Raw genomic sequence first — 57671 nt, forward strand, 5'->3', positions numbered from 1 at the left:
GCGCGGCGTACCCAACTGCCGCGTCGTTTTCCAGCGTTGTAGCAACAGCGCCTGCTGCTGCTGGTGATAGTCGTTCATCTGGTGATCGCCGTGCATCGCCTTCCTCAGCTTTTCAGTTTGGGATCGAGCGTATCACGCAGCGCATCCCCGAGCAGGTTAAACGCCAGCACGGTGAAGAAAATCGCCAGACCGGGGAACACGCTGACGTGCCAGGCACCTGCCATCATCAAGCTGCGGCTCATGGCCAGAATGTTGCCCCATTCCGGTACGTCCGGCTCCGGACCAAGGCCGATGAAGCTCAGGCCTGCCGCGGTCAGGATGCTGGTGCCGATACGCATGGTGAAATAAACGATCACGTTAGGCAGCGTGCCGGGCAGGATGTGGCGCATCAGCACAATGCGGTCCGGTGCGCCGGCGCAGCGTACCGCTTCCACATAGGCCGCCTGTTTCAGCGACAGCGTAGAAGCACGCACGATGCGGGCGAAGACCGGTACGCTGAAGACCGCGACGGCGATAATCACGTTATTCAGGCCGGGGCCGAGGATCGCGACGACCGCAATCGCCAGCAGCATGCCGGGGAAGGCGAACAGCACGTCGGAACCGCGCATGATCAGCGTATCCACCCAGCGGCCGTAGTATCCCGCCAGCAGGCCGAGCACGATGCCGACCAGCATGCCCAGCGTGACGGAAAAGATGCCGATATATAACGAGATGCGTGCACCGTAGATGATACGGCTCATCACATCGCGCCCGAGATCGTCGGTACCCATCCAGTGCGCCGCTGAAGGCGGTGAAGCCAGCGATGCCCAGTCAGGCTCCATCGGGTTCCACGGTGCCAGCCAGGGGGCGAAAATGGCGACCAGTAACAGCAGCAGGACGAAGCCGCTGGAAACCAGCGCCATCGGGTTACGGATAAAGACCTGAACGAAGTCGCGCCACGGCGAACGTATCGTCTCTTCATCAAGCGTGGCAACAGCCACGACGGGTTCTGGAGGAAGGTTCATCGTGTCTCCTAACGTAGGCGAATCGCCGGATTGACCACCGCGTACAGCAGGTCCACCAACAGATTAATGACAATAAATTCAAACACGAACAGCATCACCAGTGCCTGAATGACTGGCTGATCCTGCGTCTTGATCGATTCAATCAGCAGCCAGCCCAGACCCGGCCAGCTAAACACGCTTTCAACCACGATGGAGCCACCGAGCAGGAAGCCGAATTGCAGCCCAAGCATGGTGATGACTGGAATCAGCGCGTTACGCATCACGTGCTTCCAGGTGACCAGACGATTGCGCAGCCCCTTGGAGCGCGCGGTACGGACGTAGTCTTCCTGTGCGACTTCCAGAAACGCGGAGCGGGTAAAGCGTGCCATAACGGCAGCTACCGATGCCCCGAGCGTCAGCGCGGGCAGAATGATGTCGCTGGGCTGATTAAAGCCGCTGACGGAAAAGACGCCGAACGGCATGGCGACAAACTGAATCAGCAACAGGCCGAGCCAGAACGGCGGCATCGAAATTCCGCCGACCGCGAAGCTCATCAGCGTCCAGTCCTGCCATTTCCCCCGCTTGAGTGCGGAAACCACGCCAATCAGCAGGCCAAGCAGCACCGACCAGACAAAGCCTGCCAGCGCCAGCCACATAGTGGGCATAAAGCTCTTGCTGATGACGTCGATGACGGGTTGCTGGGTGCGGTACGTCACACCCAGATCGCCGCTGAACATGCCGCCGAGCCAGTGGACATACTGCTGCGGCAGCGGGTCGTTCAATCCTAACTGCTGACGGGCGGCTTCCACCGCCTCAATGGTCGCGTCAGCACCTGCGTAAATACGTGCCGGGTCACCCGGCAACAGTTTTATAAAACCGAACACTAACAGGGAGACCACCAGTAGAACCGGGATCATTTCCAGCAAACGTCGGACGATATAAGCAAACATGGCGTTCTCCCTGACCGATTACTTAAATTCAGCCTGATCGAAGATCAGTGAGCCATCCGCCAGCATGTACACGCCGTCGAGGTTCTTGGTTTTGCCGACAACGTTGTCCGGCGAGCCCAGGAAGACCACAGGCGCATCCTGCCAAATCTGACGTTGTGCATCAGCGTAAGCCGCGGCACGTTTGTCTGCATCGGCAGTTGCCAGCCCAGCGGTAATCGCTTTATCCGTTACCGGATTGCTGTAGTAGGAAACGTTATACGCAACCGGAACCCAGGATTCTGTCGCGAACAGCGGACGCAGCGCCCAGTCAGCATCACCGGTAGACGGAGACCAGCCGTTGTAGAACAGGTCAAATTCGGCGTCTTTCGGATCTTTTACGCCAAACAGCTTGGCGTTACGCATCCCGGAATCCATCGGGGTGACGGTGACCTTGATGCCGACCTGCTCTAACTGCTGCTTGAAGAACTGCGCGCTACGGATGTAGTCGGTGCGGTTCGTCGTCCACAGCTTCAGGCTCAGGCCATTGGCGTAGCCCGCTTCTTTCAGCAGCGCCTTGGCTTTTTCCGGGTTATAGGTGTAGTTCGGTGAGCTTTGGCGTGCGAAGAACTGCACGTCTGGTGCCATCGCAGAAGAGGCAGGAACGCCCATGCCTGCAAAGCCAACTTTCAGCCAGATGTCACGGTTGATGGCGTAGTTGAGCGCCTGACGCACGCGGATATCGTTCAGCGGTGGACGCAGGTTGTTCATCGCCAGCCAGAATTGATAAATACTCGGGTCGCGCTGAATCGCCAGCTTGCTGTCATTTTGTACGGTGCCGATCAGATCGGAAGGCAGCGGATACACCGCATCAACCTGACCGGATTTCAGTGACGCCACGCGGGTGGAATCTTCCGGCGTCGGGTAGAAGGTCACGCTGTCGACTTTCGGCCAGCCTTTCTGCCAGTAGTTGTCGAATTTCACCAGCTTCACGTCTTTACCCTGCTGCCATTCGGTGAATTTGAATGGGCCAGTACCGACTGGGTTCACGCGCAACTGTGCTTCGTCTGGGTATTTCTTCAGCGCTTCCGGGCTGTGCATAACGGCAGACGGGTGCGCCAGTGTGTTCACAAAGGCACCGAAAGATTTGTTCAGCTCGATTTTGACCTGGGTAGGCGACAGAACCGTGACGGTTTGTACCATGTTAAACAGGCTGTTGCGTTTTAAGCCTTTGCTCTGATCGGCCAGACGGTCGAGGTTAGCTTTAACGGCGTCGGCGTTGAAGGGGGCGCCGTCCTGGAAGGTGATGCCTTCGCGCAGCGTAACGACGAACTCGGTGGCGGTGTCATTACTGGTGTAGCCCGTCGCCAGACGCGGCACCAGCTTCATTTTGTTATCGAACTGGAACAGACGCTCGAAGATGCCGCTCTGAATGGAGTAGCTCAGCGTATCCGAGGTGTCGTGCGGGTCGAGCCCGGTGATATCGGCATAGATGGAAATACGAAGGTCTTGCGCCTGGGCAACAGCCGCCAGACACAGTGAGAGCCCGAGGGCAACGGCAGAGCGACGAACGAATGGCTTCATGGTTTCTCTCCTGGTCAGCAATGAACGTGTGTTGTGTTTTATAAAAACGTTGTGTTTTATGGCTATTTTCTTGTCATGACGTTGTGTTTCAGGCTGCCGATTCGTTGTCGGCGACCCAGTGCTGCGGCGCGACCTCTCGGTAGCGCGTTTTGGCGACGGCCTCGCCTGCTTTACGCAAGGGTGAGGGGATTTCGCTGTCGTCAAACTGGCGTGCGCCGCGACGGGTTGGATCGGCAATCGGAACCGAGGCCAACAGGCGGCGGGTATACGGGTGCTGCGGGTCGTTAAACACCGACTGGCGCGGGCCGATCTCCACAATCTGGCCGAGGTACATCACCGCGACGCGGTTGGCGATGCGCTCGACGACGGCCATATCGTGCGAGATGAAAATCCACGACACGCCGGTTTTCTTCTGGAGATCCATCATCAGGTTGACGACCTGCGCCTGAATCGACACATCGAGCGCCGAAACGGCTTCGTCAGCAATGATGACCTGCGGCTGTAGGGCCATCGCACGGGCAATCGCGATACGCTGACGCTGCCCGCCGGAAAACTCGTGCGGATAACGACGCGCGTGCTCAGGCAGTAGGCCGACGCTTTTTAACAGTGCCTGCACCTGTGGTGTGGCTTCTTCCAGCGATTTCACCAACCCGTGCAGCAGCAGCGGTTCCGCAATGGTGAAGCCGACCGTCAGGCGCGGATTGAGCGAGGCGTACGGGTCTTGAAACACCATCTGCATTTCCCGACGCAGCGGCTGGAAATCCCGCTCTTTCATCTGGGAAATTTCGTTACCCTGAAAATGAATGCTTTCGGCTTGGCTCTGTACCAGACGCAGCAGGGCGCGTCCGGTGGTGGACTTGCCGCAGCCGCTTTCCCCGACGATAGCCAGCGTTTCGCCCGGCCAGACGTTGAAATCGATCTGTTCTACCGCGTGAACGTGGTGAGTGATAGTGGATAAAATCCCACTGCGCATGGGGTAATACACGCTCAGTCCGCGAATATCCAACAGCGGTTCGGCATCATAGCGGGCGGTAACCTGTTCACTATTTTCTGGATCGGCAGCCTGTCCCAGTAAAGGAAAGCGCTTTGGCCAGAGGCTATCGCGCATGTCGCCCAGCTTCGGTACGGCGGCCAGCAGCGACTGGGTATAAGGGTGTTGCGGTGCGGCAAAAATCTGTTCGACGGTGCCTTGCTCCACGATCTCGCCGCGGTACATCACCACCACGCGATCGGCGATTTCCGCCACCACGCCCATGTCGTGCGTGATAAACAGCACCGACATGTCACTCTGCTGTTGCAGGTCGCGCAGGATTTGCAGAATGCGAGCCTGCACGGTGACGTCCAGCGCGGTGGTCGGTTCATCGGCAATCAACAGCTGCGGATCGCAGGCCAGCGCCTGTGCAATCATCACACGCTGCCGCATCCCGCCGGATAGCGAGTGCGGGTAGCTTTTCATCACGCGATCGACGTCTGCGATACGCACCTTGTGCAGCAGCTCACGGGCTTTTTTGTCCGCGCTGGCGGCATCGCAGATTTTGTGGTCAAGCAGGGCTTCGGTGAGCTGATCGCCGACTTTCAGCACCGGATTAAGCGAGGTCATCGGTTCCTGAAAAATCATCGCGAGATCGCGACCACGCAGCTTACGACGCGCTTCTGCTTTCATGCTCAGCAGGTCATGCTGTTTGCCGTCGCGTGCGGTGAAACGGAGCGCGCCGCGTTCGATGTTGGCAGAATCCGCCAGCAGCCCCATCACGGCGAGTGACGTCACGGACTTGCCTGAACCACTTTCGCCGACCACGGCGACCACTTCCCCTTTATTCACGGTAAAGGAAATGCCTTTTAGCGCCTGATGCGTACCGGAACGGCCGCTAAAGCTGACGCTCAGATCGTCGATTTCCAGTACAGGTCTGGGGGCGTTACCGGGTGCTGTGGCGGCACCCGCGTGCATGATATCCGTCATGGTCACTCCGGTGGATGGTTTCATGGTTGCTTCGGTTGATAGCGTCATAGCCAGATTCGGCCGAGGTTATAGGTCAGATAAGGCGAACTGTCGGCGGCTAGCCAAATAGGGCCATCGAGATCGACGTGCTCGGCATCTGCGGCGACGGGCAGGGCGGCTTCCATTGCCATTGACGAGCCCAGCGTGCAGCCGACCATAATGCGCAGGCCGTGAAAGTGGGCTTCGCGTACCATCGCCAGCGCTTCGGTCAGCCCGCCACACTTGTCCAGCTTGATGTTGATCATATCGTAACGACGGCGCAGCCCGACGATGTCTCCGCTGTGGCGGCAGCTTTCGTCCGCGCAGATCGGAATCGGGTGAGAAAACCGCTGTAAATCCTCGTCCTTACCGACAGGAAGCGGTTGCTCAATCATGGCGACCTGATAAGGCAGCAGGGCCGTGGACAGGCTATGTAAATCCAGCCCGCTCCAGCTTGCTCTCGCGTCGATAATCAATCTGGCATTGGGCGCGGCGGCACGAATGGCGGCGATCTTCTCCAGAATCAGCTCGCGATCCAGTTTGATTTTCAGCAGCAGGGCACCGTGGGAAACAGCATTGGATGCGGCGGCGGCCATTTTCTCCACGCTGTCGAGCGCCAACGTTTGCGCACAGACCACGGACGTGGGGGGATGAATGCCGATGCGCTGCCACAGCGTCTGTTTTTCCAATGCGGTGTTGAGCCGCCACAGGGCGCAGTCCAGCGCATTTCTGGCCGCACCCGGCGATAAATCTTTCTGGAGCTGTTCGATGGTCAGGCCGTGTTCTATTGCCTCACGGACCGCAGAGAGCTGGCGACATACACTGTCGGCGGACTCGCCATAATGGGCGACTGGCGTACATTCGCCTTGTCCAATAAATCCTTTTTCTTCCAACGCGACGCGGATAACGGTAACCGCGCGACGCGTCCCGTTATCAACCGCCATAGGACGGGCTAGGGGCAGATTGACCGTTTCAATTTGCATATGCCGCATCATGATTTTTTCTCATCAACGCTCAGGGGATGAACGGACTATTTCATGATGCATCATCACTGACGAATACTTGTTCATCAGTAGGGTATAACCTCAGGTTATACCATAAGTTCAAGGTATGGCTTTCTGATGCCGCTTTCCTGCAACGCGAGTGATTTCGTGTATAATACGCGGCAGTTTTCATTGACCCACCGGAGATGAGCCATGCGCCCAACAGGCCGAAGTGCACAGCAAGTACGCCCCCTTACATTCACCCGTCATTACACGAAACACGCTGAAGGTTCCGTTTTAGTCGAATTTGGCGATACCAAAGTGTTATGCAATGCCACGGTAGAAGAGGGTGTTCCGCGCTTTCTGAAAGGCCAGGGACAAGGATGGGTCACCGCCGAATACGGCATGCTGCCGCGTGCGACGCACAGCCGTAACTCGCGTGAAGCCGCCAAAGGTAAGCAGGGCGGGCGGACGCTGGAGATTCAGCGCCTGATTGCACGTTCCCTGCGTGCAGCAATCGACCTGAAAGTGCTCGGTGAATACACCATTACGCTCGACTGCGATGTCTTGCAGGCGGATGGCGGCACGCGTACGGCGTCCATCACCGGTGCCTGCGTGGCGCTGGCCGATGCGCTGAACCAAATGGTTGCCAAGGGTAAGCTGAAAAAGAACCCGATGAAAGGCATGATCGCCGCCGTTTCCGTCGGTATCGTGAACGGCGAAGCGCTGTGCGATCTGGAATACGTGGAAGATTCCGCTGCGGAAACCGACATGAATGTGGTCATGACCGAAGACGGCCGCATGATTGAAGTGCAAGGGACGGCCGAAGGCGAACCGTTCAGCCACGAAGAATTGCTCACCCTGCTGGCGCTAGCCCGAGGGGGAATTGATACCATCGTTCAGGCGCAGAAAGCCGCCTTAATCGATTGATTTTTAAAGCGACCAATTGGTCGCTTTTTTATACCCGTCATACTTCAAGCTGCATGTGCGTTGGCAATACTCGGCTCATCGCTGAGCCTCGCCCTGACGGGCCGCCGCAAGCGGCGTTCAAATTGGCTAAGCCAATTTGTCCTCGCTCACCCCAGTCACTTACTTGTGTAAGCTCCTGGGGACTCACTGCGTCGCCGCCTTCCTGCAACTCGAATTATTTAGGGTATAGATGAATTGCTTAACAACGTGATTAACCCGTAAGACGAGGAGATGCAGTAATGAAAGCCTACCAGCGCCAGTTTATTGAGTTTGCACTCAGCAAGCAGGTATTGAAGTTCGGCGAGTTCACCCTGAAATCCGGGCGTATCAGTCCCTATTTCTTCAACGCCGGGCTGTTTAATACCGGGCGCGATCTGGCCTTACTGGGGCGTTTTTATGCGGAAGCCTTGGTTGATTCCGGCGTAGCGTTTGATTTGCTGTTCGGACCGGCTTACAAAGGCATTCCGATAGCCACCACCGCTGCGGTGGCGCTGGCAGAACACCACGATCGCGACCTGCCGTACTGTTTCAACCGCAAAGAAGCTAAAGACCATGGTGAGGGCGGCAGTCTGGTCGGTAGTCCGCTACAGGGCCGAGTGATGCTGGTGGATGACGTGATTACGGCGGGTACGGCGATTCGCGAATCAATGGAGATCATCGGTGCGCACGGGGCGACGCTGGCGGGTGTGATGATTGCGCTGGATCGTCAGGAACGCGGCCGCGCCGAGCTGTCCGCGATTCAGGAAGTGGAACGCGACTATCAGTGCACGGTGATTTCGATTATTACGCTGACGGATTTAATTGCTTATCTGGCGGAAAAACCAGAGATGGCAGCGCATCTGGATGCGGTGAAAGCCTATCGTGAGCAGTACGGGATTTAACGTAGTGAGTCAGGAGCCCGCCAGAAGAGAATATCTGGCGGGTTTTAATCTCTAAGGGCGGCGTTTAGTTCAACTGTGCCGCCAACAGCGGCCAGCGGGTGTCGAATTCCTGCGTCGGACGATAGCGGAATTCAGAGCGAATGAAGCGCGACAGCATTCCTTCGCAAAACGCTAACAGCTGGCTAGCCAACAGCGTTTCATCATGCTGGAAACCTTTGCCATCGCGTAGCTTGTGCTCGCGCAACACCTGACGCAGCTGCGATTCAATACGCTCAAACAGCTGGTTAATACGCCCCTGCAAGCGATCCTGTTCAAACATCAGCGCGTGGCCGGTCATGATGCGAGTCAGGCCCGGGTTCCGTTCCGCAAACCCTAAAATAAGCAGCAAAATCAGACGAAGACGATTAAACGTTTCTTTTTCGTCTTGCAGAATCAGGTTAATGCGGGTGGTCAGGCTATCCTCAATAAATTCAATCAGGCTATCAAACATCCGCGTTTTACTGGGGAAATGCCGGTAGAGCGCTGCTTCGGACACGCCGACGTTCGCCGCCAGTTTTGCCGTGGTGATACGTTGGCTACCGTCGCTGGATTCCAGCATCTGCGCCAGCGCCTGCAAAATTTCCTCGCGGCGATTCCTTTTCGTATTTTCTTTTTCTGCCATGTCTGAAAAGACCCTTGCTAAATATTTGACTGACAAGCACCCGTTAGCGCCACAGTAGCCATTTCTTTTTGAATAGATAGGCGCTGTGGCTTATAGGAATTTTTTACACTATGGGTGGCTGGATCGCGTTAGCTACGGCCAGAGTGGCCGAAGCCGCCTTCTCCACGTTCGCTGCCGACAAAATCTTCGACCAGATTGAATTCGGCCTGAACAACGGGCACAAAAACCATCTGCGCGATTCGCTCGCCCGGTTCAACCGTAAACGTTTGTTGACCACGGTTCCAGACAGAAACCATCAGTTGTCCCTGATAGTCCGAATCAATCAGCCCCACCAGATTCCCCAGGACCACGCCGTGCTTATGGCCCAGCCCGGAGCGAGGCAGGATAACCGCTGCCAGCCCGGTATCGGCAATGTGAATCGCCAGCCCGGTTGGAATCAGCGTGGTTTCCCCTGCTTTGAGTTCAATCGCCTGATCCAGACAGGCACGCAGATCGAGCCCAGCAGAACCCGGTGTGGCATAGGTTGGTAACGGGAATTGTTGCCCAACGCGTGGGTCAACAATCTTAACGTCGATTTTTTTCATCATAACGGCTGATAATCTCGTCGATTAATTTTTGGCCAAGCAGACGCTTGTCGCACTGCGGCAACGGCGTGTCACCACCTTGCCAGAAAAGGTGTAACGCATTGGTTTCACTGTTAAAACCATGCCCGGAAAGAGAGACGTTGTTCGCACAAATCAGATCCAGCTTTTTACGCGCCAGTTTTTGTCGGGCGTATTCTTCCACATTCTGGGTTTCGGCAGCAAACCCGACAACATAAGGACGATTTTTCGTCATGGCTGCGACACCGGCGATAATATCTGGATTTTTGACCAGAGTGAGAGTCATTTCATCACCCTGCTGGTTCTGTTTTTTAATCTTCTCATCGGCGATGTGTTTGGCGCGGTAGTCGGCAACCGCAGCACAGCCAATAACAATGTGCTGTTGTGCCGCGTGTTCCATCACCGCGTGCCCCATCTCCAATGCGCTGCCGACGTCAATGCGTGTGACGCCCTGCGGTGTGGCGAGCGAAACTGGGCCGCTTACCAGTGTGACATTCGCACCACGGGCGGCAGCGGCCTGTGCGATAGCAAAGCCCATTTTCCCTGAGCTGTGGTTGGTGACAAAGCGAACGGGATCCAGCGCTTCCCTCGTCGGCCCGGCGGTGACCAGAATGTTCAGATGTTGCAGATCGTTGATGGCAGAAAAATGACGCTGCGCCAGCCCGACAATATCCATTGGGTCGATCATGCGACCCGGCCCAACGTCGCCACATGCCTGGCTGCCGCTATCCGGCCCCCAGATCGGTAAACCGCGCGCGGCCAGCGTGCGCAGGTTGTCCTGCGTGGGCTCTGCGCGATACATCTGCTGATTCATCGCAGGGACAACGGCGATAGGGGCGGATGTTGCCAGACAGATCGTGGTCAGCAGGTCATTCGCCATGCCAGCAGCGACTCGTGCGATCAGATCGGCAGTCGCTGGGGCGAGAATGACTAAATCAGCCCATTTTCCTAACTCGATGTGGCCCATTGAGGCTTCTGCCGCGGGGTCGAGCAGGTCGTCTGATACCGGGTAGCCGGAGACGGCTTGCAGCGTCAGCGGAGTGATGAAGGCTTTAGCGGCAGGGGTCATGACAACTCTTACGTCGGCTCCGCCATCGCGCAGGCGTCGCACCAGTTCCGGGCACTTATACGCGGCGATGCCGCCGCTGATACCCAGCACGATTCGTTTGCCGGAGAGGGCATTCAGGCTGGAAAATTCCGTCATCATCATGGTCCGATTGAAAGTCAGAAGATGCGCCATTTTACCATAACCTTGCGGGCAGATAGGAATCTTAAGGTGGTTACTGTGGTTTCCCTAAGAAGATTGCGAAGCGCTTCGCAGCCTTTTATCGCCGGTGTCGTCCTGTTTTTACGGGCGTGACATGATGCCGTCGAGCGGTATAGGGAGAAGGTGATGGGCTGGGAAAAGGGATTGGCACCGCGTGAAAAACTGGTGCGTTTAGGGGCTGAATCACTGACGGATGTTGAATTGCTGGCGATTTTTTTGCGCACGGGGCTACCGGGTGTGCATGTGATGCAACTGGCAGAAGACTTATTGGCGCATTTTGGCTCGCTCTATCAACTGATGGCGGCCGACCAGTCAGCGTTTCATCATGCCAGAGGTGTGGGGATATCAAAATATACGCAGCTCAAGGCGATCGCAGAGCTGTCGCGGCGGCTATTTTTCTCTCGCCTGGCGAAAGAGGACGCTATGCTGAACCCGGAAGCCACCGGTCAATATTTGCAACTGCTGTTGTCTCGACGTGAGCGTGAAGTTTTTTTAGTTCTATTTTTGGACAATCAGCACCATGTTATTCGCCATCAGGAGATGTTTGTTGGTACGATTAACAGCGTGGAAGTCCACCCGCGTGAGATTGTGCGTGAAGCGCTAAAAGCAAATGCTGCCGCGCTAATACTGGCGCATAATCACCCGTCGGGAAAAGCGGAGCCGAGTCAGGCTGACCGTGCGATAACCGAACAGATTGTCAAAGCCTGTCTGTTAATGGAGATCCGCGTGCTCGATCATTTGGTTATTGGGCATGGCGAATACGTTTCTTTTGCCGAGCGCGGCTGGATTTGACAGATATTTCCGCGATCCAATGGGATCTTTAGCTGTTCGGGACTTGAGCACTTACGCTTCAGAGCGTATACTACGCCACCTTTGAGAATCTTGGGTGTGGCGTTAAGAGCCTATCTCAGCAGGTTTATCCTGATGACAGAGTCTTTTCAGTGAAGTTGCTGAGATGGGCTCTAAAGCCTGACGAGGCGGCCAAACCCTATACGAAGCTCGAGCTGATTTGATTTTTGGAGAATAGACATGTCCCGAGTCTGCCAAGTTACTGGCAAGCGTCCGGTGGCCGGTAATAACCGTTCCCACGCAATGAATGCGACCAAACGCCGTTTTCTGCCGAACCTGCACTCACACCGTTTTTGGGTTGAAGGTGAAAAACGCTTTGTAACGCTGCGCGTATCTGCGAAAGGTATGCGTGTTATCGACAAGAAGGGTATTGAGACGGTTTTGGCCGATCTGCGTGCCCGTGGTGAAAAGTATTAAGGAACTGAATCATGGCTAAGGGTGTTCGCGAGAAGATCAAGCTTGTTTCTTCTGCTGGTACTGGTCACTTCTATACCACTACGAAGAACAAACGTACTAAGCCGGAAAAATTGGAATTGAAGAAATTCGATCCAGTTGTCCGTCAGCACGTTCTCTACAAAGAAGCTAAAATTAAGTAATTTCTGCTTCTTGATAAAAACCCGGCCTTGGTCGGGTTTTTTTTCGCCATATGCCAGCCAGATGTCGATTTTTTTTAACTGCTTTGTGTTAAATACTGCGGGTAAAATAGGCTAGCCGTTGCCTTGTTTCCTGCTGCATCCCCTGTCTTGCGGGCTGTCACTGATGGTATCCTGCTGTTTATGCTAATGTAGCTACCTTTATCAGGAGACGCACATGCCTGAATTACCTGAGGTTGAAACCAGCCGTCGTGGGATTTCACCGTATCTTATCGGCCACACCATTCTTTATGCTGAAGTGAGAAACTCGCGCCTGCGCTGGCCGGTATCGGCTGAAATTCTCTCGCTGAGCGATGAACCGGTGCTCAGTGTGCGTCGGCGGGCAAAATATCTGCTGATTGAACTCACGCGCGGCTGGATTATTGTGCATCTCGGCATGTCTGGCAGCCTGCTGGTGTTGCCGGAATATAGCGAGCCGGAGAAGCACGACCATGTTGATTTGGTGATGGACAGCGGTAAGGTGCTGCGTTACACCGATCCTCGGCGTTTTGGTGCCTGGCTGTGGACGGATAATCTGGAAACCTGCTCGGTATTGGCGCATCTCGGGCCAGAACCGTTAGAGGCGGAATTCTCTGCGGATTATCTCTATCAGGCCTCACGCGGTAAAAGGACGGCAATCAAACAATGGATTATGGATAACAAAGTCGTCGTTGGCGTAGGCAATATTTACGCGAGCGAATCGCTGTTTGCGGCGGGTATCCATCCTGACAGAACGGCTGGATCGCTAAATGAAAACGACGCAGCCATATTGGTGGGCGTGATTAAACAGGTGCTACAGCTTTCGATTGAGCAGGGTGGCACGACGCTGCGTGACTTCTTGCAATCAGATGGCAAACCCGGTTATTTCGCGCAGGAGCTACGCGTCTATGGCCGCAACGGTGAACCTTGTCGGACATGCGGAACGCCGATAGAAATCGCGAAGCATGGGCAGCGCAGCACGTTTTTCTGTCGCCGCTGCCAGAAGTAATCGGTATTGTGGATAAAAATTCAGATAAGTAACAAATGGCGATAATGCTTATTAAGGGAAAAGAAGTATGCAGCGCATTTTGTTGATAAGAATCGATTTTCTGGGTGATATGGTATGCACTACAGCGTTGATTCATTCTCTGAAAAGAAAATGGCCGGCTGCTGAAATCCATGTATTAGCGAACAAATATAACTCATACGCGCTTGAAGATAACCCAGACATAAAAGAAGTGCATCATTATGTTTACAGCAAAAGTCGAGAGAGAAATAACCGCAGTGGTTTAATCAGTTCATTAATCGATAAATTTCTACTGATTACTCGCTTAAAGCGTTTGAATTTCGATTTGTTGATTATTCCTAATGGTGGGATGAATAAGAATGCGATTCAGTTCGCTAGATGGATGAATATTCCTGATAAGCGTTGGCATACGGCTGAGACAGAGTTTGACGATCGCAACATCAAACATATTACTAACCGGCCAATAAAGCATGAAGTCTTAGCGGGGTATGATTTGGTGCCCGAGCTTGGTGTAACGAGCACTGACGATCTAAAGCTTTATATTTATCCTAACCCAGAATTAAAAAAGCAATGGTCAGAAAAATTAGAAAATAACGGCAAAGTGAATATCGGATTTTTTATATCAAATAAAGCACATGAACGTCGCTGGCCGTGGGAAAACTGGTACTCACTTGCTAAGTTACTTGGCAATAATTTCAATATCATTATTTTCTCTAGTCCAGGTGAGAAGCCGGAGCAAGATGCGCTTAATGGCATTACGGTTCAGTGTATCGATACTGAAACAGTGCCTGACCTTATCGCAGCGATGAGCCAATTAGATTTGGTGGTTTCGGCTGATAGTGCACCAGTTCACCTTGGTGCGGCGTTGCAGATACCCGTTGTCGGTTTATTTGAAGCAAGACCAGAAAAATATTTGCGTTGGTATCCGATCGGTGTAAATCACGTCTTGCTGCATTCAGGAAAATGCATCGATAGTATCAGTGTGGCTGATGTCAAAGAGGCTGTCATTTCTCTAATCCCGTAAACGGATGATCAGCGGAGCTTTTCCATTAAGGCACTAACGATGGCATCGGGTAAGAAATGCGATACGTCACCGTCGTGACGAGCCACTTCCTTAACCAAAGAAGATGAAATAAACGACCACTCTTCTGATGGCATCAGGAAGACGCTTTCGAGAGTCGGCATCAGGTGGTGATTCATTTTTGCGAGCTGGAGTTCATATTCGAAATCGGCAACAGCTCGCAAACCACGCACAAGAATATTGGCTTTTTGCTGTTGTGCGAAGTGCACCATGAGATCGCTGAAACCGACCACTTCGACGTTCGATAAATGCTGCGTTGCACCCTTTGCCAGCGCCACGCGTTCATCCAGAGTGAAAAGCGTATGCTTACTCGGGCTGGCAGCGATGGCCAGCACCACATGATCGAACAGTCGTGATGCACGCGTCAGCAGATCCAAATGACCATTGGTTAGCGGATCGAACGTTCCAGGATAAATCGCTTTGGTTGTCATCACGTTAGCCCTTCATTTACTGTCTCGGTAGCGACTGCTTTACTGTGTGCGCTGGGGTAAATAAGGCTCTAGTAGTGTAAGCAGCATCTGTAGTGCACCCTGGTTTTGGTGTAACACTTCCACGGCATGTCGACCATAGTAAAGACGATAGTCTTCGTCAGCGAGCAGTTTCCCGACTTCTTTTCCAAGTGAGTCTGCATCGGTCACAGTAATCAGCCCGTCTGCCTGATCGAGTTTGTTGCAGATGTCTTTGAAATTGAACGTGTGTGGCCCCATCAATACCGGAATAGCATGCGCTGCCGCTTCTAGCGGATTATGTCCGCCTCGTTCAACCAAGCTTCCACCGACAAAAGCCAGATCGGCGATGCCGTATAACAGCATCAGCTCGCCCATGGTGTCCCCGATAACCACCTGCGTGTTTGCAGGAGGCTGTTCACCACTGCTGCGCAGCGTGTAGGTGAATCCCAGATTTTCTGTCAGCGCCTGCGTGGTGGCGAAACGTTCTGGATGGCGAGGCACAAGAATGAGGAGTAGGTCAGGATAGGTGGCAAGCAGCTGTCGGTGAGCAGCCAGAACGATCGCTTCTTCACCTTCGTGCGTACTGGTGGCTATCCATACTGGACGGTGTGGCGCCCACTGTCGGCGTAATGTAATGGCGCGAGCCGCCAGTTCCGGCGTCACGGAGATATCAAATTTGAGGCTGCCGGTTACTTTCAGGCTGGAGCGCTTCAGACCAAGATCAATAAATCGATTCCCATCTTCCTGATTCTGTGCGGCGACGAGGGTAATGCGCTGCAAGATATGGCGCATTAGCTTCCCGATCTTTTTGTAACCCGCAGCAGAGCGTTCGGACAGCCGGGCATTTGCAATAACCAGTGGAATATCGCGTTTATGCAGCTCTGCGATCAGGTTTGGCCACAGCTCGGTTTCCATAATAATGACGATTTTCGGACGAACCTGGTCAAAAAAGCGCTTCAGGGCACAGGGTAAATCATAAGGCAGGTAAACGTGGTAGACCGTATCGCCAAACGCTGAACGCACACGCTCGGATCCGGTTGGCGTCATGGTGGTGACTGTAATCGGCAGATTGGGGTAACGATGGCGCAGCGCTCTCACTAAGGGAATGGCGGCCAGCGTTTCCCCCACCGACACCGAATGCAGCATGATACCGTCTGGTTTAACCTTCTCTGCACAAAAGCCGTAGCGTTCAGCCCAGCGTCGACGATAGGCCGGAGCCTTACGGCCACGAAGCCACAGGCGAAGCCAAATCAACGGTTGGATGAGGTACAGGATGATGGTGTAGAGAGTTTGTAACATAAGATCTACTGTTATCGGTTATCGCTGGAGTGATTTTATCGGGTTCGTGAGGATAAGGCTATTTGTAAAACGGATGTCGTTTATTCCTCGGTCGATTTTCCTAAAAATCGCTGGCAAATGCGCGCAATGGCCGCAATCATTGAATCTAAAATGGGAAACGGACAACCGAACAAGCCAGAAGAGCCAACTATAATCCACACGCACCTTATTCATGAGTCGCTTGTATCTATTTTGAGTTTTTGCATAAGATACGTTTCATTTTTCTTATGACACTTTTGCTTTCATTAATAATATTTTTCTTTAGCCGTTGCCTTAGTGTGCCTTCGGTAAAATTACTGTATGTTAACCCTATATTACGATGGTTTTCTTCATGATGGAAAAACTCATTTTTATTGATTTTTTCAATGCCAATAGAAAATGGTACTGGGCCTGTAGTATTTAATACACCTTTCATCCCTCCTCGATGTAAATCAAAAGATAACGAAATAAATCAGCCCTATCTGCACCATAATTTGGGTCTATACTTAAATAGATACTCAGCATCTCTTTTCCATATATATTTAATTATGCTCTTTTCGTCGTAGAAAAAATACTCCCACGTTGGATTCATCTTTTTTAATCTTTCTACAGATACTAAAATTTCTTCAGGCAGCTCATTTCTTCCTTTAGTGTAAATCTGATGAATTTTTTAGGTATTTTCATCACTGTGTCGTCCTTGGTAAACAAATTATTTAATAATGGAAATTATATAGTGGTCGTGATGCTTATTTTCTGGTTTTTTTATTAAGAGACCATAATTCTGTATATTTGTTAAATGTATATTGAGCATTAACAAATGCGAGAAGTAATCCTTGTTTTCCATCTAAAAATCCGGCCCTGAAGAGCCAAGTTTTTAAGAATGAGAAGATGGTATGAGTAAATATCTCAGCATAATGGCAAGATCTTCCACTTTCATGGCGTTCTTTTGCCCATGCGGAAGCATAACGTAGCTGCTTTCCTTGAAATGCTGAAAAATCACGGCAGGTTAAATGCTGAAGATCTCCAGATAAATGTTGAACAGGAGCATCACCGCAATTCAGTGATTCATGTACGCTATTGTCATTATATTGGTAGTGCTTATTTGCATAGAGCCGGAGTACTTTATCAGGATACCAACCGCTATGTTTCATAAAGCGGCCAAGAAAGAGGTTTCTCCTTGCACAGGAGTAGACGACTCTATCGTCTAGATCGGATTTATGTAACACATTCTCAATAGACTGACGCAGTTCAGGTGTAACTCTTTCATCGGCATCAATAAAAAAGATGTAGTCTCCTCTGGCATAGCTCTGTGCACGTTGTCTTTGCTTCCCATAGCCTGGCCAGTCATTATGTCGATAGACTTTTGCGCCATATTGATGAGCTATTTCTACTGTAGAATCTGTGCTACCAGAATCGATGACAATGATTTCATCTGCCCAGCTAACAGATTGCAGGCATTCTTCTATTAGTTCGGATTCGTTTTTTGTTATTATTAGAATAGATAGATTTTTTATCACATATTTCCTCTATAAATAAAATTTAAGGATATTATTATATAATTTAATCATATTCAGACTCATCTCCCCATATTTCCTTGAATCTTTGAGATTCCATTTCTTTTTTAAAGTCAATGAGGTAAGAAATATAATCATAATCGGGTGAAAAGTTTAATTCAAGACGTGTTTTATCAATGTCTAATATGAATTGCGGAGAATCTTGATAATTTTCTTTGTAGACAACATTAGATTCTGAGCCTTTAGGTGAAAATATTTTTATAATATCCCTAACTTGTTTTTCTAAAGATACGCCGATGCCAGTGCCAACATTATATATTCCACCTTTCGATGAGGATTCAATAGCGCCTTCAACTATTTTTATAAAATCTTTTATATAAACAATCTCTTTTTCTTTGGTAGGATCACCCCAAATTTCAATGGTTTTTGCTTGCATTGCATTTTCAATAATGAGCCTAAAGCCCATTTTTTTCTTTTTCCCATCGACATAATAAAATGAATTAGGATGGTATGCATATATAGTTGGCATTCGGAGTATATATCTATTAACTCCATATTGGAAATGATAATGTTCAATTAGATTAACGGCTGCATTTTTTGATATTGAGTAAATAGAATGATCTCCGGTTAATGGAAATTTCATGTCAACATCTGGAGATATAGGATCTTTGGTGCCGAATCTATATAAAATATCTGATATGGAATGACCAAATATAATTTTTCTAATATTATTTTCTCGAATATATTCAAGTACGTTAAACGTACCAGTAAGTATGCTACTTAAATATGAGTCTGGAACATAATTATCCATGTGTGCAGGCATTGCGCCAGCTAAATGAATAACGCTATCAACATCTTTCGGTAGTAAAGAAAAGGATTTTTTTTCTCGCACATCTAATGAATAATATTCAATACCTCTTTTCATGAAAAAATTATTTTTATCAACTCTACGTCCTACGGCAATAACATAATACCCTTTTCTTTTTAATTCTATCGCCGTATAAGTACCTACAGTACCAGTTGCTCCAAATATAACGATTTTTTTCATCATTGATTCCCTATATTAATTTATAGTTTGTAAGCAGTTTTTTCGTATCATCTATAGAGTTAAACATTAGAATATCCAAGATGGACAAATCAGAAACAAAACCATCATTAAATTGTGAATAACTATGGGGACATGGTTCTATAAAAAAAAGAGATTTATTTTCTTTCTGAAAATCATCTCGGGAGTATAGATTCTGACCCCCAATGGAATTTATATATGTATCAGCATTAAGGGTGTTGCAAATATCGAGGATTTTACTTTGTCCAGATAGAGATTTATCATTGTCAATATTAGAAGATAGAATTACGGGCTTATCGATTGCAAGATACTTCAGTATACTAACTATACTGTTTTGTAGAAAGTAAGCTAGATTTTTATTTTCATACGAGACAATATCTTCAATTAAGGATAGCGTGTTTTTAAAGAATGGTGCTTTTGAATAATTAGTTTTAATCATTTTTAAAAACTTAACGAAATCATCTTTAATTTCTATTTCATTAATTAATTTATATGAACTTGAGCCATTCAATGATATTGAAAAAAGCTTCTTTTCATGATTCATCAAAAATTGATTTCTATTAATCCAACCGCCTTTGATATATGTGACATCATCATAAACGATAAAGATATCTACAGAGTTTATTAATTGCCAGTATCCTAGATATGGAAAAAAGTAAGGCTGCATTACTCCAATTTTCATGAATTCCTCTACATTTATGGAAATGGCTTTAGGATGAAAGAATACAGATTTTCTATAAGTTAATTTTCTTGAAGAATGCTTTTACTTCTACTATAAATTTATAGACGTTATTTATTGAGTCAATTTCGCTTTTATCGATTACAGATAACGCTCTTTCTTTTTCACTCTTTGCTTGGTTTATCATATCAAAACCATAAGCGATACCAAGTCGGTGTTCTTTTAATGGAAGCCATTGTTCAAAAGATAGATTATCATCTGGTATAACTATTGGTATACAACCACACATAATTGCGTACTTGGTATATATGGTGTAAAGGTCATATGAAATGAAATATTCTACTTCTTTAAAAATCTTAGCTATCTCACTATGGCTTTTATTATCAATAAATATAGAATCAGAGAGGTCATGAACGATCTCTCTTCCTTTTCCTTTTCTTAAACAATAGGCTGTACCATGTCGTTTATTGATTGGGTTATCTTCATTATAGTGTTCTCTCAACATGTGAGTTACTCTCAATGTGATGTTAGATGTTTTTGAGCCCCACAGTTTAAAGTCTCTACCAAACGCCCCAAAAGAGAAGTAAATTTCACCTGAATTATAGTTCACATTTCCTGATTGATAGCCTGGATGATGTAAAAACCATCGAACAATATTCTTCGCTCGTAGAGGGTTTCCCGCGACTGTTTCGGGATAAATGATAATACTATTTTCTAAATCATCTGCTGTTAACTCGCTTAGCACGGGTGTATTGAATGCTAGATTTGTTCTATACTTCGTTTTTCTCAATGTTATTTTATGTCTCAGCCTTTTTAGCTGATACTTAAAATAGTTATCCATCATAGGATGCATGTATGATTTTTCGCCACATGAATTTAATAAGTGGCATAATTTGTGTAAAACCATTACACCACCACTGCTCTCCGTATATTCCGGAGCCATGATGATAAAGCGCATTTTCTGTTCCTAATTAAAGTGTAAATCCTAATTAACTATTTTTAATTAGTGATATGATCTTCTCTTGTTCCTCACTCTCTAGCCCAGCATATATAGGAATACATAACACTTTATTTGATATACTTATTGAATATTTAAGATTGTCATGATTTGATGATTGTAACCCTCTGTACATAGGCATATCACTAATTAGGGGGTAAAAGTATCTCCGAGAGAGTATGTCATATGATTTTAGTTTATTGTATAGTTCATCTCTCGTTAATGGATATTCAGGTTCAATTATTATTGGGAAGTATGAATAATTTCTATTTGATGGATAATCGATAGTGGGGATGTTAATTCCTTTCACTGAACTCAATTCTTTTCGATAGATTTTGTCAATTTTTTCTCTTTGACTTATTACATCATCGATATGCTTCAGTTGGAGCAATCCAAATGCAGCATTTATTTCGCTCATTTTCCCGTTTATACCTGGTGCAGTAACAGTGATTTCATCTGCAAATCCAAAATTCTTTAATAAGTCTATTCTTTTCTTTGTTTTAAGATCTGGAGAAATAATTGCTCCACCCTCAAAAGTGTTAAAGACTTTTGTTGCATGAAAACTTAATATCGACAAGTCACCATACTTTAATATACTACTTTCTTTATAATTAATTCCAAATGCATGCGCTGCGTCATAAATAACCTTTAATCCATAATTATCTGCGATTCGCTGTATTTTTTCTACATTACATGGATTGCCGTAACAATGAACTGGCATGATCGCGGTTGTATTCGGTGTAATTGCCTCTTCAATTCTATCTGGGTCAATGTTGAAACTATATGGTTCAATATCTACAAAAACAGGCGTCAACCCATTCCATATTATTGAGTGACTTGTTGCTACAAATGAATATGGCGTTGTAATTACCTCTCCTGATACGCGTAGTGCTTGGAGAGATGTAATTAATGCTATTGTGGCATTATTAAATAAGGAGATATGTTCGACTCCAAGATACTTACATAATTCTAACTCTAGCTTTTGATGAAATGGTCCATTATTTGTTAGCCACTTGTTGGACCAAATCTCTTCTAAATAAACTATGAATTCGTTTAAGTCGGGTAAATACGGTTGAGTTACTGGGATTTTTTTCATTTTATATTCTCACAATATTATTCTTGAGTAAGTATACTCGTCATACTTAAAGTCACATTTGCGTTGATTGTGACAACTCGGCCTAACCACTTACCTAAGTAATTTTACAATAATGCATTTTTCTTGTCGCTTACCTGAAAATTGAATTATTCAGAGTGTAGTTTTATAAATTCACTAACTATCTGTTAATATTTTTTTTAACATGTAATCTGAAGTATATTTCAGAATTAAATTATCGGTGGATTTTTTATTTTCTTTATCTAAGAAAAATATAAGATTTTCGTAATTATCATGACCAATGATAAATATTTTTTCTGGAGAGTAAAAATCATTTTTTATTATTTCTTTATTATTTGTGATAAGTTTTTTATTAAATGCTAATGCCTCTATCGCTCGCAATGTTAAACCACATTGCTCTTGGTGATTTATTTCTATGATAACATCGGATCTTTTGACGAGGGAAATGTTTTCATCATAACTTATAGGGATATTTTTACAAAAATCAGGATATGAACTGCTAACATTTTTTTCATCATAAAGATAGGCGTTTAGTGCGTATTGTGAGTCTTTTATATGTTGGTATATATCTCTTAGTATATTTTCTCGCTCTCTTCTGTATTCACCAACAAAAAAGCATGATTTTTTCTCTCTTTTTTCTTCAGGGGCATTTTTTATTAAGTCTGTTATCTCATCAGAGGTAAATGGTATAAATTGATCTAAAAATTCAAAACTATACTTCTCACAATCATTTTTGTCGAAACTATAAATTTTATCAAAGTAAGGAGCCACCTCTTTCACAAAACTGCCATCTTCCTTGAGCCATCTTTTCTTTGTTTTCATTTCGTTTTCAAGATGGATTATTGTATCTCTTATTACTAGTATTTTCTTGCTATTAACTTTTTTTATTATGTCTAAGCATCCTAGTATGCTATATCCATTACAGATCAAGATATCGTTATTTTTTATTTCTCTTAATTTAAAAAACAAATGAATTTTTACAAAAAAAGAATTATTAATGTTATATTTTTTTAGTGTTATATTTTTTTTTGTAAAATGCTTCATGATATTTCTTTTGTGTATTACATTATACTTATCACGGAGCGACTGTAACATTGATATTTCATACCCAGCATTCCACTCTATAAAAAATACATTCATATTTTATTTTCGCTATCGAGTTTGGTTGAACTTCAGTCTGCTTAATATACCTTTTATAAATTTTTTCTGCTTAAATTCATGCTTTGATTTTTTCTTCCATTGAGTGGCATTCACTGGTAGCAGTAATTCTTTATCTTTCCATGTGGATTCTGCATGCGCTACATGGAAAAATTTTGCTGAAGGATATGAACTCCATGTATGCCATGGCTTTGTTATTCCAACGTAGTGTATAAAAATTGTTTCATTTTTAATTATATTTTTATATAAATTATGTGTTCTGTCGTATAGTTCACTCTTTAGGGTAAATATACAGTTAAAATCTCTTGGTAAGTATATTGAATTTCCAAATAATAATATATTAAGAGCATCTTGGTCTTGATACTTTAATATGCTTTTCTTTTCTGGGTCACTTAATAGTGAGATAGACTCTCTTGTGAGATTATTTTTTTTCCATCCATCCAGATTCATCAATAGAAATCCTGCATTGAAGTAAAGACCTTGAATTTTTGGCATGTTCAATCTTTCGGCCGCAATAATTTGCATTGCTTCTATATCTGGGACTACTGCTGCGAAATGATTATCAAGATTAATTTTTATAATGTCAGAAATAGAACCTTTACATATAATATCTGCGTCAAGATAAAGTAGTTTATTTATCTTTTCGCTTAAAAAATCAAAGATTATAAATCTAAAATAGGTTGATAGCGGCCATGTTTCTGTTGGTAAGTTTGAAATGCAATCGGGATTTGTTAAATAAATATCGATAATAATCCCAAATTTTTCACTTAATTCTGTAGCTCTAGTTGTGTATTCGGCATCAATATAGTCAGTAAATATGTGAAAGTTTAGGTTTTTTTCTTTATTGTTTATGATTACTGATGTCATTGATATAGCTGCGCCAAATAAAAAATTCTTATCGACACCATAAGCAATATGGAATGCATTTTCTGATTTAATATTTTTTTCATTAATATGAATATGTTTCTCTATGACTTTTTTCTTATCAAAATACATTTTTATTCTCTTTTTTAAATCGGTAATGAAGGAGTATGATAAAATTAAAATTTATATATTTTTCTATAGAAGTATTTCAAATAACTAAAAATACCGAATATAATATAATTATTATGAAGCTGATGTTTAGCACAATATCTCATATTACTTGTGGTTGTTGCTTGCAGTAAGGGAGACTGATTCCACGGTGATGCGCTTTTGGCATCTAGAAAATACTCCGTGCAAGCGTAATGTTCAGCCCATTTATGCCAAGGTTTTGTCGGCCCGATATAATGAATCATAACCGTATCATCCTTTATAGGGTTGACTGGCTTAGGCTTACTAAGTTCATAATTAATGCTATATTGTGTATTGTACTTTTTATCAAGCCATATTGTTTTATCTATAAGCAAGATATTCAATATGTCTTGATCAAGATAAGATATTTTTGACTTCACTTTCTCATCGGCAAGAAGCGACATAGCCTGTGAACTAATATCGTTTTTTTGCCATTGTGCGAGATTAATGTATAAGAACCCAGCATTAAAATATCCGGCATTGATTCCTGGCTCATCAAGTGCCTTTGCTCGTTTTTCCCACCAAACCTTGTCTTCTTCTGCGACTACTGCCACAATGTTGTTGTTGAATTCGATTCCTAACAGCTCGTGTAATGAGCCTTTGCAAACAATGTCAGCATCGATATAAAGAAGCGTTTCAATTTCTGGGTAAAGTAAATCGGCAATCACAAAGCGAAAATAGGTGGCGTAAGACCAGTTTTTGGTGCTGGGAAGCGATTTCAGTTCATCGCAATTTACAATATAAAGACTAATATCTGCATTATATTGAGTGCTGAGGTTTTGAAACTTTTCCTCTTCATCATCACTTAATGAGTCAGTGAATATATGAAATGAAAATTTTATGTCAGGATTGTGGAGCAATATTGATGCTGCTGAAATGGCGCAGCCAAACATAAAATTTTTATCAATACCGTAAGCGATATTTAGCGTATCGGATTCTGAATTTTCCGCTAAGGGGCGAATAAATGAAACTTTTCTTTTTATAACACCTTGCGATGAAAAATACATAGTGAACTCGGTTATGGCTCTTAAAAATAAATAGGGATCAACGCGTTATTTTGGCAGCAATATACTGCGTTAGTTTAACGATCGTTTGCGCTGGTAATCAACTGTGCCGCTTTTTCTGGCAGACTATAAATATCTTCTGTATCGGCAAAATGGCGGGCATTTTCTGCCCACTGTTTAAGCGTTTCTGGCTGACTGAGCGCGTGTAATAACGCGTGATTCAGTGCTGTCTGGCTAAAAGGCTCTGGGATGACCTGCCCGGCCTGTGAGCGCTCAATGTAAAAAGCATAACCGCACGCATCGGTAACGAGTATGGGTAATCCAGCCGCGATAGCCTCAAGCAAAACGATGCCTGCGGCTTCTTGATGCGCCGGATGAAGTAACAAGTCTGCGGCGGCCATGAAGTCAGGAATGTCATCTCGACCAGAGAAGAAGTGTATTTGTTTACCGATACCGAGCTGCTCTGCCTGTTGTTGAAACGGTTTTGGATCGTCCTGGCCGACAACCAACAGCGTTACGTGCTGACGCAGTTCCTGTGGCAGGCTGGCGATAGCGGTCAGACTACGGCCAACACCTTTACGTTTGAAGTCGGAACCGACCTGTAATAGAACAAATCCGTTTTCATCCAGATGATGCTGCTGACGGAACTTTGAACGCGTATCTGGAGAACGCGTGCTGTACTTTCTATCCAGTGAAATACCCGGTGGTAGCATAAAAAAGCGTTCATCTTGTGTACCGTAATGCTTCTGGAAATGGGCGATTTGCCGCGGCGTCAGCATCAGCATGCGCGTGTGGCTATCTTTATCGAACACGTCTCGTTCAAGTGCTACATATCCGCGGTAGCGAGGTGTGAGTCGATAAAAGAAACCTTTTTCCTGAACTGCCTTTTCTGCCGTACATCCTTCTGCTGCATAGTAGAAGTCTAGCCCTGGCATTTTGCTAAATCCGACAACGCGATCGACAGGGTGCTGTTGTAAATGGCGTTGTATCCAGTCGGAAAAATGGCGATGGCGCGTATGATTACCCAGCCCCGAGATGGGGACGAGAACGATGTCGAACCCTTCAGGTTTGTCGCCTTGCCATTCACTCGTGTAAACACGAATATCATGGCCTTGTTTTTGGCAAGTTTGTGCGATGCTCAGAAAATCCCGTTGTAGCCCGCCGAAAGGAAAGTATTTATAGACGCAGAATGCGATTTTCATTTGGTGTTCTCTTCCTGCGCCTCTTGTAGCATGTCTTCTGATGCCTGAATAACCGCTTGTGCTGGAATGCAGGACAAATATTTGACTGTCTGATCGTAATTCTGTTGGGCTGGCATCTGTTGATATTCACCTGCCCAAATTTGCTTATAGCGGTTGCACCACGGTCGCCATAATTTGTAGTCTGTTGGGCCAAACAGGCACACTAGCGGCGTATTCAATGCGGCAGCCATATGCATTGGGGCGGAATCTACACCGATATACAACACGGCGTTGTCAATTAACGCAGCCAGTTCCAGAAAACTCGTTTTACCCGCAAAGGTCATATCGGGTTTATGCGTGCACTGTGAGTGAATGTCGCGCACCACGTTTAAATCGTCTTCTGAAGGACCACAGGTCAAAACGACTTCCAGATTTTTGGTTTTAAGATAGTCAATGACCTGAGCGAATTTGTCGTTGTCCCAGTATTTGTAATATTGGCGAGTCGTGGGTTGGATGACGACGTAGCGTTGCGTTAAAAGTGCAGGGCGTTGATCAATGATACTTTGTGCGTCTTCCTGACGATAATGCAGTGATAATGTCGAGCATGTATTTGACGCTGGCAGGTTGAGCGGGGTGAGGAGATGAAGATTTTGCTCAACAATGTGCGCTCCTATTGGCGGAACGCAGGTGCTGAAAAATGAACGCCAAATCTTTCCTTTCAGGTCATCGCCCCGATCAAGAGCAATACTGTGACACCCTAATGACTTTACTAATAGGGCAATGGGCCACTGGTCAGCTAAATTGACGATCAGATCGTAATTGTTTTGCTTAAGCTCTTGTCTGACGCTTTTGAAATTGCAGATCTTTTCCAAAAGCGTACCCGTCTTTCTTTTGAGCCCATAAAGCTGATGTATCTCTGGGTTTGCAGAGAGAATCGGCATCGTATCCTGGTACAACAATACGTCGATTTTGGCATCAGGGTAATTGGCTTTCAGCGTGCTGATGAGCGGAGTGGTCAGCAGCATATCGCCATGATATCTGAGCTTCACCACGAGAATCCGGTGATAAGAGATGATGCGTTGACTCACTCGTTTTCCTTCATGTAATCAAAGGTTATGATTTTCACAGGCACGCTACCGCCTTTGGCTCAACAGCTACCAAAAGACTGATCCTATCCATGTGGCGCGACAGCATGGATAGCTAATTTTCCCGCTATGGTACTAAAACCCACACCCCTCTCACAGAGGTAAATGCGACTGCCACTCGCTAATTATAACAGGACTAATTCTTTAGCCATTTTCCGGTCAGCGTTGTGCCGAGGCAAAATGCCATAAGCCACGCGATAAGCATGTCTCGTGAATAGAGAATGACATCGCTAAGTCCATACATCAGCAGGGCAAAAAGCAATGCGGCCGAGAGGTGGCTGCGTAGAACAAAAAATGAAAAATAAAATAAAGCGGCATAGAGCAACACAAGCAATATTGCGCCCGGCAACCCCTTAAGGGAAAAGGCATCAATCACTTCGTTATGCAGATGGACATTCAAATATCTCAGCGCGCCGGATAATTCAGACTCTTGCTTTGCTTGTGCAATGATATGTTCTGCACGCTGTTCGGCCGATTGCCCCAATAACGCTTCTTCCCCAGCTTCTATACCAGATTGGTACATCGCAATGCGCGCACCCACCGATGTCATGCTGTTGTTCATGCTATAGCTGTGTATATCGTTAATCAGGTCGCTGATACGTTGGTGAATCGTATCCTGGAAAAGGAATAAACACAGGAAAATCGTGGCCGATGAACCGATAAATGCCTTGATAAATAAACGCTTATTGTGTCTGACTTCTGACAATAAAATGGTCGCGCCAACAATAGGATAGACGAATATAGCCGCTCGAGTTTCTGTCAGGAAAATAGCGATGGTGACTAACAGAAAATGTCCCAGATAGAGATAATACTTATAGGCTGAATCGAGCTTAAGCAGTGCTTGCGCGCTTAACGCACCAATAAAGGTAAGAAAATAGGCTGCACTGGTTGCGGTGCCAAATACCAACGCAATACGGTGCATTCCACTGAACAATGACTGATAAAACGCATAGCTCAGCGTTAACACACAAATTGCGATGATGTAGAAGAGTGGCTGTTGCCGATTTTTTTGCGAGATATGCAGGGCTGTCAGCAGGATGAATGAACCCAGAATACCGACATGCGCGGATGTCCTGTAGGCGTTATACACATAAGGGAAAAGGCTATCGGGTTGATAATGCTGGTAATACCAAATGAGATTGGTTAAGCCGATAGCCAGCAGGCAAAGTGGAATCAGTAACAGCCGCTTAGCCGCTATTACTGTTCTTAAGTGTGTCGCCACATAAAAAACAGATAGCGAGCCGGTGAGATAAAAAAGCCACCCGGCAATAATGCTGCTAAATGGCATGATGGCTAATGTGAGTAAACAGCCGGGGAAAACCGCTTTAAGCGCGACAGCCGAACTGATGCTGGGCGTTTTTCCCAGTTCGTACCTTAATTCATTGAGCATGTATTTGTTCACAGTCGGGAGCGATATCACTCGTCTGATGCAGGTAATTCTATACCCGTCATACTTCAAGTTGCATGTGCGTTGGCCGCGCTACTCGACACACTTGAGTGTGTCTCGCCCCGCTGGGGCCAATGCAAGCAGCGTTCAAACCAGCCTCTGGCAGGTTTGTCACTCACCCGAATCACTTACCTGAGTAAGCTCATCGGGATTCCTTCTCTTGCCGCATTACGAGGCTCATAATGAGCCTCGCCCTGGCGGGCCAACGCTTTGCGTTGTTCAAACGTTAACGTTTGTCCTGAAACTCGAATTATTTAGTGTATATCAGCTTCTCTAATTTCTGATGGACGGGGCTAGCGGGAATAGTCTCCATTTTCTGGCTTTCAGACATTTCCACCACCTGATTCATCCCGTAGCCGCCAATCAGCCCTGGGTCGGTTGGTCCGTATAAGGTGATATTTGGACGATCCAGCGCTGCCGTCAGGTGGCTAAGCCCAGTATCGACGGAAACGACGGCTTTGGCGCCAGCTAATACCTCGGCAACCTGTTGCAGTGTGAGGCGTGGTAAGACGTCAACATGCGGAAAGCCTTCGGCTAGCCGTAATGCACGCTGGTGCTCATGCTCCGCTCCCCAGGGAAGTTTGATGTGTAATCCACTCGGTGCTAATAGGGCAATCAGCTCACGCCAGTGCGCTTCCGGCCAGTGTTTTTCATCGCGCGTTGTGGCGTGGAGAAACACCAGATAGCGATTGGCGTCTGCGGGCGACAGGGATAGGAAGCGTGAGGCAATTGCATAATCGCCACGCTCGGTGGGTTTCCGATAGCTCAGGCTGGCGGCAAACAGCTCCCGCACGCGCTCGACAGCATGTTGTCGGCGGCTTATTGGGTGGCGATAGTTATAAAACCAGCTTGCCAGCGGCTCGCGCGCGCTTTTGCAATCCAATCCGTGTTTCTTTCCGTTGGCGAGTCGCGTCACCAGCAGCGCGCTTTTAATCAGCCCTTGCGCATCAATAACCGCATCATAGCGGTGCTGGCGTAGCTGGCGTGTAAATTCCGCACGTTCCTGACGCACCGGGGCGCTGAACCAGCTTTTGCGCCAGCGGCGTATTGCGACGGGAATGACGCGAGAAACTGCCGGGTGCCAACTGGGAACTTGCGCGAAACCTTCTTCAACCACCCAGTCGAACTGGATACCGGGAATAGCCTGCATTGCGTCGGTCAGGGCTGGCAAGGTGTGCAGCACATCGCCCATCGACGATGTTTTCACAATCAGCACCCTCATGCGTCCGCTCCCAGAATGAGATACTTATCCAGTGCGCTGAGCACGCGCTCGGGCTGAATGTCGATCAAACTTTGGTGATAACCCTGTTCAGCATCCCCTTTGCGCACCCGGTGATAGCCGGTAATCAGTCGAATCACCTCGGCCTGATGGGACAGCGGCGGGGTAAAATCAGGGCTACTTGGACCGTAAAGTGCGACCAGCGGACGATGAAGTGCCGCAGCAACGTGCATGAGTCCAGAGTCATTGCTGACGACGGCGTGGCAGGCGGCAATGAGCACCACCGCTTGTTCCAGCGAGGTTTTTCCCGCCAGATTAGCGCAATGCTGCCGTGCGTCTTCCGTCAATCCTTGAAGGATGTCGTCGCAGGCCGAACGGTCATTGGCCGAGCCGAACAGCGCTATCTGGTAGCCGCGTTCAATCAGTGATTGTGCTAGCGCAGCATAGTGATAATGCGGCCAGCGTTTGGCAGGACCGAATTCGGCACCGGGGCAAAAACCGATGATGGGGCGCGCATCGCTGAGGTTAAACGCCTGCGTCATGTCCGCAATTTCGGTCTGATTGACCTGTAACTGTGGCCACAGTAATGGCTGCGGTAAGTCCTCGGCCCGACGAATACGGCTACGATCGTAGGCTAACGCGGCGTAGCGCTGAACCATCAGCGGAAATGCGGCTTTATCCAGCACGCGTACGTCGTTCAGCAGCCCGTAACGCATTTCGCCACGCCAGCCTGTACGCTGCGGAATGTTGGCAAAGAAAGGGACCAGTGCGGATTTAAAGGAGTTGGGCAGCACATAAGCGCGGTCATAGCCCGCATCGCGCAGTGATACGCCAAGACGGCGACGTTCGCCTAGCTCAAGTGCGCCGTGACCTAGTGGCATAGCTAACGCCTGATTGACTTCCGGCATCCGTGCCAGCAGCGGACGGCACCAGGCTGGCGCCATCACGTCAATGACCGCTTCCGGGTGTTCAGCCTTCAACGTGCGATAAAGGCTGTGCGACATCATCATATCGCCGACCCAGGAAGGGCCGATGACCAAAATTTTCATACCGTTTATGAATCCTTATCCGATTAAACGGTACGGTTCAGCCAGGCCATATATTCCGCCACGCCTTCGGCGACGGTTTTGAACGGCTTGTCATAGCCTGCGGCACGCAAATTGGTGAGATCGGCTTGTGTATAAGCCTGATAGCGGCCTTTCAGCTTCTCAGGGAACTCGATGTATTCCACGCTGCCTTTCTGATGGAAGGCGAGGGTGGCATCGGCGACAGCCTGGAAGGATTCGGCGCGACCGGTACCGCAGTTGAAGATGCCAGAAACACCGTTTTGCCAGAACCACAGGTTGACGGCTGCGACATCACCGACGTAGATAAAGTCACGTTGGAAGTTCTCGCTACCGGAGAACAGCTTCGGATTTTCACCCTGATTAATCTGGTTGTTCAGATGGAACGCGACGCTCGCCATGCTGCCTTTGTGGCCTTCGCGTGGTCCGTAGACGTTGAAATAGCGGAAGCCGCAGATCTGCGATTCAGCTTCTGGGAGAATTTCACGCACGTACTGATCGAACAGGAACTTGGAGTAGCCATAGACGTTCAGCGGCTGCTCGTATTGACGCGCTTCGATAAAGTTATCGTTACGACCGCCGTAGGTCGCGGCAGACGAGGCATACAGGAACGGAATGTTGCGATCGAGGCAATAGTGCAGCACGTCTTTAGAATACTGATAGTTGTTATCCATCATGTACTTGCCATCCCACTCGGTGGTGGAAGAGCAAGCACCTTCATGGAATACGGCATCAATATCGCCCAGATCGTCGCCTGCAACGATGCTGGCGATGAAATCTTCTTTATCCACGTAGTCTGCGATATCCAGATCGACCAGATTGGCGAACTTGGTGCCGTCTTTCAGGTTATCGACAACCAGAATGTCCCGATAGCCGATGTCATTCAGAGATTTTACGATATTGCTGCCGATAAAACCGGCACCACCAGTAACGATAATCATGGGCGCGACCTTTATTAATCTTGCCGGTGAGGCACCGCGCCCCACACTGTTTATGACCGCTATAATAGCATTTCATTTTACCGCAAGCAGCCAGAGCTTAATTTATCCCGTGTTGCTCCCGCGTTTTTAAGATGATTCAGGCCGTGACGAAGCCAGCATTTTCAGACTGTTTACCCCGCATTTCTGCCCACATCCGCTAGCTTAAAAACCATAAAGCGATCTTTTTATGGGAGAGTCACGCTATGCCTGCCGCGTTTTATCAACAACTTACTACACAAATCATGGCCGCACGTACCGAGGGAGTGTTCAAGGAGGAACGCATCATTACCTCTGCGCAGCAGGCTGAAATCGAGGTGATGGACAGCGACCGCCTGCTCAATTTCTGTGCCAATAATTATCTTGGTCTGGCGGACAGCCCCGAGCTGATTGCCGCTGCAAAAGCTGGATTGGACAGCCACGGTTTTGGTATGGCTTCGGTGCGCTTCATCTGTGGAACGCAGGATATCCACAAACAGCTGGAGCGTAAGTTGGCGGATTTTCTGGGCATGGACGACGCAATTCTCTATTCCTCCTGTTTTGATGCTAACGGAGGACTGTTTGAAACGCTGATGGGGCCGGAGGATGCGATTATTTCCGATGCGCTCAATCATGCCTCAATCATCGACGGTATTCGGCTATCGAAGGCGCGACGTTACCGCTATGCCAATAACGATATGAGCCAGTTGGAAGCGCAACTGCAACTGGCCCGAGCGGAAGGGGCAAGGCACGTCATGATCGCCACCGACGGCGTTTTCTCGATGGATGGTGTGATTGCCGATTTGCAGGGGATTTGCGATCTGGCGGATCGTTATGATGCGTTAGTGATGGTGGATGATTCCCACGCGGTAGGATTTGTCGGTGAACAAGGGCGCGGGACGCATGAACGCTGCGGGGTGATGGGTCGCGTCGATATCATCACTGGGACGTTAGGCAAGGCGCTGGGGGGCGCATCGGGCGGTTATACGGCGGGCAAGCATGAGGTGATCGACTGGCTGCGCCAGCGCTCTCGACCCTATCTTTTTTCCAACTCACTCGCCCCTGCTATTGTCACCGCATCGCTCAGGGTATTAGACCTGCTGGAACAGGGCGGTGAACGGCGTGAGCGTCTGTGGGCAAATGCCCGTCTGTTCCGTGAAAAGATGACAGCCGCAGGGTTCACGCTGGCGGGGGCCGATCACGCCATTATTCCCGTCATGTTGGGGGAAGCGCAGCTGGCACAGGATTTTGCGCAGGCGCTACAGCGGGAAGGTGTTTATGTCGCAGGCTTTTTCTATCCTGTTGTCCCCCTCGGTCAGGCGCGTATTCGTACCCAAATGTCGGCCGCCCATACGCCGCAGCAAATCGAATTCGCCGTCGAGGCTTTTATCCGCGTGGGTAAACGTCTGGGTGTGATCATCTGAGGAAACCATCATGAAAGCATTGGCAAAACTGCGGCCGGAAGAAGGCATCTGGATGGTGGACTCGCCCACGCCGGAACTCGGGCATAACGACATCATGATTAAAATCCGCAAAAGCGCGATTTGCGGAACGGATGTGCATATTTATAACTGGGACGAATGGTCGCAGAAGACCATTCCCGTTCCGATGGTCGTCGGGCATGAGTACGTGGGTGAAATTGTCGCTATCGGCCAAGAAGTGAACGGTTTTCATATTGGCGATCGTGTCTCTGGCGAAGGGCATATTACCTGCGGCTACTGTCGTAACTGCCGTGCCGGGCGACGTCATTTATGCCGTAATGCCATCGGCGTCGGGGTAAACCGCCCTGGTTCATTCGCGGAATACCTAGTGATTCCTGCCTACAACGCGTTTCGCATTCCTGACAACATTTCTGACGAGCTAGCCGCGATTTTCGATCCTTTTGGTAACGCGGTGCACACCGCACTGTCCTTCGATCTCGTGGGGGAAGACGTGTTGATCGCCGGCGCGGGGCCGATAGGCATGATGGCGGCGGCGGTATGCCGTCATGTGGGTGTAAGGAATGTCGTGATTACTGATGTGAATGCGTACCGTCTGGATCTCGCCCGTAAAATGGGGGCGACGCGCGCCGTCAATGTGGCGCAGGAAAATCTGGCGGACGTGATGATAGATTTGGGCATGACCGAGGGGTTTGATATTGGGCTGGAGATGTCGGGCGCGCCATCAGCCTTTCGCGCCATGCTGAAAGCGATGAATCACGGTGGACGCATTGCCATGCTGGGCATTCCGCATGAGCCGATGTCGATTGACTGGGGGGACGTGATTTTTAAAGGACTGTTTATCAAAGGCATCTATGGACGGGAAATGTTCGAAACCTGGTACAAAATGTCGGCGCTGATTCAGTCTGGATTAGATTTGTCACCGATTATCACCCACCGCTTCCACATTGATGAGTTTCAGAAAGGGTTCGATGCCATGCGTTCGGGTCAGTCGGGCAAGGTTATTCTCAATTGGGATGAGTCATAACCTTGCCGTGGCGCGCGATGGCAAAGGGGAACGCGCCTCTGATATTACGGCTGTTTGTGTGTTTCGGTCTCGGCTGGCTCAATCCAGGTCTGCCAGCGGTGCTTGATAAACATTACCGGCGCGCTTTCCCGAATGCTGCTACTCACCAGCTTGAAGAACACATCGTTCTTCACCGGTTCCGGCGGCTGTTTGACCTGACATTGCTGTATACCGCGGAACGGATTACGCGGTTTGACTGGCTGCTGCGGCTGAGGCTCATACTGCCGCATCGGCTCATTAAGCAACTGGCTGGGGCGGACTAAGACAATATCGGCATCCAACGTGGGCAACATCTGCTGTAAGACGCGGATGGTTGAAGGATGTGGGTGCCCGATAGCGATGGCGGAACCGCTGCGGCGAGCGATTTGCACCGCGCGGGTAAACTGTTTGCGAATCTCGGCTTCGTTTTGCGAATCATCCAGAAAGACTTTGCGTTTGATGACTTTGACGTTCGTTCCTGCCGCGGCCTGGCTCGATTGGCTGCTGCCAATGGTCATGCTATCGAGGAAATAGAGCTGGTAGGCGCTCAGCGCCTGCATGACTTTTTGCATGCCGGGCAGGCTGGCGGTCATCGCGCTGCCCATATGGTTGTTCAACCCCACGGCGTAAGGCACGTTATTGACCGACTGGCGAATAATGCGCTGAATTTCGTCGCTGCTCATGTCTGGGCGTAGCGTATCGCGCTCCAGCGGCTGCTTGCTCATCGGTGCCATCGGCAGATGGATCAGCACTTCTCGCCCTTGCTGGTGGGCTTTGGTTGCCATTTCACGGGCGTACGGCGCGTTGGGTAATACCGCGACGGAAATCGCTGTTGGCATCGCCAGAATCTGGTTCTCATTATGTGGACGATAGCCGAAATCATCGATGACGATGGAAAGTTTTCCGGCCAGCGCCAAAGGAGACAGGGCGAGCAGACTCAACGCCAATAACGGTGTTTTGGTTAAATAAGACAAGACTATCTTCCCAGCCAAGGTTGTGGATTGACCGCCTGACCCTGACGACGGATTTCAAAATACAGTCCAGGCTGGCTCTGCCCGCCGCTGGTGCCGACCAACGCAATAGATTGTCCGGCTTTGACCTGAGCGCCAACGGAAACCAAAGCGCTCTGGTTATAGCCGTACAGGCTCATATCGCCTTTACCATGCTGCACAACAACGACCAACCCGTAACCCTGTAGCCAGTCGGCCATCAGTACGGTTCCGTCGGCGATCGCCTTCACTTCCGTCCCTTCCGGTGCGGTAATCACCATGCCCTTCCAGCGCAGCTCACCCTGTAACGGTTCACCGAAGCGGTGCTCGATGCGGCCGTTAACTGGCCAGATGGCTTGACCAGAAGGTCGCCCTAAACCGCCGGTTCGGGCCATAAGTGAACGTTCACCTTCAGTGGGTTTGTAGCTGCTGCCGCTGCGTTTGGCCTGTTCTTCTTTAGCGCGAACCTTGGCAGCCTCGCGCGCCTCCCGTTCAGCACGGGCTTTTGCTTCTCGCTCAGCACGGGCGATTTGATCGCGCAACCGGGTTTCATTCTGGCGCAGTTCCGTCAACTGCTGCTGATCTTTTTCCAGCGAGCTTTCCAGCGTCGACAGCGTTTTCTTCCGATCGGACTGTGCCTGCTCCAGCGTCTGCTGTTGCTGCTGTTGGTCGCTCAGCAGCGTTTTTTGCTGCGTCTGCTTTTGTTCCAACTGGCGTTTTTGGTCAGCCAGCTCCACACGCGTTTGCTGCAATTCGTTGATGGATTTCTGCCGTGCTTCATTCAGGTAGCCGAAGTAGGCGAGAATGCGCTCGTTACGCTGGCTTTCTTCTCCGCTCAGCATTAATTGCAGTGCGCTGTGCTGACCTTGCCGGAAGGCCGCGTCAAGCTGACGGGAAAGCAGCGTTTGTTGCTTATCCTGCTGAGATTGCAGTTTTGCTATAGAGGCGCTGAGGCTGGTTAATTCTTTATTGAGCGTGGACAGCGTATTGCGCGTTTCATGCAACTGACGACTGGCCTGAGAGATGGACTGCTCCTGCTTTTTCAACTGCTGAACTAAGGTACCACGCTGCTTTTGCTGTTCTTGAACGCTTTTTTCTTTTGCGGCGATATCTTGTTGCAGGGTCTTAAGCTGTGCCTGATTATCGTCCGCTTGGCCGAGTGCGGGCAACAGCAAAACGCCAACGCAGAGTGCGCTGACGCAGCGGGTGAGCAGCCTTTGTAATGCGGATAAATGGCGATCGGCGCTACATGCCACTCGACTCTGTACAAATAACGCGTTTTTACTCATAGCGGTGAATTATTCCACGATGAACAGCGGCTTACCAGTTGTCTCTTGTCTGATTTCTATTTCCAGACGTGACAAGCATGGCACAAAGGTGGACGTCTGGGCGCATCAATATAGAGATAAATGGAAAGCTCGCCGCAGATTCGATACGCTATATTGGCTTACTGGCTGTAATTGCCGTATCGCGCAGGTATACTCAGGAACCTTATATTTTTGTTGCTTAACTGATCCGGGAGTCGTTACACCCCATGCAAGAGATTATGCCATTCGTTAGCAAGAACCCTATTTTGAGCATCGCCTGGGTTGCGCTGTTGGTTGCGGTAATTGTACTTACTGTGAAGAGTAAACTGTCGAACGTAAAAGAAGTGGTTCGCGGTGAAGCGATCCGACTGATTAATAAAGAAGATGCTGTCATCGTTGATATCCGTAACCGTGACGACTATCGCCGTGGCCATATTGCCAACGCATTTAACCTGTTGCCGAACGACATTAAAAACGGCAGCGTAGGTGAACTTGAAAAACATAAGTCGCAGCCGATTATCGTGGTATGCGCCAACGGTCTCTCTTCACGTGAAGTGGCCGAGAATTTGCACAAAGCTGGTTTTGAGCGTGTGCAGGTACTGAAAGACGGCCTGGCTGGCTGGAGCGGTGAGAATCTGCCTTTAGTCCGCGGCAAATAAAACGGTTTGTGGTAAAACTATCCGCATCGTGCCATGTGTGTAGATCATACACAGCGAAAATGGCGGCGATTTTGCAGGATAATCGACAGGCTGATTGCAGTACTAAATTGATTGCAAATACTACAGTGATTGCAGTATGACAATGACAGAAATGTACTGACGTCCGCCCACTTATGACGACGGAAGACGTCAAGAAAATCTAACAAAAGGGTATTACTTAACATGTCTGAACAAAACAACACAGAAATGGCTTTCCAAATCCAGCGTATCTACACCAAAGATATCTCTTTTGAAGCGCCGAATGCGCCTCAGGTGTTCCAGCAGGAATGGCAGCCAGAAGTAAAACTGGATCTGGATACGGCTTCTAGCCAACTGGCTGATGACATCTATGAAGTCGTACTGCGTGTGACCGTAACGGCTTCTCTGGGTGAAGAAACTGCATTTCTGTGTGAAGTTCAACAAGGTGGTATCTTTACCGTTGGCGGTATCGAAGGAACTCAACTGGCGCATTGTCTGGGTGCATATTGCCCGAACATTCTGTTCCCTTACGCGCGTGAGTGCATCACCAGCCTGGTTTCTCGCGGTACCTTCCCGCAACTGAACCTGGCGCCAGTTAACTTTGATGCACTGTTCATGAATTACCTGCAACAGCAGACCGAAGGTGAAGGTGCTGCGCAGCCTCAGGATGCCTGATGAACGCGTCTGACGCTTCAATGACCGTCATCGGTGCCGGCTCGTACGGCACCGCGTTGGCCATTACGCTGGCGCGTAATGGCCATCGAGTCGTGCTGTGGGGCCACAACCCTACCCACATTCAGGCGTTACAGGCCGCTCGCTGTAATCAGGCATTCCTGCCTGATGTGCCTTTCCCCGATTCGCTACAGCTGGAAACCAATCTGGCGCAGGCGCTTGCTGCCAGCAGAAACGTGCTGGTCGTTGTGCCGAGCCATGTGTTCGGTGATGTTCTGCGTCAGTTGAAACCTCATTTGCGTGCCGATGCGCGTATCGTGTGGGCGACCAAAGGGCTGGAAGCGGAAACGGGACGCTTGTTGCAAGATGTCGCACGCGAAGCGCTGGGCGAAACTATCCCGCTTGCAGTGGTCTCTGGCCCGACATTTGCCAAAGAATTAGCCGCTGGCATGCCGACGGCTATTGCTCTGGCATCAACAGACAGTGAATTTGCTGACGACCTGCAACGATTGCTGCACTGTGGGAAGAGCTTCCGCGTTTACAGCAACCCTGATTTTATCGGCGTGCAGCTGGGCGGCGCGGTGAAAAACGTCATTGCTATCGGTGCCGGGATGTCTGACGGCATTGGATTTGGTGCGAATGCACGTACTGCGCTGATCACCCGAGGGCTGGCGGAAATGACCCGGCTTGGCGCGGCGTTGGGTGCAGATCCCACTACCTTCATGGGGATGGCAGGGCTTGGCGATCTGGTGCTGACTTGTACTGATAATCAGTCCCGTAACCGGCGCTTCGGCATGATGCTGGGGCAGGGAATGGATGTACAGAGCGCGCAGGATAGCATTGGTCAGGTTGTTGAAGGGTACCGCAATACAAAAGAGGTTCTGGCATTAGCGCAGCGCTACGGCGTTGAAATGCCGATTACTGAGCAACTCTGGCAGGTGCTGTATTGTGGGAAAGACGCCCGAGAGGCGGCGCTGAGCCTATTAGGGCGCACGCGTAAAGACGAAACCGCCAAGTTATAAAACACGTCGTTCTATGCTCTAAATAATTCGAGTTTCATGCAGGCGGCAAGGGAAGGAATCCCGATGAGCTTACTCAGGTAAGTGATTCGGGTGAGTGACCGAAAGCCAACGTACATGCAACTTGAAGTATGACGAGCATATGCTGAGCTTCCTAATCTGGGAGGCTCATAGTATCTTCATTTTCTTGTATACGAGCGGTGGTGCTAATAAGCCTGCCGTTTGAGAACAGATATACGTTGTGGTGTGTGGAATCTCGGAGAGTAAGGCAATGTCGACAGAAGAACTGGAACTGGTGTGGACCAATATCAAGGCAGAAGCGCGCAGTCTCGCGGACTGTGAACCGATGCTGGCCAGCTTTTTTCATGCCACATTGCTAAAGCACGAGAATTTGGGCAGCGCACTGAGCTACATGCTGGCGAATAAGTTAGCCAATTCGATCATGCCCGCAATCGCCATTCGTGAAGTCGTGGAAGAAGCCTATCGTGCCGATCCGCAGATGATCGTTTCTGCCGCGCGCGATATTCAGGCCGTCTGCCTGCGCGATCCGGCGGTGGATAAATATTCTACGCCGCTGCTCTACCTGAAAGGGTTTCATGCATTACAGGCTTATCGTATTGGTCACTGGCTTTGGTCGCAGGATCGTAAAGCGCTGGCGGTCTATTTCCAGAACCAGATCTCGGTTTCTTTCGGTGTCGATATTCACCCTGCGGCGAGAATCGGCTGCGGGATCATGCTCGATCACGCAACAGGCATTGTGATCGGTGAAACGGCCGTCGTTGAAAACGATGTCTCTATTCTGCAATCCGTGACGCTGGGCGGTACGGGTAAAACGAGCGGCGATCGCCACCCTAAAATTCGTGAAGGCGTGATGATTGGCGCGGGCGCTAAAATTTTGGGGAACATTGAGGTGGGCTGTGGCGCGAAAATTGGTGCCGGGTCTGTCGTGTTGCAATCGGTTCCTCCACACACGACGGCGGCAGGGGTTCCTGCTCGTATCGTTGGTCGCCCAGAAAGCGATAAACCCGCTATGGACATGGATCAGTATTTCAACGGGATCAATCGCGGCTTCGAATATGGCGATGGTATCTAATCCCACTGCATAGGCGATTCATCGTTCTTGCTATCTCTCTGATACGGGTTCCAACCAGAATATAAACCGCCGATAAATAAGGTGGTTTTTTGTTATTTCAGCTAGGAAACGTCTGAAAGCGGCACGGAATTCACTATCTATTTAAGCAAAGTTGCTGTTTATCCCTTCATAATAGGCTGTTTTGGTTTCCCGCCTATATGGGCAGATTACGTAAACTGAACTATATATTTTGGTAACAATCAAAATAGTTTTGTTTGGATCACCTTTGTTTGAATGGAATCGTGACGCTGTTACAGAGAACCTTATATGTATTTGAAGCGAATTTTAATCACGCTAAGTTTGATTACACTATCCGTTGTCCCTTTTTTGAGCTACGCAGCAGAAAGCATAAATAATGTGGGGACAAATAACACGAGCAGCACGACAAACCTCGCGCCCGCTACGGCTGATTCCAATGATTCGGCGTCGGATAAGCAGGATGAAAGCTGGTGGCAGAGAAGTAAAAATAATCTGTCTACGACCTGGAATTCGCCACAGAGTCACGATATTTATATCCCGACGATCACTTGGCATAACCGCTGGACGTACGATAAAGAAAAGACCGACAAATATAATGAAAGGCCTTGGGGCGCGGGCTACGGTGTTTCCCGTCTGGATAAGGATGGTGACTGGCACGGGCTTTATATCATGGCATTCAAAGACTCCTATAACAAATGGGAGCCTATCGGTGGCTACGGTTATGAAAAGCGCTGGCGACCGATCAGCGATCAGGATTTTCAACTGGGTCTGGGTTTTACGGCTGGCGTAACGATGCGTGATAACTGGAACTACATTCCGATTCCAGTCTTGTTGCCTATGGCATCAATAAGTTACAGCAAGCTCTCTTTCCAGGCGACTTACATTCCCGGAACATACAATAACGGTAATGTTTTCTTTGCCTGGTTTAGATGGCAGATTTAATGGCCTTTGCATCTCTGAATATTTTGATGCAGAGAAGGAAAATCTAATATAAATTTTCAACGATCCCATATTTTTGGGATCGTTGCTGCTGTGTTAGTGAACCGTATATCGGTGATGTATATTGATGCGAGGAGCTATACCACTCCTCCCAACACTTCTCTAACTATTTATATTCGATGATACTATTCACGTATTAATTATAATACTTATGCATTGATTTTTTTACGCCAATGAAATTATAATCAGAAATTGATTTTAATTTTTAAAATGAAATATATATCAGACTGAAAATTAATATCATTAGTATTAATGCGGTTTTTATAACCTATAGGAATATAAAATAAATTTTATACGAGAATAGTTAACGTATTCCTGTTACTGCTTATATTGATATTCTTACGATCTCATGGATTAAATTAGATAAAGGGATTTTATATGGCGAATAATATTTACTTAACGTTAACGGGTAATCAACAGGGAAAAATCTCTGCTGAGTGTGGCACTGTTGATTCGATTGGAAATAAGTATCAGATCGGGCATAGAGACCAAATATTTGTGTTGCAATTTGATCACGCTATCAGCCGAAACCAAAACATTAGTCATCAGCCAATCACGTTTTGTAAGCCCATCGATAAGTCCTCTCCGCTTTTGGGAAATGCTATCTCAAACAATGAAAAGCTCGAACTTTTGTTCGATTTTTACCGCACGGCGCAGACTGGTACACAGGAGAAATATTATTCTGTCAAACTCATTGGGGCTGTTATAAGGAGCATTGCTGTTTCCTATCCACATGCTTTGACCCATGCAGAGAACCAGCCAGAAGAAATGATATCTGTTGCGTATCAAAGCATAGATTGGCAACACCACATCGCTGGAACTGGTGGTTATAGTTTATGGGAAGAGCAAGTGTACTAATATAAAAGGTACGGTTATGACAAACGATATTATCGTACGAAATAAATTTTGTGATATTTCTAAGATTAGATTTAGAAAATGGGATGAGATTGACGTTCTTTTCTGGAAGTTTGGCAAAAATAATCCTGAAATGAAGAGTGGAGGATATTATTTAAACGCATATAAAGATGCCTATATTCAGTACAACAAAGAAAGAATAATAAAGTATGCTAATCAGGCTGGCATTCTTCCTGAGTTACTCGGTAGTGTTGCGTGGATTGAGTCAGGTGGAATGCCAGAAGAATATAAATTTCAGGTTTTTGAGATAAAACGGATCTTGAGATTAAAGTCATCCCCTGAAAGTAAAACTTCTTTTGGTTCTGTTGCTATGCAAATTCAAGTCGCTGCCAAGACCTTAGGGTTAAACCCTGATACTTTGACAACGCGAGATCAGCTTGAATTAGCTACTTGTCTGATGGAGGATGATTTTAACCTCTGGATTGTTGCTCAGCACCTAAGAGATATGATCCTCTATGATTATCCGGATGTAGCAACGCTTTACTTGAATGACGAACAGTACATGATGGCGGGAGTTCGTTACAACCGAGGTATACAAAGAAAATTGAGTGAGTTTATTCATTTTATTGATGCTAAGCCTGAACGTGGCTCTGTAGAATTCGACTACATTTCTTATGGAGTACGGCTACTACAGATTAGAAACCATGTAAGAAAACTGCTGGGACTTAATACCTGAATGAACATAAGTAAGGCAAAGATCGTCGATGCTATCTCTATGGCGGGGTATTTTGTATTCGCCTATTTTGCGCTGGAATTACTTTCGATCAGTAAATATGACTGGATGATGGAGTCGGGAGACTCTATCTGTAGCATTCCTCATCAGTCTCTCAGTAACCGTACCTTACAGGCGGGTGTGGCGGCTTTATTTTTGCTAACGCCCTTGCTCATTGCCTTATTACGTAATATTTACATGAAAAATATATATAAAACAGGATATTACACGATTGGGGTGCTGTACATTACTCTGTATGGTGGGTGGCTTTTCTTTGGTCGCTTTGCTTTATGCTAATTGCCGAATTCCGGCAAAATGATCTGATGTCATTGTAATTAAGGACTATTAAAAAACACTGTTTAATATCCTTACAAATTCAGGGTAATAGCGATTTACTCTCAAAGGATAAATGTATGAGTATCTGCTGTTTTCATTTGTTTGCTATTTAATCTAATGTAAACCATATTGACTGAAATTCATTCAGCCATCTCCGTTACAATGGCGATAATTTTTCCTAAGTGGATGTTGTCGTGCCATTACTCACTATCACCACTATTTTGTGGGCATTTTCATTCAGCCTGATTGGCGAATATCTGGCGGGTCAGGTTGATAGCTGGTTTTCTGCGATGTTCCGTCTGACGGCCGCAGCCGTGGTGTTTTTACCGTTCTTACGCCTGCGGGGTTACACGCCGCGTGTCATTTTCTTGTATATGTTAGTGGGTGCTTGCCAACTTGGTATCATGTACCTGTTCGTGTTCCAGGCTTACCTGTACCTGACCGTACCTGAGTTTTTACTCTTTACGGTGATGACGCCGCTGTACGTTACGCTGATTTACGATCTGCTTGCCCGACAGCGCCTGCGCTGGGGTTACGTGATGAGCGCTCTGCTGGCAGTATTCGGGGCGGCGGTGATCCACTATCACGGCGTGAGTGAACATTTCTGGTGGGGATTCCTGCTGGTTCAGTCGGCGAACGTGTGTTTTGCCGCAGGTCAGGTGGGTTATAAGCGCCTGATGGAGCTCTATCCCGTGCCGCAGCACTGTGCGTTTTCCTGGTTTTATCTAGGGGCTGCGATCGTGACGATAGCCGCGTGGCTGCTCTTCGGTAATCTGGATAAATTACCTACCACAACCTTGCAGTGGGGTGTGCTGGCTTGGTTGGGGATTGGCGCTTCGGGCTTGGGTTATTTTATGTGGAACTACGGCGCAACCCAGGTGGATGCCGGAACGCTTAGCATAATGAATAACTTTCACGTGCCGGCTGGTCTACTGGTCAACTTCGCTATCTGGCATAAAACGCCAGACTGGCTGAGCTTTATCGTGGGGACGATAATTATTACGTCCTCACTGTGGGTACACCAGCGTTGGGTCGTGAAGCGTCCTTCACAAATGGTAAGTGCTCACAAGCGTGCTGACGCGCCGAACGAATAAACGCATCAATCACCGGTTGGCGCTGCTCTCCGTCACGGACGGCAGCGTACAACCGGCTCCACAGTCCATCCCCCAGCGATTTGGTCACAATCAGTCCCTGACGCTCGAAGCTTTCCACCACCCAGTGCGGTAGCGCGGCGATGCCCATGCGGGCGGCGACCATCTGAATCAGCAGCAGCGTATTGTCCACGCTTTTCAGCGTAGGACTGACGCCTGCGGGTTGTAAAAAGTGACGCCAGACGTCCAATCGTTGCCGCTGTACCGGATAAATCATCAGAGTCTCGGCGGTGAAATCCTCCGGTTCGATTTTCTCTTTTCCTGCCAGTGGGTGGTCGGGAGCCAGTACCAGTCTGACTTCAAAATCAAACAGAGGCGAATAGTGCAGGCCACTGCGCGGCATGATGTCGGAGGTCATGACCAGATCCAGTTCGCCTTGTTGAAGTGCTGGCTGAGGGTCGAACGTCACGCCTGATTTAAAGTCCATCACCACCTGCGGCCAGTGCTGATGGAATTCGTCTAGCGCAGGCGTCAGCCATTGAATACAGCTATGGCACTCAATGGCCAGACGCAGCGTGGTTTGGTGCGGTTCATGGCACGACTGCAGCGCCTGCTGGATTTGCGGTAACACCTGCTCTGCCAACTGCAACAGAATTTCTCCCTGAGGCGTAAAGCGCAGCGGCTGGCTTTTACGCACGAATAACCTGAACCCAAGGCGCTGTTCCAGATCGCTGAACTGGTGGGATAACGCCGATTGAGTTTGGTGAAGTGCAGCGGCAGCGGCGGCTAACGATCCGGTATTGCGCAGTGCTTGCAGCGTTCGCAGGTGTTTAAATTCGATCATGAGAGTCCTTCACAGTGACAGTGAATAAATTGCGCTTGTGATTACTACAGTACCTGCGGATTATGGATGTGTAAACATCTGGACGGCTAAATGAGGAATTAACGATGGCGATTGTGAATCATACACTGGGTTTTCCGCGCGTTGGACTACGCCGTGAACTGAAAAAAGCGCAGGAAAACTACTGGGCAGGTAACGCGACACAGGAAGAGTTGCTGACCGTTGGACGTGAGCTGCGTGCGCGTCATTGGCAACAACAGAAGGATGCTGGCGTTGATCTGCTGCCAGTGGGTGATTTCGCTTGGTACGACCATGTGCTGACCACGAGTCTGCTGTTGGGTAACGTGCCTGCGCGCCATCAGAATGAAGACGGCTCGGTCGATCTGGATACGCTGTTCCGTATTGGCCGTGGACGCGCGCCAACCGGTCAACCTGCTGCTGCGGCAGAAATGACCAAGTGGTTTAACACTAACTATCACTACATGGTGCCGGAATTCACCAAAGGGCAGCAGTTCAAGCTGACCTGGACACAGCTGCTGGATGAAGTCGATGAAGCGCTGGCGCTGGGCCATAACGTGAAGCCTGTTCTGTTAGGTCCGGTTACTTACCTGTGGCTGGGCAAAGTGAAAGGTGAACAGTTTGATCGTCTGTCGCTGCTGCAGGACATTCTGCCAGTTTACCAACAGGTGTTGGCTGAGTTGGCGAAGCGCGGCATTGAGTGGGTGCAGATTGATGAACCTGCACTGGCACTGGAACTGTCGCAAGAGTGGCTGGCCGCGTTTAAACCGGCTTATGACGCACTGCAAGGTCAGGTGAAACTGCTGCTGACGACTTATTTCGATAGCGTTAGCCAGAATCTGGAAACAATCAAAGCGCTGCCGGTTCAGGGGCTGCATATCGATCTGGTTCACGGTAAGGATGATGCCGCTACGCTGAGCGCCCAACTGCCTGCTAACTGGGTCCTGTCTCTGGGTGTGATTAACGGCCGTAACGTCTGGCGTGCTGACCTGAGCAGCTGGTTCGAGCGTCTGCAACCGCTGGTGGGAACGCGCGATCTGTGGCTGGGAAGCTCATGTTCACTGCTGCATAGTCCTATCGATCTGAGCGTGGAAGTACGTCTGGATGATGAAGTGAAGAGCTGGTTTGCCTTTGCCATTCAGAAATGTGCGGAGCTGTCGCTGTTGTCCCAGGCGCTGAACAGCGGCAACGGTCAGGCTCTGGAAGCCTATAGCGCACCGATTCGTGCTCGCCGTACCTCAACGCGTGTGAATAATGCCGCCGTTGCACAGCGTCTGGCGGCCATCACCGCACAGGACAGCCAGCGTCAGAACGTGTATTCGGTTCGTGCGGATGCTCAGCGTGAGCGTTTTAATCTGCCTGCGTGGCCGACCACCACAATCGGTTCTTTCCCGCAAACCACCGAAATTCGTGGCCTGCGCTTAGATTTTAAGCAGGGTCGCCTGGATGGCAATAACTACCGTACTGGCATTGCCGAGCACATCAAGCAAGCCGTGGTTGAGCAAGAGCGTCTGGGTCTTGACGTGCTGGTGCACGGTGAAGCCGAGCGTAATGACATGGTGGAATACTTCGGTGAGCATCTGGATGGGTTTATCTTTACCCAGAACGGCTGGGTACAGAGCTACGGTTCTCGCTGTGTGAAACCGCCAGTCATCATTGGTGATGTGAGTCGTCCAGAAGCGATCACCGTTGAGTGGGCGAAATACGCACAGTCTCTGACCGACAAGCCGATGAAAGGCATGCTGACGGGTCCGGTGACGATCCTGTGCTGGTCTTTCCCACGTGAAGACGTTACGCGTGAAACCATCGCCAAGCAGATTGCGCTGGCGCTGCGTGATGAAGTGGCAGATTTGGAAGCTGCGGGCATTGGTATCATCCAGATTGACGAACCGGCGCTGCGTGAAGGTCTGCCGCTGCACCGCTCTGACTGGGATGCTTATCTGGCATGGGCGGTGGATGCCTTCCGTCTGAATGCCGCGGTGGCGAAAGATGAGACGCAAATCCATACCCACATGTGTTATTGCGAGTTCAACGACATCATGGATTCTATCGCCGCGCTGGATGCAGACGTGATTACGATTGAAACCTCTCGTTCCGATATGGAATTGCTGGAGTCGTTTGAAGAGTTCGAGTACCCGAATGAAATCGGCCCGGGCGTTTATGATATCCACTCCCCGAACGTACCGAGCGTGGAATGGATGGAAGACCTGCTGAAGAAAGCGGCACAGCGTATCCCAGCGGAACGCCTGTGGGTGAACCCGGATTGCGGTCTGAAAACTCGTGGCTGGCCGGAAACGCGTCAGGCGCTGGCGAATATGGTGCAGGCAGCACAACGTCTGCGTGAAACCCAGTAATAGCTAATGGCTGATGACATCAGGGAGGCTATGGCCTCCCTGATTTTTTACACCTATATACCCGTCATACTTCAAGTTGCATGTGCGTTGGCTGCGTTCATTCACCCGAATCACTTACCTGAGTAAGCTCATCGGGATGAAATGAGAGACATCCTGTCTCTCACCGAAGGCCAGCCGTTGGCTGGTCAAATTCGTTCCCGACGAATTTGTCCTTCTCTTGCCGCGTTACGATGCTCATTTCTGAGCATCGCCCTAAAGGGCTAACGCTTCGCGTTGTTCAAAACGTTAACGTTTTGTCCTGAAACTCGAATTATTTAGGGTATAAAATACACACTATTTTTCCCAACCTTCCGATTGTTTATTATTTCCTCCTGCAAATTTTTCTTCCTTCCCGAAAATTAACTATATTGTCTTTCCTTTAATAAAATCGCCGCGCTATCCCCCTTTTTTTTCTGCATCGACTGGTAGGTTATTTCTCGAAAAGGATTATTTATCCGCTATCAAGATATTTATTCTTCGGCGTGGTTAATCGACGCTGTCATAAAGCTAAGGAATATTGTGCCGATAAGGTAGACGGCATGGAAGCGGCTCTGGATGTACCAATAGAGCGAGGTTGTTTGTATTTTTTAACGTTTTATTTATGTTGAAAGTGCACCTGCAATTACTCTCTTATGGGTATATTTAAAATACCTATAAAGCATATTTATTTTCCCGAAAAAAAGATTATCCCCCACTCTGCGGCGTTATTAGACGATAGCTGTGCGCAGTAGTCATTATTATGTATTACCTAAAAGGAGTGAGACATGAGTTTAGCGAATTGGCGAATTGGCTATCGATTAGGAGGCGGATTTGCCATCTTGATTCTGATGTTGTTTACCGTGAGTATTTTTTCTTTGTCTAAACTGTCCTCTTTTCAGGATGGTGCCAGAGATATCGTCAAAGAGGTTTATCCGCAAACGGTAGATGCTAATGACCTCATCGATAACGTGAATGGGCATTTTGTCGCTTATTTACAGATGATGCTGGTATCCGGTCAGGAACAGCGTCAGGGATATGTCGATCGGATTATGGCGTACCGCAAGGAAATTAGTCGTCTGCTCGACAATCTGGAAAACAATGCCTCAGGAGAGCTTGCCCGCAAGCAAGTGGGGGTTGTCCGCGGGTTTCGTGCCGAATTCATCAAGTCTGGCGATAAAATTATTAGTGATGCGCTGGCGGGTAATAACGACGTCGCCGTCGCCGAATTCAACAACACCCTGAACGTCATTCAGCGCAATTACCGTGACTCGGTGAAGCAGTTGGTGAATTACCAAAATGATGCAATGGATAATTCTGTCGAGACCATGGCAGAGGTATACAACAATACTCGCATGATTTTGCTGCTTATTTTGGCTCTGGGTGCCGTATTTGGGGCGCTGATTGCCTGGGCTATCACGCGCAGCGTAACCCGCCCAATAGAGCAGGCTTTGCAAGTAGCAGACAGAGTGGCGCAGGGCGATCTGACCTCACGTATTACGGTGACCAGCAAGGATGAAACTGGGCTGCTGCTGCAATCATTGGATCGCATGAACACCAGCCTGAGCACGATTGTTGGTCAGGTGCGTGATGGCGCGGAAACGATCTCGACAGCGGCGTCACAAATCACGGCAGGTAACCAGGATCTGTCATCGCGTACTGAAGAGCAGGCCAGCTCGCTGGAAGAAACCGCAGCCTCAATGGAGCAGTTGGCATCCACCATTAAAAACACCGCGGAAAACACTCAACAGGCGACGGAGATTGCCAATAAGGCGACCGGTGCGGCGAAACAAAGCGGTGATGTCATGCTTTCCGTGACGCAAAAAATGCGCGGCATTCGTGATTCATCTCAGCGTATGGCGGAGATCATCGGCGTGATTGATGGTATCGCTTTCCAGACCAACATTCTGGCGCTGAACGCTGCCGTTGAAGCCGCACGTGCGGGTGAACAAGGGCGTGGTTTTGCCGTGGTAGCGGGAGAAGTCCGTTCGCTGGCACAGCGCAGTGCGACTGCCGCACGGGAGATTAAGGATTTGATCGACGATTCCGTGAGCAAAATTCGTGAAGGCATGGAACTGGTTGATACTGCTGAAGAAACGATGGGCGGATTAACGGCTCACGTGAAGGACGTACACGGCATTATCAGCGAGATTTCGCAGGCCAGCCGTGAGCAGAGTGACGGGATTAACCAGATGAATCTGGCGATTGGACAGATTGATACCACGACCCAGCAGAATGCGGCTCTGGTTGAAGAATCGGCCTCTGCGGCGCTGTCTCTGCAATCACAGGCTTCCGTTCTGGCAGAAGCAGTGAGTGCGTTTAAAATACAGTCGTACAGTAGTCACGCTGGGTCTTATGCGCCGATGCCGATGAGCACGCCCATGCTGTCTCTGGCGCTGGCAAAGAAATAGTAAACTGACTGTCATCATTTAGCGACGTTGTGTAACGCAACGCTATCCCACAGGGAGGCAACAGCCTCCCTGATTCTTTTCATGTACGATATAGAGTAAATGCGTTTTTTTTCCTTTCTGTTCAGTTCGTTATCCTTTACTAAGAAATATTATCATCTCTTTATTTTTAATATCGAATATGTCTGACTATCCTTTTATGTCATTGAGGCGTTATTTCTGTTAATGGTTCGTAGATTAATGTGTGTTTTTTCCGATCGAAATTGATTTTTTGATAGTCACTGACTATTTATTATTTACTTTTGAATGATTTAAACGATCAAATGATAAAGATCATGGATGGCGTGCCGATAAAATGGATAACACAGGAGCGGCAATGTCCGCATGAGTTCGGAGAGGGAAGACCATTATTATCACCTCAATAACGTCTCTGCGGTCTTATCAGTTGTATTTGTAGCATTGTTAGATTTATTTCCACTTTTGCACCTCAACACCCGAGGGAAACTATTTGATTTTTGATAGCGCCTCTCATGCTGAGAGCGTGCGTAAAATGCCTGCCTCAAGGTATCTCTGGCGTGTCAGAAGGTTTGTTCTCCTTCGAATCGCCAACCATTCTCCGCCCTGTGGTTCCATCAAGCTGCGACATGTGCGCAATTGACATTGCTATGCATTACCTAAAAGGAGTGAGACATGAATTTAGCGAATTGGCGTATCGGCTATCGACTGGGAGCTGGGTTTGCCGTCCTGATTTTGATGTTGTTTATCGTGAGTATTTTTTCCCTGTCTAAGCTATCTGGTTTCCAGGATGGTGCCAGAGACATTGTGAAAGAGGTTTACCCACAGACGGTGGATGCCAATAGCCTCATTGATAATGTAAACAGCATCCTGGTGGCCTATCAGCGGCTGATGCTGGTTTCGGGTGAGGATAAAATCAAGGAAAACGTCGACCGTGTGAATGGGTTCCGTCAGGAGATTGGCCGTTTGCTGGACAAGCTGGAAAGCCAGACGGTTGAAGAGCGTTCGATTTCCCAGCTGCGTGCTATCCGCGCAATCCGTAACGAATTTTTGAAATCCGGTGACAAGATTATCAGCGAAGTGGTGGCGGGTAATCGGGAAGCGGCGATTGAGGAGTTCAACAACAACTTGAATGTCACCCAACGTCAGTACCGCGACGCGGTAAGACAATTGGTGAATTATCAAGATGATGCAATGGATACCTCCATTGAAGCGATGGCTGAGGTATACAGCAACACCCGCATGATTTTGTTGCTTATTTTAGCGCTGGGTGCCGTATTTGGAGCACTGATTGCCTGGTCAATTACGCGCAGCGTAACCCGGCCGATACAGCAGGCTTTGCAAGTGGCAGACAGAGTGGCACAGGGCGACCTGACCTCACGTATCACTGTTACCAGCAAAGATGAAACCGGATTGCTGCTGCAATCGTTGGATCACATGAACACCAGCCTGAGCACGATTGTTGGGCAGGTGCGTGACGGCGCGGAAACCATCTCGACGGCAGCCTCGCAAATCGCCGCAGGTAATCAGGATTTGTCATCGCGCACCGAAGAGCAGGCCAGCTCACTGGAAGAAACGGCGGCGTCGATGGAACAGCTGACGTCTACCATTAAGAACACGGCGGAAAACACCCAGCAGGCAACAGACATCGCGAACAAAGCCTCTGGTGCGGCGAAGCAAAGCGGCGACGTTATGGTTTCCGTGACGCAGAAGATGCGCGGCATTCGTGATTCATCCCAGCGTATGGCGGAAATCATCGGTGTGATTGACGGCATTGCATTCCAGACCAACATTCTGGCGTTGAACGCAGCGGTTGAAGCCGCGCGTGCAGGCGAGCAAGGGCGTGGCTTTGCGGTGGTGGCGGGGGAAGTGCGTTCCCTGGCACAGCGCAGTGCGACCGCCGCGCGTGAGATCAAGGATTTGATTGACGACTCTGTGAGTAAAATTCAGGAAGGCATGTCGCTGGTGGATACCGCCGAAGAAACGATGGGTGGATTAACGGGCTATGTGCGGGATGTGAATGAGATCATCAGTGAAATCTCGCAGGCTAGCCGTGAGCAGAGCGATGGGATTAACCAGATGAATCTGGCGGTTGGACAGATTGATACCACGACCCAGCAGAATGCGGCTCTGGTTGAAGAATCGGCCTCTGCGGCGCTGTCTCTACAATCACAGGCCTCTGTTCTGGCGGAAGCGGTAAGCGCGTTTAAATTGCAGTCATATGGCAGCGGTAAAACCGCTTCTTATGCACCGGCACCAACGCGCACCCCAACGCTGTCTTTAGCGCCAGCGGCAGCAAAAGACAAGGGAAATAACGGCGACTGGACGACGTTCTAAGGGCTGCCTTTCTCTGTAAAACAGTAAAAAGGTAAAACACCAACGCCACCGTTTTTCGGTGGCGTTTTAGATCGTGGAATAAGGTGCAAGACGTGTGAAGGTGTTATGCCACACCGTTTTTCTGGAACCATGCCAGCATACGCTGCCAGCCGTCGTGTGCGGATTCTTCATGGTAGCTGGGGCGGTAATCGGCATGGAAAGCATGCCCGGCATCGGGATAGACGATGATGTCTGCCGCCGCGTTGGCCGCACGCAGCGTCTGCCGCATGGTATCGACCTGTTCCAACGGAATGCCTTCATCTTTTGCGCCGTACAATCCCAACACGGGGGCTTCCAATTCCGTGGCGATATCCACCGGATGCTTGGGGCTATTCAGCGTTTTCTCACCCGTACATTTGCCGTACCAGGCAACGGCCGCCTTGAGCTGTGGGTTGTGCGCGGCGTAGAGCCAGGTGATGCGTCCGCCCCAACAGAAACCCGTTATCGCCAGCTTACTGGCGTCGCCACCCTGTTTAATCGCCCAGTTGGCGGCGCGATCGAGATCGGACAGCACCTGCGTATCAGGCACCTTGTAAACCAACTCGGTCAGGATTTGCTGAATGTCGTTATAGTGGCTGGGGTCGCCCTGGCGAAAATACAGCTCTGGCGCAATGGCCATGTAGCCCTGCTTGGCCAGCCTGCGGCAAACATCCTGAATGTGTTGATGGACGCCGAAAATCTCCTGCACCACCAGAACGATAGGGAGCGGCCCGTCGTGGTTTGCCGGTCTGGCGATATACGCGGGTAGCTGCTCACCCTGAGAAGGAATGGTGGTTTCACTGGCAACGATACCGACAGAATCTGTCGTAATGATGGAGGAGGTCTGCGGTTCCACCGCTGGGGATAGCCCTTGGGGAAGATGTGTGAAGGTCGTCTGTTCATCAGTCTTCATTACGCGATCTCCTGTTATCGGCCGATTTTCATGGAAAGAGGGATTTCAGAATATCCATGATAAATACTATCAATGATTAAAGAATCTACACTAGAAGACAATTAATCGGCAAAAATGACGTCCTTATCTGACAATTAGTGATTTTGGTCACATTTTTTATGTATGTTGATATTTGTTTCTTTTTCATCGGTGACTGCCGTCACTTAAAAAAACGTAATGATGCGCTAGAGTCTTTTTATTGAACGGACGCTGACTGGCTGCGAAAGGCAGTGTAGATGAGCGTCTGGCGCGATTTCTCTGAATACCCAATTGATTGCCCGGGAGGCAGTTATGTCTACATCTGATGTGTTCCATCTTGGTCTGGTCAAGAACGATTTACAGGGCGCGACGCTGGCTATCGTCCCCGGCGATCCTGAGCGTGTTGAAAAAATTGCTCGCCTGATGGATAACCCGGTACATCTGGCATCACACCGTGAATTTACGTCCTGGCGTGCAGAGTTGGACGGTAAGGCAGTGATTGTTTGTTCGACCGGCATTGGCGGCCCGTCAACGTCAATTGCGGTAGAAGAATTGGCACAGCTCGGCATCCGGACTTTCCTGCGCGTCGGCACGACGGGAGCGATTCAGTCAGGCATCAACGTCGGCGATGTGTTAGTGACCACCGCCGCCGTCCGTCTGGACGGGGCTAGCCTGCACTTCGCGCCAATGGAATTCCCAGCCGTTGCTGATTTCGGCTGTACCACCGCGCTGGTGGAAGCGGCGAAGGCCTCGGGTGCGGCGTTGCATGTGGGCATCACGGCGTCTTCAGATACGTTCTACCCTGGTCAGGAACGCTATGACACCTTCTCTGGACGCGTTGTCCGTCGCTTCCGCGGCTCGATGGAAGAATGGCAGAGCATGGGCGTGCTGAACTATGAAATGGAATCCGCTACGCTGTTGACCATGTGCGCCAGCCAGGGGCTGAAAGCGGGCATGATCGCGGGCGTGATCGTGAACCGTACCCAGCAGGAAATCCCAGATGCGGCGACCATGAAACTGGCCGAAACCACCGTCATCAAGGTGTTGCTGGACGCGACTCGCCGTTTGTTAGCTGCTGAATAAGCACAAAAATTGATGGTATTTTGGGCTGGCTATCATCGATGCCAGCCCGTATCCTGATATACCCGTTATTCTTCAAGCTGCATGTGCGTTGGCTGCGTTCACTCACCCGAATCACTTACTTGAGTAAGTTCATCGGGATTCCTTCTCTTGCCGCCTTCCTGCAACTCGAATTATTTAGGGTATACACTAAATAGTTCAATTTGCCTTGCTCGCCTTTCAACCTCGCAAGGAGATGTATGACCGAACCAACGTTGCTCCATCCCTCTTTATTACCGCTGGACGGCGGAATCAACTTCCGCGATTTAGGCGGTAACCGTGCTGCTGACGGGCGGCTTATTCGACATGGTAAACTTTTTCGCTCCGGCTCGCTGGATCTGCTGAGTCAGGCTGACTGTGAACATCTTGCTGGCGTACCTATTTCCCATGTGGTGGACTATCGGGATGCTGATGAAATTGCGCAGAAGCCTGACATATTGTGGACGGGGGCTAATTATCACGCCTATCCGGCCAACCCATTGCGCCACGAAGTGACGGCTAATCTGGATTCATTGGGGTCTGATGTGCTGGCGGCGTTTGATTCTCGGGCATTCATGTTGGAACTCTACCGCCGTCTTCCTTTCAATAACTCGGCCTATACACAGTTGGTGTCGCTGCTATTACGGCCGGATGAGGGCGGGCTCGTACAGCACTGCGCCGTGGGTAAAGATCGCACCGGTATCGGTTCGGCGCTGGTGATGTTTGCGCTGGGGGCTGATGAGCAGACGGTGATGGAAGATTACCTGCTCACCGAGACGACGCTGACGCCCTTCCGCCAGCAACTACTGACACATCTGTCGGCAACGCTGAATGAGAAAGCGCTGGGACAGTTCTCTTATGTGCTGTCAGTGCAGGAAGAGTTCATTGTGACGGCATTGAAGGCTATCTACGAACGACACGGTTCGATCGATAGCTGGCTTGAAGTGGAATACGGTTTGGATAATCGTGCGCGGAATTATTTGCAGGATAAATATCTGGCGTAAGGTTTTCTTCACCTTATTGGTGAATCTCTTCATTATCACCGCGTAACTGATTTTTCCGCAAAAAAGGCCGGTCAAATGACCGGCCCCTATTTTTACTTACTACAAGTTTTGCTGTCTGTTTAGCTTTTGCTGCTTGCGCGATTAACCTGTATTACGCATGCCTGCCGCGACACCGGCGATAGTCACCATCAACGCCAGTTCCAGATCGGCATCTGGCTGTTCTTGTTGACGTGAACGATGTAGCAACTCAGCCTGCAACACGTTCAGGGGATCGGTATAGACGTTACGCAGTGCGATCGACTCGGCGATCCACGGCAGATCCGCCATCAGGTGATCGTCGTTGGAGATCGCCAGCACGACGTTAATATCGGCGGCTAACTGATCGCGCAGCTGTTTCCCTAACGGCCACAGTTTCTCTTCTACCAGACGCTGATCGTAATACTCCGCCAGCCACAGGTCGGCTTTGGCGAACACCATTTCCAGCATGCCGATACGCGTCGAGAAGAACGGCCAGTCGCGGCACATAGCTTCCAACTGTTCCTGCTTACCGTCATCCACCACTTTCTGCAATGCGGCACCTGCGCCTAGCCACGCTGGCAGCATCAGGCGGTTCTGTGTCCAGGCGAAAATCCACGGGATAGCGCGCAGGCTTTCCACACCGCCATTCGGACGACGCTTGGCCGGACGTGAACCCAGCGGCAGTTTACCCAGCTCCAATTCCGGCGTTGCGGCGCGGAAGTAAGGGACGAAATCCGGGTTCTCACGCACGTAGCCACGATACATCTCGCAGGATACACGAGAAAGATCGTCCATTACCTCGTGCCATTCCTGTTTTGGTTCCGGCGGCGGCAGCAGGTTCGCTTCCAGAATCGCACCGGTATACAGCGCAAGGCTGCTGATGGTGACTTCCGGCAAACCGTATTTAAAGCGGATCATCTCGCCCTGTTCCGTCACGCGCAGGCCACCTTTCAGGCTACCCGGCGGTTGTGACAACAGCGCTGCATGAGCCGGTGCACCACCGCGACCGATAGAACCACCGCGTCCGTGGAACAGCGTCAGTGCGATACCCGCTTTCTCACAGGTTTTGATCAGCGCGTCCTGTGCACGGTACTGCGCCCAAGAGGCAGCCATCACGCCCGCGTCTTTTGCAGAGTCGGAATAGCCGATCATGACCATCTGCTTGCCCTGAATAAAGCCGCGATACCAGTCGATGCTCAGCAATTGCGTCATGACATCATCAGCGTTGTTCAGGTCGTCCAGCGTTTCAAACAGCGGCGCGACCGGCAATGCAAACGGGCAACCGGCTTCTTTGAGCAGCAGGTGAACGGCCAGCACATCGGAAGGCGTGCGTGCCATTGAAATGACATAGGCTGCGACTGAACCGATTGGCGCTTTGGCGACGACACGACAGGTGTCCAGCACTTCTTTGGTATCCGCGCTCGGCTCCCAGTAGCGTGGCAGGAGCGGACGCTTAGAGCTGAGTTCACGGATCAGGAAGGCCTGCTTATCAGACTCTGACCAGCTTTCGTAGTCGCCCAGACCCAGATAACGAGTAATCTCGGCCAGCGCTTCGGTGTGGCGGGTACTTTCCTGACGGACATCGATGCGTACCAAAGGCACACCAAAGCAACGTACGCGACGCAGCGTATCCAGCAGGCGACCATCGGCGATGATGCCCATGCCGCAGGTTTTCAGCGATTGGTAACAGGCGTGGAGTGGTTCCCACAGCTGTTCGTTGGTAATCAGCAGATCTTTAGGCGGCAGACGCTCTTCACCTGTCAGACGCGCTTCCAGATAGCTCAGTGTACTGCTCAACTGCGAACGCAGTGACTTCATGATGGCGCGGTACGGTTCTTGTACCTCGTTGCCACCGGCCAGCTCCAGCAGTTCCGGTGTACACTCGGACATCGACAGCTCGGAAACCAGCACCTGAATATCACGCAGGAACAGATCGGCGGCTTTCCAGCGGCTGAGTAGCAGCACATGGCGAGTGACTTCCGCCGTGACGTTCGGGTTACCGTCGCGGTCGCCACCCATCCAGGAAGTAAAGCGCACCGGAACCGCATCAACGGGCAGACGATAGCCGAAAGCCTGTTCCAACTGCTCATCCAGCTCGCGTAAAAATGCAGGCACGCCTTCCCACAGGCTGTTTTCCACCACGGCGAAGCCCCATTTGGCTTCATCTACCGGGGTAGGACGAATTTTACGGATTTCATCGGTGTGCCAGGACTGCGCAATCAGCTGGCGCAGGCGGCGCATGATCTGATTGCGCTCATAATCAGCCAGATCGTTGTGGTCGAGCTGCTTGAGGCAGGTATTCACTTCTACCAGCTTGTGGATCAGCGTCCGGCGGGTAATTTCTGTCGGGTGTGCGGTCAGCACCAGCTCGATCGACAAGGATTCTACGGCGTCACGGATATCGCGTTCGGTCAGATCTTTGCTTTCCTTCAGGCGCTCAAACGCGTGGGAAAGCTGTGCCGGGTTACTCGCGGCTTCACCGTGCGGTGAAATCGTATGATATTGCTCAGCGGTATTGGTCAGGTTAAGGAACTGGC

The 57671-nt window shown here is 49.2% G+C and carries 54 protein-coding genes (2 of these 54 running past the window's edge); 23 read left to right on the forward strand and 31 right to left on the reverse strand.

Annotated features, from left to right (window positions below; all coding sequences use genetic code 11):
• The 6 genes from EIP93_RS00765 to ycjG form a co-directional block, all read right to left on the reverse strand.
• Positions 1–96: the start of a DmpA family aminopeptidase gene (locus tag EIP93_RS00765; protein WP_373368498.1), read on the reverse strand. Its footprint begins 981 nt before the window's first position; only the first 96 of its 1077 coding nucleotides appear in the window; it begins with the start codon at positions 94–96; its stop codon lies off the left edge, out of view.
• Positions 97–104: 8 nt separating this feature from the next.
• A complete protein-coding gene (locus EIP93_RS00770) occupies positions 105–1004 on the reverse strand; it encodes an ABC transporter permease subunit (protein ID WP_116361885.1) in 900 nt (299 codons plus the stop codon).
• Positions 1005–1012: 8 nt separating this feature from the next.
• Positions 1013–1933: an ABC transporter permease gene (locus EIP93_RS00775; protein ID WP_010300711.1), complete on the reverse strand. Its 921-nt coding sequence runs from the start codon at positions 1931–1933 to the stop codon at positions 1013–1015.
• 18 nt (positions 1934–1951) lie between these two features.
• Positions 1952–3493: a glutathione ABC transporter substrate-binding protein gene (locus EIP93_RS00780; RefSeq protein WP_039474573.1), complete on the reverse strand. Its 1542-nt coding sequence runs from the start codon at positions 3491–3493 to the stop codon at positions 1952–1954.
• An 88-nt stretch (positions 3494–3581) separates the two neighbouring features.
• Positions 3582–5453, reverse strand: coding sequence for an ABC transporter ATP-binding protein (locus EIP93_RS00785; RefSeq protein WP_029368282.1), 1872 nt, complete (start codon positions 5451–5453; stop codon positions 3582–3584).
• A gap of 44 nt (positions 5454–5497) precedes the next feature.
• Positions 5498–6463: an L-Ala-D/L-Glu epimerase gene (ycjG, locus tag EIP93_RS00790; protein WP_170310048.1), complete on the reverse strand. Its 966-nt coding sequence runs from the start codon at positions 6461–6463 to the stop codon at positions 5498–5500.
• A gap of 204 nt (positions 6464–6667) precedes the next feature.
• Here ycjG and rph point away from each other — a divergent pair, with 204 nt between their 5' ends.
• Together rph and pyrE are read left to right on the forward strand one after the other, a co-directional pair.
• Entirely contained in the window at positions 6668–7384 is a 717-nt protein-coding gene (gene rph / locus EIP93_RS00795) for a ribonuclease PH (RefSeq protein WP_014913743.1), read from the forward strand.
• A 278-nt stretch (positions 7385–7662) separates the two neighbouring features.
• On the forward strand, positions 7663–8304 hold the full coding sequence (gene pyrE, locus EIP93_RS00800; RefSeq protein ID WP_010300733.1) for an orotate phosphoribosyltransferase: 642 nt from the start codon (positions 7663–7665) through the stop codon (positions 8302–8304).
• A 64-nt stretch (positions 8305–8368) separates the two neighbouring features.
• Here the strand turns inward: pyrE and slmA are convergent, their stop codons facing one another.
• From slmA to coaBC, 3 genes are all read right to left on the reverse strand, one after another.
• Entirely contained in the window at positions 8369–8965 is a 597-nt protein-coding gene (gene slmA / locus EIP93_RS00805; protein ID WP_005967978.1) for a nucleoid occlusion factor SlmA, read from the reverse strand.
• A 128-nt stretch (positions 8966–9093) separates the two neighbouring features.
• Complete coding sequence (gene dut / locus EIP93_RS00810) at positions 9094–9552, reverse strand: dUTP diphosphatase (RefSeq protein ID WP_010285710.1); 459 nt, start codon at positions 9550–9552, stop codon at positions 9094–9096.
• Positions 9530–10807, reverse strand: coding sequence for a bifunctional phosphopantothenoylcysteine decarboxylase/phosphopantothenate--cysteine ligase CoaBC (coaBC, locus tag EIP93_RS00815; protein WP_109225044.1), 1278 nt, complete (start codon positions 10805–10807; stop codon positions 9530–9532). The genes dut and coaBC overlap by 23 nt, the downstream gene beginning before the upstream one ends.
• A gap of 153 nt (positions 10808–10960) precedes the next feature.
• Here coaBC and radC point away from each other — a divergent pair, with 153 nt between their 5' ends.
• The 5 genes from radC (at position 10961) to EIP93_RS00840 (ending at position 14345) form a co-directional block, all read left to right on the forward strand.
• Entirely contained in the window at positions 10961–11626 is a 666-nt protein-coding gene (radC, locus tag EIP93_RS00820) for a RadC family protein (RefSeq protein WP_039474579.1), read from the forward strand.
• Between the two features lie 237 nt (positions 11627–11863).
• On the forward strand, positions 11864–12100 hold the full coding sequence (rpmB, locus tag EIP93_RS00825; RefSeq protein ID WP_039278630.1) for a 50S ribosomal protein L28: 237 nt from the start codon (positions 11864–11866) through the stop codon (positions 12098–12100).
• A gap of 11 nt (positions 12101–12111) precedes the next feature.
• Complete coding sequence (gene rpmG / locus EIP93_RS00830; protein ID WP_002208990.1) at positions 12112–12279, forward strand: 50S ribosomal protein L33; 168 nt, start codon at positions 12112–12114, stop codon at positions 12277–12279.
• A 214-nt stretch (positions 12280–12493) separates the two neighbouring features.
• The gene (mutM, locus tag EIP93_RS00835) at positions 12494–13303 is read left to right on the forward strand and encodes a bifunctional DNA-formamidopyrimidine glycosylase/DNA-(apurinic or apyrimidinic site) lyase (protein WP_125232138.1); all 810 of its coding nucleotides are present in this window, start codon (positions 12494–12496) and stop codon (positions 13301–13303) included.
• A 67-nt stretch (positions 13304–13370) separates the two neighbouring features.
• Positions 13371–14345: a glycosyltransferase family 9 protein gene (locus EIP93_RS00840; protein WP_125232139.1), complete on the forward strand. Its 975-nt coding sequence runs from the start codon at positions 13371–13373 to the stop codon at positions 14343–14345.
• Positions 14346–14353: 8 nt separating this feature from the next.
• Here EIP93_RS00840 and coaD read toward each other — a convergent pair whose 3' ends face one another.
• From coaD to rfaD, 17 genes are all read right to left on the reverse strand, one after another.
• A complete protein-coding gene (gene coaD, locus EIP93_RS00845) occupies positions 14354–14833 on the reverse strand; it encodes a pantetheine-phosphate adenylyltransferase (RefSeq protein ID WP_125233303.1) in 480 nt (159 codons plus the stop codon).
• A gap of 39 nt (positions 14834–14872) precedes the next feature.
• Positions 14873–16150 carry a lipid IV(A) 3-deoxy-D-manno-octulosonic acid transferase gene (waaA, locus tag EIP93_RS00850; RefSeq protein ID WP_039296378.1) on the reverse strand — a complete coding sequence of 426 codons (1278 nt, stop codon included), beginning with the start codon at positions 16148–16150 and terminating at the stop codon, positions 14873–14875.
• A gap of 226 nt (positions 16151–16376) precedes the next feature.
• Positions 16377–16604 (reverse strand): hypothetical protein, encoded by a 228-nt coding sequence (locus tag EIP93_RS22840; RefSeq protein WP_241229562.1) that lies wholly within the window; start codon positions 16602–16604, stop codon positions 16377–16379.
• 310 nt (positions 16605–16914) lie between these two features.
• Positions 16915–17685: a glycosyltransferase family 2 protein gene (locus EIP93_RS00860; protein ID WP_125232140.1), complete on the reverse strand. Its 771-nt coding sequence runs from the start codon at positions 17683–17685 to the stop codon at positions 16915–16917.
• A gap of 43 nt (positions 17686–17728) precedes the next feature.
• Positions 17729–18733, reverse strand: coding sequence for an NAD-dependent epimerase/dehydratase family protein (locus tag EIP93_RS00865; protein WP_206428384.1), 1005 nt, complete (start codon positions 18731–18733; stop codon positions 17729–17731).
• 7 nt (positions 18734–18740) lie between these two features.
• On the reverse strand, positions 18741–19430 hold the full coding sequence (locus tag EIP93_RS00870) for a WbqC family protein (protein ID WP_125232141.1): 690 nt from the start codon (positions 19428–19430) through the stop codon (positions 18741–18743).
• 52 nt (positions 19431–19482) lie between these two features.
• Positions 19483–20385, reverse strand: a complete 903-nt coding sequence (locus tag EIP93_RS00875; RefSeq protein ID WP_125232142.1) for a hypothetical protein — start codon at positions 20383–20385, stop codon at positions 19483–19485.
• A 31-nt stretch (positions 20386–20416) separates the two neighbouring features.
• Positions 20417–21520 carry a dTDP-4-amino-4,6-dideoxy-D-glucose aminotransferase VioA gene (gene vioA, locus EIP93_RS00880; protein WP_125232143.1) on the reverse strand — a complete coding sequence of 368 codons (1104 nt, stop codon included), beginning with the start codon at positions 21518–21520 and terminating at the stop codon, positions 20417–20419.
• A gap of 174 nt (positions 21521–21694) precedes the next feature.
• Positions 21695–22678 (reverse strand): WaaS/CpsH family glycosyltransferase, encoded by a 984-nt coding sequence (locus EIP93_RS00885; protein WP_473828383.1) that lies wholly within the window; start codon positions 22676–22678, stop codon positions 21695–21697.
• A gap of 12 nt (positions 22679–22690) precedes the next feature.
• The gene (locus tag EIP93_RS00890; protein ID WP_125232145.1) at positions 22691–23692 is read right to left on the reverse strand and encodes a glycosyltransferase; all 1002 of its coding nucleotides are present in this window, start codon (positions 23690–23692) and stop codon (positions 22691–22693) included.
• Between the two features lie 44 nt (positions 23693–23736).
• Positions 23737–24756 (reverse strand): lipopolysaccharide 3-alpha-galactosyltransferase, encoded by a 1020-nt coding sequence (waaO, locus tag EIP93_RS00895; RefSeq protein WP_125232146.1) that lies wholly within the window; start codon positions 24754–24756, stop codon positions 23737–23739.
• A gap of 74 nt (positions 24757–24830) precedes the next feature.
• Positions 24831–25955, reverse strand: a complete 1125-nt coding sequence (locus tag EIP93_RS00900) for a glycosyltransferase family 4 protein (RefSeq protein ID WP_125232147.1) — start codon at positions 25953–25955, stop codon at positions 24831–24833.
• Positions 25952–27022, reverse strand: a complete 1071-nt coding sequence (rfaQ, locus tag EIP93_RS00905) for a lipopolysaccharide core heptosyltransferase RfaQ (protein ID WP_107332148.1) — start codon at positions 27020–27022, stop codon at positions 25952–25954. The genes EIP93_RS00900 and rfaQ overlap by 4 nt, the downstream gene beginning before the upstream one ends.
• Positions 27023–27215: 193 nt before the next feature.
• A complete protein-coding gene (locus EIP93_RS00910; protein ID WP_241229563.1) occupies positions 27216–28469 on the reverse strand; it encodes an O-antigen ligase family protein in 1254 nt (417 codons plus the stop codon).
• Positions 28470–28776: 307 nt separating this feature from the next.
• Complete coding sequence (gene rfaC, locus EIP93_RS00915) at positions 28777–29748, reverse strand: lipopolysaccharide heptosyltransferase RfaC (protein WP_125232149.1); 972 nt, start codon at positions 29746–29748, stop codon at positions 28777–28779.
• Entirely contained in the window at positions 29745–30794 is a 1050-nt protein-coding gene (gene rfaF / locus EIP93_RS00920; RefSeq protein ID WP_125232150.1) for an ADP-heptose--LPS heptosyltransferase RfaF, read from the reverse strand. Before rfaF ends, rfaC begins: the two co-directional genes overlap by 4 nt.
• 23 nt (positions 30795–30817) lie before the next feature.
• Positions 30818–31750 carry an ADP-glyceromanno-heptose 6-epimerase gene (gene rfaD, locus EIP93_RS00925; RefSeq protein ID WP_010300769.1) on the reverse strand — a complete coding sequence of 311 codons (933 nt, stop codon included), beginning with the start codon at positions 31748–31750 and terminating at the stop codon, positions 30818–30820.
• 242 nt (positions 31751–31992) lie between these two features.
• Here rfaD and EIP93_RS00930 point away from each other — a divergent pair, with 242 nt between their 5' ends.
• Positions 31993–33189 (forward strand): glycine C-acetyltransferase, encoded by a 1197-nt coding sequence (locus EIP93_RS00930; protein ID WP_116362163.1) that lies wholly within the window; start codon positions 31993–31995, stop codon positions 33187–33189.
• Between the two features lie 10 nt (positions 33190–33199).
• Positions 33200–34231, forward strand: a complete 1032-nt coding sequence (gene tdh, locus EIP93_RS00935) for an L-threonine 3-dehydrogenase (protein ID WP_116362162.1) — start codon at positions 33200–33202, stop codon at positions 34229–34231.
• Positions 34232–34275: 44 nt separating this feature from the next.
• On the opposite strand, the gene EIP93_RS00940 is transcribed toward tdh, so the two are convergent.
• Entirely contained in the window at positions 34276–35223 is a 948-nt protein-coding gene (locus EIP93_RS00940) for a divergent polysaccharide deacetylase family protein (RefSeq protein ID WP_116362161.1), read from the reverse strand.
• Positions 35224–35225: 2 nt separating this feature from the next.
• Positions 35226–36527, reverse strand: coding sequence for a murein hydrolase activator EnvC (gene envC, locus EIP93_RS00945; RefSeq protein WP_103862766.1), 1302 nt, complete (start codon positions 36525–36527; stop codon positions 35226–35228).
• A gap of 245 nt (positions 36528–36772) precedes the next feature.
• On the opposite strand from envC, the gene EIP93_RS00950 reads away from it, so the two are divergent.
• The 9 genes from EIP93_RS00950 (at position 36773) to EIP93_RS00990 (ending at position 44080) form a co-directional block, all read left to right on the forward strand.
• Positions 36773–37204 (forward strand): rhodanese-like domain-containing protein, encoded by a 432-nt coding sequence (locus EIP93_RS00950; protein ID WP_039310321.1) that lies wholly within the window; start codon positions 36773–36775, stop codon positions 37202–37204.
• 222 nt (positions 37205–37426) lie between these two features.
• A complete protein-coding gene (gene secB / locus EIP93_RS00955; protein ID WP_010283737.1) occupies positions 37427–37897 on the forward strand; it encodes a protein-export chaperone SecB in 471 nt (156 codons plus the stop codon).
• The gene (gene gpsA, locus EIP93_RS00960; protein ID WP_010300792.1) at positions 37897–38916 is read left to right on the forward strand and encodes an NAD(P)H-dependent glycerol-3-phosphate dehydrogenase; all 1020 of its coding nucleotides are present in this window, start codon (positions 37897–37899) and stop codon (positions 38914–38916) included. Before secB ends, gpsA begins: the two co-directional genes overlap by 1 nt.
• Positions 38917–39184: 268 nt before the next feature.
• Positions 39185–40006 carry a serine O-acetyltransferase gene (cysE, locus tag EIP93_RS00965; RefSeq protein ID WP_039364143.1) on the forward strand — a complete coding sequence of 274 codons (822 nt, stop codon included), beginning with the start codon at positions 39185–39187 and terminating at the stop codon, positions 40004–40006.
• A gap of 306 nt (positions 40007–40312) precedes the next feature.
• Complete coding sequence (gene pagP / locus EIP93_RS00970; RefSeq protein WP_125232151.1) at positions 40313–40966, forward strand: lipid IV(A) palmitoyltransferase PagP; 654 nt, start codon at positions 40313–40315, stop codon at positions 40964–40966.
• A 435-nt stretch (positions 40967–41401) separates the two neighbouring features.
• Positions 41402–41881, forward strand: a complete 480-nt coding sequence (locus tag EIP93_RS00975) for an Hcp family type VI secretion system effector (RefSeq protein WP_103862765.1) — start codon at positions 41402–41404, stop codon at positions 41879–41881.
• Positions 41882–41897: 16 nt separating this feature from the next.
• Positions 41898–42614 (forward strand): hypothetical protein, encoded by a 717-nt coding sequence (locus tag EIP93_RS00980; RefSeq protein ID WP_103862764.1) that lies wholly within the window; start codon positions 41898–41900, stop codon positions 42612–42614.
• Positions 42615–42947: a DUF2645 family protein gene (locus tag EIP93_RS00985; protein WP_125232152.1), complete on the forward strand. Its 333-nt coding sequence runs from the start codon at positions 42615–42617 to the stop codon at positions 42945–42947. It abuts the gene before it with no gap.
• A 233-nt stretch (positions 42948–43180) separates the two neighbouring features.
• A complete protein-coding gene (locus EIP93_RS00990) occupies positions 43181–44080 on the forward strand; it encodes a carboxylate/amino acid/amine transporter (RefSeq protein WP_107332154.1) in 900 nt (299 codons plus the stop codon).
• On the opposite strand, the gene metR is transcribed toward EIP93_RS00990, so the two are convergent.
• Positions 43986–44921, reverse strand: a complete 936-nt coding sequence (gene metR / locus EIP93_RS00995) for an HTH-type transcriptional regulator MetR (RefSeq protein ID WP_039495069.1) — start codon at positions 44919–44921, stop codon at positions 43986–43988. The genes EIP93_RS00990 and metR overlap by 95 nt on opposite strands.
• 104 nt (positions 44922–45025) lie before the next feature.
• On the opposite strand from metR, the gene metE reads away from it, so the two are divergent.
• The 3 genes from metE (at position 45026) to EIP93_RS01010 (ending at position 52065) form a co-directional block, all read left to right on the forward strand.
• Positions 45026–47290: a 5-methyltetrahydropteroyltriglutamate--homocysteine S-methyltransferase gene (metE, locus tag EIP93_RS01000; RefSeq protein ID WP_119879944.1), complete on the forward strand. Its 2265-nt coding sequence runs from the start codon at positions 45026–45028 to the stop codon at positions 47288–47290.
• Between the two features lie 803 nt (positions 47291–48093).
• On the forward strand, positions 48094–49716 hold the full coding sequence (locus tag EIP93_RS01005) for a methyl-accepting chemotaxis protein (protein WP_125232153.1): 1623 nt from the start codon (positions 48094–48096) through the stop codon (positions 49714–49716).
• Positions 49717–50403: 687 nt separating this feature from the next.
• A complete protein-coding gene (locus EIP93_RS01010) occupies positions 50404–52065 on the forward strand; it encodes a methyl-accepting chemotaxis protein (protein WP_103972337.1) in 1662 nt (553 codons plus the stop codon).
• Positions 52066–52168: 103 nt separating this feature from the next.
• On the opposite strand, the gene EIP93_RS01015 is transcribed toward EIP93_RS01010, so the two are convergent.
• The gene (locus EIP93_RS01015; RefSeq protein ID WP_103862758.1) at positions 52169–52996 is read right to left on the reverse strand and encodes a dienelactone hydrolase family protein; all 828 of its coding nucleotides are present in this window, start codon (positions 52994–52996) and stop codon (positions 52169–52171) included.
• A 330-nt stretch (positions 52997–53326) separates the two neighbouring features.
• On the opposite strand from EIP93_RS01015, the gene udp reads away from it, so the two are divergent.
• Positions 53327–54097, forward strand: a complete 771-nt coding sequence (gene udp, locus EIP93_RS01020) for a uridine phosphorylase (protein WP_010283777.1) — start codon at positions 53327–53329, stop codon at positions 54095–54097.
• Positions 54098–54333: 236 nt separating this feature from the next.
• Positions 54334–55116: a tyrosine-protein phosphatase gene (locus tag EIP93_RS01025; RefSeq protein ID WP_010298623.1), complete on the forward strand. Its 783-nt coding sequence runs from the start codon at positions 54334–54336 to the stop codon at positions 55114–55116.
• 141 nt (positions 55117–55257) lie between these two features.
• Here EIP93_RS01025 and ppc read toward each other — a convergent pair whose 3' ends face one another.
• Positions 55258–57671: the 3' portion of a phosphoenolpyruvate carboxylase gene (ppc, locus tag EIP93_RS01030; protein WP_103862757.1), read on the reverse strand. Its footprint extends 226 nt past the window's final position; only the last 2414 of its 2640 coding nucleotides appear in the window; the start codon falls outside the window, past its right edge — the gene reads right to left on this strand; its stop codon occupies positions 55258–55260.

Source organism: Pectobacterium versatile, assembly GCF_003932035.1.
GTDB classification, from domain to species: domain Bacteria; phylum Pseudomonadota; class Gammaproteobacteria; order Enterobacterales; family Enterobacteriaceae; genus Pectobacterium; species Pectobacterium versatile.

What these genes read in the sequence shown, in the direction of transcription:
- EIP93_RS00770 (WP_116361885.1), bottom strand. Translation starts at nt 1,004, where the DNA reads ATGAACCTTCCTCCAGAACCCGTCGTGGCTGTTGCCACGCTTGATGAA.
- EIP93_RS00775 (WP_010300711.1), bottom strand. Translation starts at nt 1,933, where the DNA reads ATGTTTGCTTATATCGTCCGACGTTTGCTGGAAATGATCCCGGTTCTA.
- EIP93_RS00780 (WP_039474573.1), bottom strand. Translation starts at nt 3,493, where the DNA reads ATGAAGCCATTCGTTCGTCGCTCTGCCGTTGCCCTCGGGCTCTCACTG.
- EIP93_RS00785 (WP_029368282.1), bottom strand. Translation starts at nt 5,453, where the DNA reads ATGACGGATATCATGCACGCGGGTGCCGCCACAGCACCCGGTAACGCC.
- ycjG (WP_170310048.1), bottom strand. Translation starts at nt 6,463, where the DNA reads ATGCGGCATATGCAAATTGAAACGGTCAATCTGCCCCTAGCCCGTCCT.
- rph (WP_014913743.1), top strand. Translation starts at nt 6,668, where the DNA reads ATGCGCCCAACAGGCCGAAGTGCACAGCAAGTACGCCCCCTTACATTC.
- pyrE (WP_010300733.1), top strand. Translation starts at nt 7,663, where the DNA reads ATGAAAGCCTACCAGCGCCAGTTTATTGAGTTTGCACTCAGCAAGCAG.
- slmA (WP_005967978.1), bottom strand. Translation starts at nt 8,965, where the DNA reads ATGGCAGAAAAAGAAAATACGAAAAGGAATCGCCGCGAGGAAATTTTG.
- dut (WP_010285710.1), bottom strand. Translation starts at nt 9,552, where the DNA reads ATGATGAAAAAAATCGACGTTAAGATTGTTGACCCACGCGTTGGGCAA.
- coaBC (WP_109225044.1), bottom strand. Translation starts at nt 10,807, where the DNA reads ATGGCGCATCTTCTGACTTTCAATCGGACCATGATGATGACGGAATTT.
- radC (WP_039474579.1), top strand. Translation starts at nt 10,961, where the DNA reads ATGGGCTGGGAAAAGGGATTGGCACCGCGTGAAAAACTGGTGCGTTTA.
- rpmB (WP_039278630.1), top strand. Translation starts at nt 11,864, where the DNA reads ATGTCCCGAGTCTGCCAAGTTACTGGCAAGCGTCCGGTGGCCGGTAAT.
- rpmG (WP_002208990.1), top strand. Translation starts at nt 12,112, where the DNA reads ATGGCTAAGGGTGTTCGCGAGAAGATCAAGCTTGTTTCTTCTGCTGGT.
- mutM (WP_125232138.1), top strand. Translation starts at nt 12,494, where the DNA reads ATGCCTGAATTACCTGAGGTTGAAACCAGCCGTCGTGGGATTTCACCG.
- EIP93_RS00840 (WP_125232139.1), top strand. Translation starts at nt 13,371, where the DNA reads ATGCAGCGCATTTTGTTGATAAGAATCGATTTTCTGGGTGATATGGTA.
- coaD (WP_125233303.1), bottom strand. Translation starts at nt 14,833, where the DNA reads ATGACAACCAAAGCGATTTATCCTGGAACGTTCGATCCGCTAACCAAT.
- waaA (WP_039296378.1), bottom strand. Translation starts at nt 16,150, where the DNA reads ATGTTACAAACTCTCTACACCATCATCCTGTACCTCATCCAACCGTTG.
- EIP93_RS22840 (WP_241229562.1), bottom strand. Translation starts at nt 16,604, where the DNA reads ATGAAAGGTGTATTAAATACTACAGGCCCAGTACCATTTTCTATTGGC.
- EIP93_RS00865 (WP_206428384.1), bottom strand. Translation starts at nt 18,733, where the DNA reads ATGATGAAAAAAATCGTTATATTTGGAGCAACTGGTACTGTAGGTACT.
- EIP93_RS00870 (WP_125232141.1), bottom strand. Translation starts at nt 19,430, where the DNA reads ATGAAAATTGGAGTAATGCAGCCTTACTTTTTTCCATATCTAGGATAC.
- EIP93_RS00875 (WP_125232142.1), bottom strand. Translation starts at nt 20,385, where the DNA reads ATGCGCTTTATCATCATGGCTCCGGAATATACGGAGAGCAGTGGTGGT.
- vioA (WP_125232143.1), bottom strand. Translation starts at nt 21,520, where the DNA reads ATGAAAAAAATCCCAGTAACTCAACCGTATTTACCCGACTTAAACGAA.
- EIP93_RS00885 (WP_473828383.1), bottom strand. Translation starts at nt 22,678, where the DNA reads ATGAATGTATTTTTTATAGAGTGGAATGCTGGGTATGAAATATCAATG.
- EIP93_RS00890 (WP_125232145.1), bottom strand. Translation starts at nt 23,692, where the DNA reads ATGTATTTTGATAAGAAAAAAGTCATAGAGAAACATATTCATATTAAT.
- waaO (WP_125232146.1), bottom strand. Translation starts at nt 24,756, where the DNA reads ATGTATTTTTCATCGCAAGGTGTTATAAAAAGAAAAGTTTCATTTATT.
- EIP93_RS00900 (WP_125232147.1), bottom strand. Translation starts at nt 25,955, where the DNA reads ATGAAAATCGCATTCTGCGTCTATAAATACTTTCCTTTCGGCGGGCTA.
- EIP93_RS00910 (WP_241229563.1), bottom strand. Translation starts at nt 28,469, where the DNA reads ATGCTCAATGAATTAAGGTACGAACTGGGAAAAACGCCCAGCATCAGT.
- rfaC (WP_125232149.1), bottom strand. Translation starts at nt 29,748, where the DNA reads ATGAGGGTGCTGATTGTGAAAACATCGTCGATGGGCGATGTGCTGCAC.
- rfaF (WP_125232150.1), bottom strand. Translation starts at nt 30,794, where the DNA reads ATGAAAATTTTGGTCATCGGCCCTTCCTGGGTCGGCGATATGATGATG.
- rfaD (WP_010300769.1), bottom strand. Translation starts at nt 31,750, where the DNA reads ATGATTATCGTTACTGGTGGTGCCGGTTTTATCGGCAGCAATATCGTA.
- EIP93_RS00930 (WP_116362163.1), top strand. Translation starts at nt 31,993, where the DNA reads ATGCCTGCCGCGTTTTATCAACAACTTACTACACAAATCATGGCCGCA.
- tdh (WP_116362162.1), top strand. Translation starts at nt 33,200, where the DNA reads ATGAAAGCATTGGCAAAACTGCGGCCGGAAGAAGGCATCTGGATGGTG.
- envC (WP_103862766.1), bottom strand. Translation starts at nt 36,527, where the DNA reads ATGAGTAAAAACGCGTTATTTGTACAGAGTCGAGTGGCATGTAGCGCC.
- EIP93_RS00950 (WP_039310321.1), top strand. Translation starts at nt 36,773, where the DNA reads ATGCAAGAGATTATGCCATTCGTTAGCAAGAACCCTATTTTGAGCATC.
- secB (WP_010283737.1), top strand. Translation starts at nt 37,427, where the DNA reads ATGTCTGAACAAAACAACACAGAAATGGCTTTCCAAATCCAGCGTATC.
- gpsA (WP_010300792.1), top strand. Translation starts at nt 37,897, where the DNA reads ATGAACGCGTCTGACGCTTCAATGACCGTCATCGGTGCCGGCTCGTAC.
- cysE (WP_039364143.1), top strand. Translation starts at nt 39,185, where the DNA reads ATGTCGACAGAAGAACTGGAACTGGTGTGGACCAATATCAAGGCAGAA.
- pagP (WP_125232151.1), top strand. Translation starts at nt 40,313, where the DNA reads ATGTATTTGAAGCGAATTTTAATCACGCTAAGTTTGATTACACTATCC.
- EIP93_RS00975 (WP_103862765.1), top strand. Translation starts at nt 41,402, where the DNA reads ATGGCGAATAATATTTACTTAACGTTAACGGGTAATCAACAGGGAAAA.
- EIP93_RS00980 (WP_103862764.1), top strand. Translation starts at nt 41,898, where the DNA reads ATGACAAACGATATTATCGTACGAAATAAATTTTGTGATATTTCTAAG.
- EIP93_RS00985 (WP_125232152.1), top strand. Translation starts at nt 42,615, where the DNA reads ATGAACATAAGTAAGGCAAAGATCGTCGATGCTATCTCTATGGCGGGG.
- metR (WP_039495069.1), bottom strand. Translation starts at nt 44,921, where the DNA reads ATGATCGAATTTAAACACCTGCGAACGCTGCAAGCACTGCGCAATACC.
- metE (WP_119879944.1), top strand. Translation starts at nt 45,026, where the DNA reads ATGGCGATTGTGAATCATACACTGGGTTTTCCGCGCGTTGGACTACGC.
- EIP93_RS01005 (WP_125232153.1), top strand. Translation starts at nt 48,094, where the DNA reads ATGAGTTTAGCGAATTGGCGAATTGGCTATCGATTAGGAGGCGGATTT.
- EIP93_RS01010 (WP_103972337.1), top strand. Translation starts at nt 50,404, where the DNA reads ATGAATTTAGCGAATTGGCGTATCGGCTATCGACTGGGAGCTGGGTTT.
- EIP93_RS01015 (WP_103862758.1), bottom strand. Translation starts at nt 52,996, where the DNA reads ATGAAGACTGATGAACAGACGACCTTCACACATCTTCCCCAAGGGCTA.
- udp (WP_010283777.1), top strand. Translation starts at nt 53,327, where the DNA reads ATGTCTACATCTGATGTGTTCCATCTTGGTCTGGTCAAGAACGATTTA.
- EIP93_RS01025 (WP_010298623.1), top strand. Translation starts at nt 54,334, where the DNA reads ATGACCGAACCAACGTTGCTCCATCCCTCTTTATTACCGCTGGACGGC.